Origin of the sequence: Saonia flava (genome assembly GCF_011927795.1) — a bacterium.
Classification (GTDB): Bacteria; Bacteroidota; Bacteroidia; order Flavobacteriales; family Flavobacteriaceae; genus Saonia; species Saonia flava.
On sequence record NZ_JAATJJ010000001.1, the window covers coordinates 1,119,022 to 1,176,692 of the forward strand.

Here is a 57,671-nt window from a genome sequence, read left to right on the forward strand (position 1 = left end):
ATCACCAATATTATGGTCACTATCATACCGGTGGCAATCCTGGGAGACATGAGATTGATGAAACCCAAGAATTGTACTACCCTGCGATAATGAAAGCTATAATAGAGACTGGTTTTAAAGGACACGTGGCACAAGAATTTATCCCCACATGGGAAGATAAGATTGCTGCCCTAAAACAAGGGATCACTATTTGTGATGTGTAATAGCACCTTTAAAATGCCCATATAAACACACTACTTCTTAAAAACCCCATTTACCCGTAATTTGAAGAATATCAAATGCAAACAATCGTCAAAATATTGATTATTGGGCTTTTAATCGTCAGCTGCCGAGAGAATACATCTGGCCAAAAAATGAGAGGTGAAAAAAAAGAATTCAATCAAGATTTAGCTGATGAACTCAAAAGAATGGCAGAAGTAGATCAAATTGCCGCTTACATACCTCAAGGTGAGTATAAAGAAATGACTGAATCTGAATGGCAATCATTTAAGGATAGTGTTTTTACCACTCATCAAAAAAGGATTGAAGAAGTTTTTAATGAATTTGGATTTGTTGGTTATGATGTGGTTGGGAAAGAAGGATCTTCAAATTTCTGGGTAATGGTTCAACATTCGGATCATAACCCAGAATTTCAGAAAGAAGTATTAAAGAAAATGAAAGTAGAGGTTGATAAAGGAAATACTGATTCCCGAAACTATGGGCTTTTGGTTGATCGAGTAAAATTGAATACCGGTCAAGCCCAAGTTTATGGAACTCAAGTTAGCTACAATATGGAAGTTTGTCAAGCTTTTCCAAAAAATCTTGGTGATAGTATAAATGTCAATAAAAGGAGAAAAGAAATTGGTCTTGAACCGTTGGAAAACTATTTAAACGATATGGCCAAAATGAATTTTGAAATGAATAAAGAACATTACTCTAAAAAAGGGGTCATGGAACCTAAACTATATAAAACAGAATAAAAGCAAACAGCAAGAGATGTGTTTGATCACCCATGTGGAAATCCCATTTAATAACTGCAGATTAAGGTAAAAAAGCATCCTAGACCAACTTCTTAAAACAGTTATTTACTCCAAAAGCTCAGCCACTTTCTTATTCCATTCCAACTGCTTTTCAGTATCTCTGGAGAAATTGGTTTCCCAATCATACAGTTCCTGAAAGTCGCTTAGTTCCTTTAGAATGTCCTTATAAATCGTTCGTACTTCTTCCTTTATCTTTAGCGTAAACGTAAGCTCGTTTAAACGCTTTTTAAACTTTCTGGCAAAGAGTTCCGATATATCAAAATGTAACTGCTCATGACTTAAAATAATATCATCACAAACTTCTTTTTTGTACCATGATTTATCTGGATAGAAAAAAGTGTTCACTTTAAATTCAACCTCAACTTCGCTTCCCCTTGCCAAACTTGAAAAACTATAGGTAATTCCACTAGCAGTAACTGCTGCGGCATTTGAACCTACTTTGGGCTTGGCCCTAAAATCCTTCCATGTTAATCCCCTTCCCTTGGCCCAAGGGATGGTATCCAATATTTGGCAATAAGAACTTAATGATGTACTTAATAAGACAAGTAGTACTATTTTCTTCAAAATACCCATATTTTGCAATACAGAAACTCTACAGATTTATTCAGGTTTCACTTCCTTTACCCACATATCCTCATATTTCATAATATAAGACGAGGTATTAAAATATCCCGAAGCCAAATCCTTGCTATAATTAAATTTATTTCCTGTATACTCAGTTTCTCCAATAACGCTGGATACTTCAAATAAGTTGTTCTTATAGGCAAGTTTTAACAATAAGTCATAGGCAAGGTCAAAACCTCTAGTAGCATATTGATCCGGAGTGGAACCAAACCTCTTTCTATACATTTTTACAAAAGAATCGTTTGGAGCATTTCTATATACAGAAGGGTAGCAAAAATTAAGATTGGAAAGATGTGTATTGGAAATCACATTGTTCTCAAAGGCACTGTTATAATCTGTTGTGAATACCCTTATCTTGGACTCCTCTGTATTTGTTGAATTCAAAATCGAAATAACACTGGACACTACTTTAAAATTATCGGTTTCAACAAAGACCCAATTCTCCTTTTCCTCTGACAAAAACGTTTTAAACTTATCTATATCCAAGGAGATATTCTTTTCAGATTCACTTATCTCAATAGAACTGGCCAAGGGAAAGTGCTGTAAAATTTTATTTTTAGAAGCTTCATGGGACACCCCGTATATTACAATAATGTTCTCATCTGTCCTTTTATTCTCCACATAAGAAATCATACGGTCGCGTAAAATACTATCCGCTGGTTTGGAAAAGAATACATTGCTAAGGCTGATATCACTTTCGGATGCAATAGGAGAGATAACAGGTATTTGATAATTTGATGCCTGTACGGCTACTTCCTTTAATGAGTGTGGGTTTAATGGACCAATTATAGCACTTACACCCATTAAATTCTCTTTTAACAAAATTTCTTTCGATTTGTTCAAGCTCAATTCTGTATCAAAAACTTTTACATCAACTGATATTCCCAATTTTTTAATAGAGTCCAAAGCGACCAATGTCCCGGAATACAATCCCAAAACGGATTTGGAAATCCTGTCCTTTGATAAAATCTTTGTAGCCTTATCCTTGTCATTAATATCAATCCGGTCCAATCTAAAAGGTAGCAAAACCAGCAATTTTGGCCTGTTCATTGTATTAATACTGTCCAACAGATTTATTTTATCCAAAATCAAAGAGTTCTTTACCTCCAAATCCCCTGTTTTGTCTTTGGGAAGTTTTAATATCATTCCTGCTTTAAGACCATTGATCAATTCTGGGTTCAGGTCCAAAAGATCCCTATAAGTTACATCCAAATTCCGCGTTAATGAATATTCGGTCTGTTTTGGTTTTACTTCATAAAAAATATAGTTGTCCGTATTAACTACTGCAGTAGACACCTTTTTTTGCGGAATACGTAGAACCATCCCTTCTTTAAGTCCACCTCTCTCCCCTATTTCAGGGTTTAATTTCATTAATTCTGCCGAAGTTACTCCAAACTCTTTTTCCAGACTGTAAAATGTTTGCTTGGCCGGCACGGTATAAGATTGATAAAGTTGCACCACTTGTTCTGGCACCCCTTCGGGTCTGGGGAGCTTTAATTGCTGCCCTTCCGCCAAATTATCATTTGCCTTGGACAATTGAGGGTTTAATACCAACATACTATCTATGGTAATACCATATCGGTGGGCAATACTCCATCTAGTTTCCTTGGGTTGCACCGTATAAACCTCAAAACCCTGTTGATTTAATAACTCTTCTTCTGTTAGAACAACTTCCGGAAATTTTGGAATCTGCAAACGCATTCCTTTTTTAAGTTGAATAGAATAGAGCTCTTTATTGTACTTTTTAATATCTTCTTGGGTAACATCATACCGCTGTGCAATACCAAAAAGTGTTTCTCTTTTTCGAACTTTATGAGTGGTAAAACCAATAGGTTCCTGTTGTACTACAACCACTTCCTCCGTTTTGGCATCTCCCGAAACTTCTTCATTGGTTGCATTGGGGTTCAACGGAATGACCAAAATAGTATTGGGCAAGAGGGTCTGTCCCTGCTTAATTTCTTTATTAAAGGAAAGAATATTATAGGGTGTTACCTTGTATTTCTTAGCTATATTCTCCAATGTTTCCCCTTCCTTTACTTTATGTATAGGGTTCTGTTGTGCCGAAACATGAATGCTAAAAAGCAAAAGCAACGTTACTATCCATACTAATTTATAAGGCATTTTTCTCATAGTTATTATTCCCATTCTATTGTGGCAGGCGGTTTAGAGCTAATATCGTATACTACTCTATTAACGCCCCTTACTTTATTTATTATTTCATTCGAGGTTTTCTGTAAAAACTCATAGGGTAAATTAACCCAATCGGCTGTCATGCCATCCGTACTTTCCACAGCTCTTAAAGCTACGCATTTTTCATAAGTACGCTCGTCTCCCATAACCCCCACACTATTTACGGGTAAAAGCATAGCTCCGGCCTGCCAAACTTTATCATAAAGTCCCCATTCTTTTAATCCGTTAATAAAAACGGCGTCCACTTCTTGCAAAATACGCACTTTTTCGGCGGTAATATCCCCAAGAATTCTTATTGCCAATCCAGGTCCTGGAAAGGGATGGCGGCCTAAAATGGATTTTTCCATGTCCATACTGGCACCCACTCTTCGCACCTCATCTTTAAACAACATTTTTAATGGCTCTACCACTTTTAATTTCATAAAATCTGGCAATCCTCCCACATTATGGTGGCTTTTTATGGTTGCAGAAGGGCCCCCTGTAACAGAAACCGACTCAATTACATCAGGATATATTGTTCCTTGTGCCAACCATTTTGCATTTTCTACCAAATGCGCCTCGTCATCAAAAACCTCTATAAATACACGACCAATAATCTTGCGTTTCTTCTCTGGATCGCTCTCTCCTGCCAATTCGTCCAAAAAGCGTGCCGAAGCATCTACTCCCTTTACATTGAGCCCCATTCCTTCGTACTGTTCCAGCACATCATGGAACTCATTTTTTCTCAATAGACCGTTGTTCACAAAAATACAATGTAGGTTTTTGCCAATGGCCTTGTGCAAGAGCATGGCGGCCACACTGGAATCCACACCACCGGAAAGCCCCAAAATTACACGATCATCTCCTAACTTTTCTTTTAGGGCCAAAACTGTGGTTTCCACAAAAGAATCTGGTGTCCATGTCTGCTCCAAACCTGAAATATGCACCAAAAAATTCTCCAATAATTGTTTCCCATCTTTAGAATGATATACTTCTGGGTGAAACTGAATAGCATACGTTTGCTCTCCCTCTATCTTAAAAGCAGCATTTTCAACATCGGGTGTACTGGCAAGCATAGTGGCACCAGTTGGTAATTCCTTAATGGTATCGCTATGACTCATCCAAACTTGGGAGCCTTCGGAAATATGGTCAAAAAGTTCATTTTCTTTGATATAACTCAAATTAGCTCTTCCATATTCCCTTGTATTGGAAGGAGATACACTACCACCACCAAAATGTGCCAAATACTGTGCTCCATAACAAATGGCCAAAATGGGTTTTTTGCCCTTGATTTCATCCAGCTCGGGATGGGCAACATCATCTCCTCTGACCGATAATGGACTACCAGATAAGATTATTGCCTTGAAATCCAATATGTTTTTTGGTGGTTTGTTATAAGGATGAATTTCCGAATAAATATTGAGTTCCCTTACTCTACGGCCAATCAATTGTGTAAACTGAGAACCGAAGTCTAGAATTAAAACCTTGTTTTGCATGCGCAAAAATAGCAATTTGAACTATTTTAGAAAGCATCTTTTAGGTATATTTATAGGATATTATTCACTACTTGATAACAAGTAATAAATCAATAAAATGAAACATCTTTCAGCCATCATTTTTGGTATTGCCATAATACTTGCTGCATACTTTCTGGGTAATGCCTATGTTAAAAGAGCCCAACCACCAAGGGTAATTTCAGTAACAGGTCTCGGTAACGAAAATTTCACTTCGGATCTAATTGTTTGGGAAGGAAGGTTTTCTGCCAACAACCAAGTATTAAATCTGGCTTTTGAAAGGTTGAACGAAGAAAAGGAAATTGTAAAAGAGTATTTGGTTTCAAAAGGAATTGATGAAAAAAACATCATATTCAATTCCGTCCAGACCATAGAGCAAAGAGACAATAAATATGACAATGGTAATTATGTGGGTAGCATTTTTAGGGGGTACCAACTTACACAATCCATACAAATAGAGTCAACAGATGTTGCGATGATCGAAGAGGTATCTAGGGAAATTACAGAGCTTTTGAACAAAGGAGTCCAATTTAACTCATCCCCACCAAGATATTACTACACCAAATTGGCCGACCTAAAAATAGAAATGATATCCAAAGCCACAGAAGATGCTCGTATCCGAGCCGAAAAAATTGCTGAAAATGCAGGAGGCAGCTTGGGAAATTTAATTTCAGCCAAAATGGGTGTTTTCCAAATTACAGGACAAAATTCTGGCGAAGATTATTCATGGGGAGGTGCTTACAATACAGTTTCAAAAAACAAAACAGCATCCATAACCATGCGCTTGGAATATAATGCCAATTAATTCATGGAATCCAAAATTGCTTTTATATCTTCTTTTGTGGTATCTGGATTAATAAAACAAAAACGGGCCACGGTTTCGTATTCCGTGCCTTTTTTCCATTTGGTGGGCGTTACCAATGCAAATCCTGCTTTGTGGTTTTTATAGGTCCAATCCTTATATTCCTGTGGGGACCATCCCTTTCTTCTATATAAAACACAGGACAGACTGGGCTCCCTAACCAATTCCACATGGGGTTCTTCATTGATAATCTCTCCCGCAATTTGGGCCAATTGTATCCCTTGTTCCACTGCCCACTTATATTTATCGGTACCATGCATAGCCAATGAAAACCATAAAGGAAGCCCCCTAACCCTTCTTGTCAACTGTATTTGATAATCGGATGGATTAAAACCAACTGCTCCTTCATCTTTAAAGATATCCAAGTAGGAACCTTCCTGGGCATGGGCATCTTTGGCCCTTTCCGGGTTTTTGTAAATTACTGCTCCACAATCATAGGGAGAAAACAACCATTTGTGCGGATCAATCGTAATGCTGTCTGCTTTCTCTATTCCTCTAAAAAGGTGTCTTACAGAATCCGCAGCCAAAGCTCCACCACCATAAGCAGCATCAATGTGGAACCAAAGATTTTCTTTTTCACAAATACTGGCTACCCCCTCTAAATCATCAATAATCCCAGCATTGGTGGTACCTCCTGTACCAACAACAGCAAATAATCTTTTTCTATCTTCTTTTTGAAGTGAATTTATTGTTCTCTGCAAGTCTTCTTTAGACAATCTATTCTCGGTTTCCACAAGCAGAATATCGGCATCTATGACTTTTGCCATCGCTTTTATTGAAGAATGCGCCCCCACAGAAGTAATGACCAAACCACGCACACCAACATTATCTTTATTCTTTCTCCAGTTTTCCCGTGCGGTTACCATTGCAGATAAATTGGCAGCAGTACCCCCACTGGTGAAAACCCCAAAAGCACCTTTTGGCAAACCAGTAAGAGACACCAACCACTTCATAGCCTCATTCTCACAAAAAATTCCACCAGCACCCTCCATCCAATAAGCTCCATGAATACTGGAGGCTGAAGTCACCAAATCAAACATTATGGACGCCCTCGTTGGCGCAGCTGACACAAATGCCAAATGCCTTGGGTGGTCTATGGGTACCGTTGCCTTTACCAAAACATCTTTAAACAATTGAAATGCCTTTTCACCTCCAATACCCTCAGAAGTAACGGTTTCACCCACCAATTTCCTTAATTCTTCTTCTTTCTTTGGTTGGCCTAACTCCAGAGAGGTAGCCGTTATTCTATGGATGGCATACTTCATGACATCCAAGGTCATTTCCACCAAATCTATATCTATGTTGTGCATTTAAAAAATTGTTTTTGCAAAGGTACAGTTTTGGAAAATGTGTGAAAGAAAAACAGTAATTCAACTGTAAGTATTTGTTTCACATTAACTTGGGAATAAATTCCTATTTTTAAAGTCCAAACCAAGCTGTTATGAAATCTATCCCAAAAACAAGTAGTTTTTTCTCACTCTTCTTAATAATTAATCTTAGTGCTCAGGATAATAAAAAATTGGATAGTCTTTCAAATCAGTATAATATGCTTGCCAATAGCAAAGAAAAGGTTGAAACGGCAGAACGAATATTTGTTGAAACCCGAAGAACCCATAAGGATTTGGCACTCAGCTACCTTCATAAAGGTCTGTCTATTTCAAGGAAAATTTCTTATTTAGAAGGAGAAGCTATGGCTCTAAAAAATTTAGGTTTCTACTATTCAAATTATCGAGAGTCAGATTCGGTACCTTTCTATTTTGAAAAAGCAATCAGCCTTTTTGAAAAAATTAAAAATAAGAAAGAGAAATTCAAGTCTCTTCTTGAATGGACCCGATTGGAGAATCTTGAAGGAAATTTCGATAAGGCCTTGAGGTTTTCCAAACAATGTATTGCTTTGGCTCAAGAGCTCGAAAACGGCGAAATGATAAGTGATGCTTTTCAGCGAAAATCAACCATCCATCTAGACAAGGGAGAGTATAAGTTGGCAACCGAAGCATTGATTACAGCGTCACGGGTCTTGGATACTTTAAAAGAGAAAAAGCCCTTGAAAAAGGCTATTGTGGTTGTAGGAATCGGCAGGACCGAAGTATTGGGAGAGAATTATAGTGCCTCTTTATCACACCTTCAAGAAGGTTTAGAAACGTTCAAAGAGCATAAGGATGCTAGATGGCAGGCTATAACTTATATGGAACTTGGTTCAGCCTATTACCACCTAGAAGATTATGAAAAGTCCCTTGAAAACTATAATCGCAGTCTTGAAATAAGCAAAGAACAAAAGTGGCAAGATTTTGAAGCCGCCAACTTAGGGAACATAGGCGCGGTCTACATGGAACAAAAAGATTATAAGAGAGCACTTCAGTACTTTTTCAGAGGAAATGAAATTTCAATTGTACGTGGTTCTATAAATAACCAAATAATCAATTATAATGATATTGCATCAACCTATTATTTAATGGGTAATTTCTATAAAGCTCTGGAAAACTATAATCATGCGGTTCAATTGGCAGATTCAATTCAATCAATTGATAATCTTTCGGATGCGCTTTCAGAACGGGCTAACACTTACGAAAAAATGGGTGCCTTTCAAAAATCAATCGCTGACTTGAAAGCATCTCAAAAACTGAAAGATTCTATTTTTAATGAGAATAAGTCCAAGCAAATTGAAAAGCTAAAAACACAATACGAAACCGAAAAAAAAGAGCAACAAATAGTACTTCAGGAACAGGAAATCACTGTTCTGCAACAAAAAGCATCAATAAGCAACTTGCAGAAACTTCTTATGGGTATCGGTCTTTTATTATCTCTCCTTGGGTTTTACGCCCTTCGCCAGAAAATGAAGCGTAATAAATTAGAAAAGGAGAAGGTAGATGCCGAACTTGAATTTAAAAAGAAAGAATTGACCACCCATGCCCTACACTTGGCAAAAAAGAACGAAACCCTTGAAAGTCTAAAACAAAAGGCTGAAGAATTAAAATTGAATACCGATAGCAAAAAGGGCTATACCCAACTCATTAGCACCATTAATTTTGATTTACAAGATGACAATAACTGGGAAAATTTTTCCAAATATTTTGAAGAAGTACACAAAGATTTTAACAGTAATGTAAAAATAAAATATCCCGAAGTTACTTCTAACGAATTACGTTTAATGGCGCTGCTAAAAATGAACCTTTCCTCTAAAGAAATTGCAAACATCCTTAATATTTCACAAGAAGGCATTAAAAAAGCACGGTACAGGCTACGCAAAAAATTGGATATTACCTCTGAAGACTCTTTGCAGGATTTAGTTCTAGCCCTTTAAAAATAAGTCTTAACAAACTGTCCACCCTTTGTCCCAAAGTGGTTTTTGGGATGTCCACCCTTTGTCCCCCCATTAAATTTTCACTCCCATTAATCGTCATCTAAGTTTGTGGTGTCATTAGTTTGACAACAACCAGTTTTGTGGTCTTGCTCGGCTAAGTGCTGCAGCTACAACCGAGCAGGTCACACAAAACAAAACGTAAAAGTTTAACCACAAAACAATAAGTATCATGAAAACAAAAAACAAAAATTTAAGTAAGCTATTATTTTTAGCTATGGCCTTTCTTATAATAGCATGTAGTAAAGACAGTACAGGTGGAGGTAGTGACGATGATAACCCTGACCCAGGTCCAAACCCAACCGCCGAAACCTTTGAGGATGTAATTAAACTGGGTGCAGACCCAGAGGATTTTCCAGAGTCACGTACAGAAGAAGTTCTTGCTGAATACGAACCCGAAGAAGACGAGGCTGACCGTGAAATAGATGGAGAAACTGTTACCGAGCGGTTTATCTGCACAAGAAAAACATTGAGTGTAGAAGATGGAAACGGTCAATTTCCTCTTTTTGACACGAACGCAGATGTTATTTATCCGGGCGCATTGTTACAGGGCAAAACTTTAGGGAATGCAACCCCCTCTCCAATTGTAGTAAAACGTGCAGGTGGAACCATTTCCTACAACCTTAACAATGGTAATTTAACTTCAAGCTTTTCTGTTGATGAAGTTAGAAAAAGTAGCATTCAGGATGGCATGAACACTATTATTGCCAATTCTGGAGATGTAGTGCCCGCAAACTTTCAATTGGATATAATTCAGATAGAATCAGAAAGCCAGATGGCTTTAGAAATGGGTATCGATGCAAAAACGTTTACCACAAAAGTATCGGCAAACATGTCTTTTAGTACCGGAGAAAACATCAATAGGACATTGGTAAAGCTTACCCAGTCCTATTACACCATGAGTTTTGACTTGCCAACTAGTTTAGAAGAAATCTTTGATGAAAGCGTAACACCAGAAAATTTAGCTACCTATGTGCAAGCCGATAACCCTGCCACCTTTATATCTTCAGTTACCTATGGCCGCATTTTTTATATGCTGATAGAATCCACTTCCAGCAGACAAGAAATGGATTCTAAATTGAATATAGCGTATGGTGCATTTAAAAACAAGGTAGAGGGAGAACTTGGTGTAAGTGCTATGGAAGAATTGAATGAACTTAAAATTAAGGTTATTGCATATGGTGGAGATGCGGCAGGTACTTTCCAATTGACCGGGGAAAACAATATTTCTGAAATTGCCAACAAATTGGCAGAAAGTACCGATGTAAGAGCAGGGTTACCTCTATCTTATGTGGTAAGAAGTGTAAAAAGGCCCGATAAAATTGTAGGTGTTAAATTGGCTACGGAATATGATGTTGTGGAGTGCGAATTAAGAGGTACTTTGCCGCCAGCAAGCTATCTAGATTTGGTAGATCTTTTTGAAGATGGTATAGGTGCAGCAGCTCAAATTGAAGGTGCCAATGCAGTATTCTACAACAAAGCAGGCACCCAATATGCTTGGTACAATGTAGATTTAGGAAAGGCACTAGGTGTATTTAACATAAAAGACCCCGATGGTCCGTTAGGGGCTTCTTCCTTCGATTCCGTTGGCGCCGCGGTCAATATTGCTGATGGTAAAATACATATTTATGATGAAACTGGGCTTTTAGGTGAGATATTTAGCTATGATAGTTGCAACTGCAATGGTACCGATATACCTACTGTCTTACCCATTGGAGACTACAATACAAATTCCGATGGTGAAAATATCAAATATCCTGTAAATTCCCTTTTTGGTGATTCATCATTTCCTTTCGCTGGGGAGGGCTTTGAGGCTGCGTCAAGATATTTTAAAACCAGATCTTCAGATGGTGCTAACATCGTTCATTTCTTTGGGAAACCTGGAAATGAATATGCCGGGTACTATGGTGACGGAACTTGGGCGCTTAAAAATGATGTCAATTTGTGGGGAGATAAGACCCAAACGTATTTCGAAAGAATAGGGGCGGCATGTCGAATATCTATTGGAGGAAATGACAATATTAAGCAACTATTCTTTAATGAGGATGGAACAGAATTTACAATCTGGAATCCAAATGCTCAAGATTCAGAAAATGAATTTTCCACACCGTGGGTCATCAATTAAGTTTAGTTTGAGTTAGTTAATTAAAAAAGCCTCGGGAACCACCCCGAGGCTTTAACATTAAAATCAAAAACCAACCTAAACACATTATACTTATTATGACACTGTAATTCTTTTTTTTGAAAGTTTAATTTTTTTTTGTTTCAAAATCTTTTGCTTTTTACCTGTAAACAAAAGATAATATTATCTCAAGAACCGCTTTGCTTTCAAATTAAAAACTTCATTCCTATTGAATAAACAACATTGGAATGAAGTTTATTAATTCTCATTTCATAGCAACTTTCATATATATAACAACTATGATTTAAAAAACCCTACCTACCTTTTTATTTTTTATCTTTATATGACCCAATACTAATGTCATGGCTACACCTTTTTTTACTGAATTGAAAGAAGAATTAAAAGCTGGCGTTTCAGTTAAGGGGCATCCTTTTAGGTTTTTTACTTTAGGAACAGTAGGCCTGGAACGTATGGCCAGGTTAAGAACCGTGGTCTTACGGGAACTTACCCCAGAATTACAATTAATCTTTTATACGGACAGAAGGTCAAAAAAAATACTGCACATCAAAGAAAATAATAGAGTGAGTTTACTTTTCTATCATCCCGAAAAATTATTGCAATTAAAAATTGAAGGAATAGCTTCAATTTTTACTTCTGATGACAAAAAAAAGAAAGTATGGCAAAACCTTAATGCCAAATCAAAAAAAGCATATACCTCTTCCATGGCGCCTGGTAGCTCAATCACCAACTTCAATGAGATTGAATATTTAAAAAAAGAGGATTTTTTTTGTTGGGTAGAGGTTGAACCCTTTAAAATTGAATATTTAAAATTGAGCGAACCCCATCATACCAGAATTCGTTTTTCCAGAATGGATACCGATTGGGAAAGTGAGTTTTTAGTACCTTAATACCATAAATCCCTGTCCCAAAGGTTTTAATGTATTTATCAGGTTTGGTATCAAATCTTCTCCCATTTCCAAATACATTTCGGAAAAATTAAGTTGTCTTTCTTGTAAAGATTGGTTCGGAAAAAGTTCATTCTGTATTTCAGTCATTCTAATTACATGATCCTTTAATTTTCTTTTTTGAGCTTTTAATAAACGTTTTTCCAAAGCATCCAATCCCTTAAGTTGCTTCTTTTCTTGTGCTTTTACAGCTCCCAAAAAAGATTTGTCGGTTTCTTCCGCTATTTGGTACATGCGTACAAACTGTTGTTTTAAGAAGTCTTTTTGCGAAGAAAAATCAATATCTATATTGGAAACTTCCCTGATTTTTTTATTGATAAAACTACTTTGCTTTAGAAAAATATCTTCAAGAGAAAGATTTAAATTTTTAAGCTTGCTTCCCTGTTTTTTTGTTACCACCAAAACGGAATTACGCAACAACAATATTGGAAAAGTAACTCCCATATTTTTAAAAGCCTCCTTTAGTTCCAACCAATAAGCAATTTCTCCACCTCCACCAATATAACATAGATTGGGCAATATCACTTCTTGGTACAAAGGTCTTGCAATTACATTGGGAGAAAAACGCTCTGGAAAATTCTCAATTTCCTTTTTCAATTCATTTTTGGTGAATTTTATATCAGTTTCATTAACAGCATAATTACCATTTTCCTCAATTATACGCTCCCGGGTCCCATCTATAAGATAAAAATAATTTATTTCCCTAGGATTTACCTGTATTCCATAGTCTTTGGATACTTCTTTCAATTTGGAAATACTTTTAGTAACGGTATCAAAAGACACTTTTTCAAAAATATCCTTATTTATGTATGGAATAAGTTGGCTCTTTAACTCTTTGTCATCCCCATCTACAATGACCAGTCCATATTGTCCAAACAGTTCGTTCGCCAAATATTTGGTGGCATCTGTTAAACTGTTGTGTTTTAGATAGGCCTTTGTAAATAATTCTTTTAAGGTGGCTGCATTTTTACTGGTTCCCAATTCATTTGAAAAAGCATCAAGAACCTCCTCTAGACCTTTGGTATCTATTTTTCCCACTGCTCCAGAAACTTTCTTGTTCCATTGTAATTTCTTGCCTTTAAAGTTAAAGTAGTTTATTTCATCATAATCATGATCCTCGGTGGCCATCCAATAAATGGGCACAAAATTATATTTGGGATATGCCTCTTGGAGCTCTTTAGTTAAATTAATGGTAGAAATAATCTTAAACAAAAAATACAAAGGCCCAGTAAAAAGGTTTAACTGATGCCCAGTGACCACAGTAAATGTATTATTCTCCTTAAGAAGCGAAATGTGGGTTGCGGTACTTTCTGAAGTTTTTACTCCCTGATATTGAACAGTAAGAGATTTATAAAGGATTTTTCTGCTGGTAGTGGAAAAACTACTTTCCTTTTCCTTAATCTGTCCTTTAAAATTCTCCAAAGATGGGAATCGGTTATAAAACGGTTTTAACCTTTCGTCTTTGTTTATATAGTCACATATTAATTCTGAAAAATAGCCAGTAGTTTTAAACGGGATACAGTCAACTTCCATAGAAAATTTTAAAAATCCGAGTAAAGATAAAATACTTAAGATTTTCAATTCCTAAAAATACGTTAATTACTTCTTAACAAGGAATATCATTCCTTGGCCTATTTTAGCTCAAAATTTCAATAAATTATCACTATTTTGGTAGCTTACAAACCATTTGGAACCGTATGAAGCATTTTTTACTCCCTATTGTTTTTTTGTTTACAAACTTAGCCACTTCACAAGATATTAAATCTCCATCAGAATTTTTGGGATATGAACTGGGAAGCCAATTTACCCGACACCATGAGGTTGTAGATTACTATGAGTATCTGGCGAAAAAAGCACCGGAAAGGGTTCAATTAGTAGAATATGGCAAAACCAATGAGCGCAGACCTTTATTGTTGGCCTACGTCTCATCTGCAACCAATATGAAAAATTTGGAGACCATCCGTGAGGAACATTTAAAAAGTACGACAGGAGAGAGCAATGCTTCCAAAGCCATTGTCTGGTTGAGCTACAATGTACATGGCAATGAAAGTGTTAGTACAGAGGCATCCATGAAGACCATTTATGAATTACTCACCAATAAATCCAATTATTTGGAAAACACGGTTGTTATAATAGACCCTTGTATTAATCCTGATGGGCGCGACCGTTATGTAAACTGGTACAACCAATATAAAAATACACCTAACAACGTAGATCCTTACAGTAAGGAACATGTAGAAGGTTGGTGGAACGGGCGTAGCAACCATTATATGTTTGACCTTAACCGTGATTGGGCTTGGTTAACGCAAGTAGAGAGCCAGCAACGTTTAATAATGTACAATAAATGGTTGCCACATGTACATGTGGATTTCCATGAACAAGGAGTAAATAGCCCCTACTATTTTGCTCCGGCGGCGGAACCTTTTCATGAAGTAATTACGGATTTTCAAAGAGATTTTCAGGTGACCATTGGAAAAAACCATGCAAAGTATTTTGATGCCAATGGTTGGTTTTACTTTACCAAAGAAGTCTTTGACCTATTTTATCCCAGCTATGGTGATACATACCCTACTTATAATGGGGCTATCGGCATGACCTATGAGCAGGCAGGAATTGGTGCAGGATTGGGTATCAAAACAAATATAGGCGATACATTGACCTTAAAAGACCGTATTGCACACCACTACACAACTGGTATGTCCACGGTTGAAGTATCTGCCAACAACGTTGATAAATTGAATAAAGAATTTCAAAAATTCTATGAAAACAAAAATTATAAGTACAAGAATTATGTTTTGGGTGGAAACATGGACAAAATTAATTCTCTTACCCAACTTTTGGATAAACATAAGATTGAATATGGTTGGAGTTCCACCACCCAAACTATAAAGGGCTTTAATTACAAAAAAGGAGAAACAGGTTCCCTAAAGACGTTTCCTGGTTCTCTGGTGGTTTCTGCAAACCAACCCAAAAGTACTTTGGTAAAGGTTTTGTTTGAACCCGATGCAAAATTGAGTGATTCCCTTACCTATGATATTACAGCTTGGTCCTTACCCTATGCTTATGGCTTGGATGCAGTTGCTTCAGAAAGTACTATCCCTACACAAAATGGAGATGTTCAACATGATTATGCAGGGGCTCCAACATTGGGAGAAATCAACGAAGACAACTATGCCTATATTATGCCTTGGCATACTATGAAAGATGCTGCTTTTCTTGCTGATTTGTTACAAAAAAATATCCGGGTACGATTTGCGCAAAAACCTTTTTCCCTTGATGGCAGACAATATAAGCATGGCACTTTAATCATCACTAAATCGGATAACAAAAACCATAAGGATTTTATTGGTACACTAAAGAAATTAAAAGAAAAACATGGCAGAAGTTTAAATGCTACAAAAACAGGCTTTGTTGATTCCGGCAAAGATTTTGGATCTAGCTATGTGCAAATGGTCCCAAATATAAAGGTGGCAATGCTTTCAGGAGGTCCAACCTCTACCCTTAGATTTGGTGAAATATGGCATTTTTTTGAGCAACAATTGCATTATCCCTTATCCGTTCTTGATGCGGATTACATAAAAAGAGTAGATCTGGACACTTATGATGTTCTCATTCTCCCAGGGGGAAGGTATACTAGTTTCATGGATGAAAATACGCTGAAAAAATTGAAGGATTGGGTAAGTAATGGTGGCAAACTTATAGCCATAGGAGGTTCCATTTCAGGAATATCTGGCGAGAAGGGTTTTTCTATTAAAAAGAAAAAAGAAGATAAGGAGAAAGACTCTACCTTATACTCCCATGAAAATATACAACGAGAACGAATCAAGGACGCCATTACCGGAGCCATTTTTAAAACCAAAGTGGACAATACCCATCCAATGGCTTATGGATACGGAAATAGCTATTACACCCTAAAATTGGGGAATACCGCCTATGACTTTCTTAAAGCGGGAACGGTGGCACATATAGAAGAAAACACAATTCCAGTTTCCGGTTTTGCGGGAAGTAAAGCACAGAAAAAAATTGAAAACACCCTAGTTTTTGGTGTTGAAAATCATGGTCGTGGCCATGTAGTTTATATGGTGGACAATCCTTTGTTCAGGGGGTTCTGGGAAAATGGAAAGTTGTTCTTCGCCAATGCTCTTTTTATGGTAAATTAAGCCTTTTTAATTTCAAAAAGTACTATTTCCTTTAGTTCTTCCTCCAAAGAAAGCTGTGGAAAGGGTTTTCCCGCTTGCCTATACCAATAACCCGCATTCCATTCATCCCCTTCTTTCCTATGCAAATAAGCATGTAACCAACTTCCTAAAGAGTTGTGCATGTCCTGTGCAATATTATGTGCCGCTTCCCAGTTTCCATTAGCATCATACCAGCAGCATTTTAGGGCGTTGGACCAAGAAGATGGGGGCTCATTTTCAGTTAAGGTTTTTTTAAACTCTATATAGGCGCATGGTTTCATTCTGCCAGTTTTTTAACCAATTTACCCACGGTAAGTCCTTGAACAATTATGGAAAACACAACAACAACATAGGTGATTACCAAAAACAAGTCTCTATGCATTTCTTGGGTTAATCCCAATGCCAATGCTATGGAAATTCCACCCCTAAGACCACCCCATGTCATTATGGTATTGGTATTTGGAACAAAATCAAGTTTCTTTTTAAAGAAATTTATAGGAAGTAAAAGAGATAGATACCTACACCCTAAAACAAGGGGTATTGCCATTACTCCTGCCAAGAAATAATCAAAATCAAAAGCCAAAACCAACATTTCCATTCCAATAAGAACAAAAAGTATCGTATTCAAAAGAATATCTATGAGCTCCCAAAATTTGTCCACGTAAACCTCCGTAACTTCAGACATAGAACTATCCCTCAATGTATCATTTCCAACAACTAAACCCGCAGTAACCATTGCCAATGGTGCCGATAGATGAAATTGTTGCGCAATTACCGTCCCAAGCATAACGGCTGCAAGGGTAATAATTACTTCTATATCATAATCATCAATAGACTTCATCAGTCGGTATGTAATCCATCCCACTAGACCTCCTAAAAGAACACCTCCAATAACCTCAACTCCAAAAAGATGCAGCACATCCATAGGTTTAAATTCACTGCTACCAGATTCTGCGATATGAAAAATAGTTAAAAAAATCACCACACCTACTCCATCGTTGAAAAGGGATTCTCCAACAATTTTGGTTTCTAGCTTTTTGGGCACACCTGCTTTCTTTAAAATACCTAGAACGGCTATCGGATCTGTAGGGGATATTAGTGCTCCAAATAACAAACTATGGATATACTCAACATGTATTCCAAAAAATTGTAGTAAATAATATACACCGGTTCCCACCAAAAAGGTGGACATCAAAACTCCAAGAGTGGAAAAGGCCAAAATAGGCCATCTTTGTACTTTAAGTTGTTCAAAATTAGTATGCAAAGCTCCAGCAAACAATAGAAAACTCAGCATTACATCTAAAAGAACAGTTTTAAAATCTATTTGTGAAATAATATATTTTTCAGCATTCAGCAGTGTATCATCATAATAGCTTAAAACAAATACACCCAAGGTAAAAAGTATGGTTATAAGCATTAAGCCAATAGTATTTGGCAATTTAAAAAAACGAACATTTATATAGCCAAAAGCGGCCGAAATGGATACCAAAAGAGCCGTGATAAAAAAATAATCCATAAACTGTAATTTTCTGCTTTTACAAAAATGCAATAATTGACTTAAGATTTACACTTTTCACTTAAAAATAAATACCAGTTATACCAAAATTTAAGCCATTTATACAAAAAAATAATTCCTTAACATGGAGTTTATAGCTTAACCAAGCAAACAGCTTATATTTAATATATTGTTTCTAACGAATTGAAATAGAGAATATTAAAATTAATAAATTATGCCATATTATTACACATTGAAACATAGGGACAACGATTCTACTGATTCAAAAAACGAAAAGAATAGAATTATTAACAACCTAAAAAAATTAAGGGACTATCTAAAAAACAATATACCAGTAAGTAAGTTAGATTTTAATTTAATCTTGGCAACATGGAATATAAGGGAATTTGACTCAACCACTTTTGGAACAAGACTTAATGAATCTTTCTTCTATATTTCTGAGATAATTGCATCTTTTGATTTAGTAGCCATACAAGAAGTAAACAGAAGTATGGTTGCCCTTGAACGCGTCATGAAGCTTCTAGGTCCAAATTGGAACTATGTAATTTCTGACACAACAGAAGGTGACCAAGGGAATGATGAACGTATTGCCTATGTATACAATAACCGTAAAGTCCAATTCGGAGGATTGGCAGGGGAAGTAGTTCTTCCAAATGCCAAAGAAAAAATAGATGACCCAGAAAACCCAGGTGAGAAAAAAACAATTTATAAACCCATGTCACAACTATGGCGTACACCTCTAATATGTGGATTCACGGCGGGTTGGGCAAAATTTATGCTGTGTAACGTACATATTCAATGGGGTGAAAGTGAACTAAGTAGAAAAAAAGAAATAGACCATATTGCAAATTTTATAAAATCTAGAACAGAAGACGAAAAAGCATGGGCAAGAAAACTAATTCTTTTGGGAGATTTTAATATTTCTGATACTAATAGTGATTCCTATAAAATGCTTAAAGAAGCTGATTATACCTACCCTGTGAGCCATAAAAACATCACCACTACTGTTGGTGTGAAAAAATCACAGTATGACCGTATTTTTATTCGGGAAAGAAAGGATGGAATTAAAATTCTACAAGGAGGCACCATTCCAATGTTTGATATTCTATTTACAGATGCGGATGAAGCTACTTACAAACCCTTAATGAAGAAAAAAAATGGGGAGCCCGCTAAACAATATAACAACTGGCGTACACATCAATTATCTGATCATCAGCCCCTATGGGTTGAGTTCCAAATAGACTATGCGGATGAATATCTAGAAAACCTAAATAAGTAACCAATAAATAAGATAATTAGAACCTTTTTTGTAAAACTCAAAATTATATTTTTAAGAACTCTTAATAATTCTTAGCTTCCCATAAATTAGCTCAAGATATTTATGAAAAATAAGTTCTATCCTCTAGTAATAGTCTCGTTTATTTTTTTCCAAAATGTTCTTGCACAAAACTATTATGACATAATTATTCCTGGTGCAGATAGAGACCAAAAATGCCAGCAGTGCTTAAATATTTTTAATCAAAAACCTAAAGAGGTAGGCTTTTCGATTAAAAAAGACCAAGCCAACAATTTGTATTTTGAGGTTAATAATAAGCAATGGTTTAATCTTTTATTTAAAAACCCAGGAGACGGTATTGCTATTGATGTTGTTTCCAAAGAGAGATATGATTGTGAAGAAATCATTATTCCGGAATCCCAGATTAGAGGAGAACTCCTAAAACCGGTTTACTCAGCTGCCCTTAAAAAAACATTAAAGCCATACAATGGAAATATCTTTAGAACGCGAGTCGGGAAATTGTCCGAAGCTTACACAAATAAAGACCTAGAGTTTAATATTCTATTTCTAAGCAACAAAAACCTATGCAGATACTATACTATTTTCGATTTAGAAGCCTATCAATGGGATTTATTGGATATGGGTATGTATCTAGATTCTCTTACATACAAAACCAAATTAAGTGCTACGCTGGACAATGACAAATACACATTGAAGTATAAAGAGATGAGTTTTACTATTCCATTTAAAAAAAATAAATCCGAATACTCACAAGAAGACATAAAACCTGTATATGACTCCCTTAGACTAACAGATTTTAATATTAAAAAAATAAACATTAAGGCATATTCTTCAATTGAGGGAAACTTGGAACGCAATATGGAATTGCAACAACAAAGGGCGAAGAGTATTGTAAATGCCTTGCAAACATTTCAAAAACCAACAATTACCACAGAGGTCTCTTCATCCGAAAACTGGGTAGAATTCTTAAATGATATATCAGGAACCCAATACGCCAATTATAAAAGTTTGACAAAAAATGAAATAAAAGCCAAAGTTGTTGGTGCCGTAAGCGAGGACTTAGAAAAATACTTAAAGAACCATAGAAAGGCAGTAATAACCATGGAGTTGGAAAGGAAAGACAAATATGGGGATATGACGGCCGATGTTATACTTGGACTGTTTAATGAAGCCCTAGGGTCAGATAACCTTGAAACTGCACATGAATTACAAAATTCAATTTTTGAAAGACTTAAAAGGAAAGAAATAGAACCAACCTTTCTAGATCGTATGGACATTCCCGAGCAATTAAAATACACTCCCTTTTTTAACAAAAATTCTGCGTTTAGGTACTTAATGGATGAACGTAATTTGCTAATTGCTTACAATCAATTATTACGTCTAGAAAAAATAGCGCCAAATGACAAAAAAGTAAAATATAATATTGTTGCCCTTAAAATGCGTATTTGGAGATACAATGTAGAACCTGTGCAGCAAGAGAGTTTTAAAAAAGAAATACAATCATTAAAAAATTACGGAATCAATCAAAAATTGATTAATAGAATGATGGTTAATTATCATATAATAAATAGTGAACTATTTATGAGAAAGAACGACTATACCAACAAGGACAAATCTGTAGATTACATATTTTCCAATTACAAAAACGTCCCCCTGAATGATTATGATTACTTAAGTCTATCTCAATATTTATCCTATTATTCCAATATTCAAAAAGCAGAGAAAGTCCTCCAAGACAAGGTCAAAAATATTAATGTTAATGAAAACTTGTTATTTTATTACCTTAATCTTACCCTTATAAATGAAGAGCTTACCCAAGACCCTGAATACCGGACCATAATGCTCAATGCCATCAACATGAACAAAAAACGTTTTTGTCGACTTTTCAATGCATTTGACGATGGCGGGGTAACTTTTCAGTTGTTAGAAAATGATTATTTACGTGACACGTATTGCGAAAATTGTATTAATTAATTCAAATCATTTCCAAAAAATCATCCTCAGAAATAATGGACACACCCAAAGTTTCTGCCTTGGTCCGCTTGCTAGGACCCATTTTATCTCCTGCCACCAAATAGGAAGTTTTGGAAGAAATTGAAGAGCTAACTTTCCCCCCATTGTCCTCAATAAGTTTTTTAAGTTCCATTCTGCTTACTTTTTCAAATACTCCAGAAACAACAATAGACAGCCCCTTTAATTTATCCGTTTGATTTTCCAATTGTTCATCGGATAAGGAAAACTGTACACCATAAGACTTGAGTCGGTTTACACTCTCCACATTTTTTTCATTTTGAAAAAATTCAACAACACTTTCTGCTATGCGCTCCCCAATCTCATCCACAGCAATCAATTCCTCTTGTGATGAAGCCATTAACGCATCAATATTCTTAAAGGCTTTTGCCAATTTTTTTGCAACAGTTTCCCCAACATATCTAATGCCCAAAGCAAACAATACACGCTCAAAAGGAATATTTTTTGATGCTTGAACACCAGCGACCAAATTCTCTGCCGACTTTTCAGCCATACGTTGCAAAGGCATTATCTGTTCTTTGGTCAAAATATATAAATCGGCATAATTTTCAATCAACCCTTCCTTAAAGAGTAATTCCACTGTTTCCCCACCCAAACCTTCAATATCCATGGCCTTTCGGGAAATATAATGCTGTATTCTACCTGTAATTTGTGGTGGGCATCCATAAAAATTAGTGCAGAAATGTTTGGCATCACCTTCGCTTCTAACTAGTTCTGTTCCACATTCTGGACAATGGGTAATATATTGAGTGGGTTTTAGGTTTGCTGGGCGTTTATTAAAATCCACCGCAATTATTTTAGGAATAATCTCTCCGCCTTTTTCCACAAAAACAGTATCACCTTCCCGTACATCCAACTTCTCTATCTGGTCGGCATTGTGCAATGAAGCTCTCTTTACAGTCGTCCCAGCCAATAAAACAGGTTCCAAATTAGCCACTGGGGTAATAGCTCCTGTACGCCCTACCTGATAAGTGATTTCATTTAATACAGTTGAAACTTGCTCTGCCTTAAACTTATAGGCCATTGCCCAACGGGGTGATTTTGAGGTATAACCCAATTCCTCTTGATGCTGCAAGCTGTTCACCTTTATAACAACACCATCGGTTTCATATGGTAAATTATGGCGATGGACATCCCAATGCTCAATGAATTGCATAACCTCATCAGTCGTCCTACATAATTTGGCAGCAGTAGGGACTTTAAAACCCCATTCTCTAGTTTTTTCCAATACCTCCCATTGAGATGAAAGACTGGAGGGGCCAGCAATACTGTACAAGAGACAATCCAAGGGACGCTGTGCCACCAAGGCACTATCCTGTAACTTTAAACTACCCGAAGCTGTATTTCTGGGGTTCATATAAGGGTCTTCCCCATTTTCCATCCGTTCCTTGTTCATCTGGGCAAACCCGTCCAAAGGAAGGATAATTTCCCCGCGAATATCAAATTTAGGGGGATAGTCTCCTTTTAACTTTAAAGGAACCGACTTAATCGTTTTTATGTTGGTAGTAACTTCATCTCCTTGAAAACCATCGCCACGGGTCACGGCTTTTATTAACTTACCTTCTTCATAGGTTAGGCTTATGGAGGCCCCATCATATTTTAGTTCACAGGTATACTCTACTGCTACATCTCCCAAGTTTTTCTGGATTCGCTTTTCCCAATCTTCCAAATCTTCCTTGGAATAGGAATTGTCCAACGAATACATTCTGTGTTCATGAACCACAGTATTAAAATTCTTGGTCACTGTCCCACCCACTCTTAAGCTTGGAGAAGTAGCATCATAAAACTCAGGATGTTTTTGTTCAAGAAACTGAAGTTCTTTCAATTTAACATCAAACTCGTAGTCAGAAATGGTTGCATTGTCCAACACATAATAATTATAATTATGCTCTCTAAGTTCATTGCGGAGAGATTCTATTTTTTGTTTTATGTCCATTAATTATGTTCCATTTTAGTTCCTTTCAACATCCTATCATTTCCATATATATCCTTTCTGAGTTCAATTTCTGAAAAATTCTCCTCCAATAAAAGTTGCTTTGTCTCTTCTCCCAAATATTGATTTATTTCGAAATAAAGCACTCCACTTTCATTCAAATTTATCTTGGCAAATTGAACGATTGCTTTGTAAAACTGCAATGGGTTTTCATTGGAAACAAAAAGTGCCAGCTCTGGTTCATTGTTGAGTACATTGGTTTTCATTTCTTCCTTTTCCAATTCCCTTACATATGGGGGATTGGAAACAATAACATCAAACTTATCACCCAAACTTTCCAATTCCATAATGTTAGCTTCAATGAAATTGATATTAACTTCATTTATTTCAGCGTTCACTATTGCGACTTCCAAGGCATTTTTAGAAACATCCAATGCATACACTTGAGCTTCTGGCAAGTTTTTGGCCAATGATACGGCAATACAGCCACTGCCAGTTCCTACATCCAAAATTCTACACTTGGATTTCTGCTTACTAATTTCTTGGATCATCCACCTGACCAATTCCTCTGTTTCTGGCCTAGGAATCAATACATTTTCATTCACAGAAAATTTCAAACCCAAAAATTCAGTCTCCCCAATAATATATTGTATGGGTATTTCCAATTTCAACTGGGACAAACCTTCAAACAAAGGTTGTTCTTCCTCTTTTGTAATTGTTAAGTTAGGTTCTATAGCCAGCACGAAACGTTCTAAACCTAAATAATGAGAAATCATCCAATAAAAAAAACTATCTACCTCTTCAATTGGATATAAAGTGTCCAATTCAGCATGAAAAATATTTTTGATCTCTTTTAATTGCATCAACTCAGCGTTTTTAACATCCAAACAGGACAAGAAAAATGACCTGTGTCTCCCATGGGAGCATCAATATATTCAAAACCGGATTTTTGATACAATTTTTGGGCTTCCTTCATATAGGGCATGGTCTCCAAATAGCATTTTTCATAACCATACTCCATAGCACGTTGCAAACATATATTTATCATTTTAGCTCCCAAGCCTCTTCCCCTAGCTTCTTTTAAGAAATACATTTTTTGCAATTCGCATATATTTCCATCATAATTCTCTAACTGAGCCACCCCGCAGCATCCTATAATTTCGCCTTTGTCTTCCACTACAAAATAAGCTGCTTTAGGAACATCATAGGTCTCATACATTATGTCCAAAGCTTTGTCCGCATAGGCAGTACCTACTTTTGGAACACCCATTTCAACCAAAACCTCCCTAACAACTTTTGCAACTTCGGCATTATCTCTTTGTTGAATTTCCCTGATAGTAGCAGTGTCCATATTTATCAGTCAATATCTTTCTGAAAGTTCTATTTTTGTTGGGTGAAGATACATGAAATGAGCATTATCAAGAAATCCATTTTGCCACAAAAATATATAATGTGAATTAAATCTGATCATAAAAAACAATATGCAAACTACAGATGAAAAATATATTTCCAGATGCATCCAGTTGGGTAAAAATGGCTTGGGAAACACTGCACCCAACCCAATGGTCGGGTCTGTAATAGTATACAACAACAAAATTATTGGAGAGGGTTATACAAGTCCATATGGAGGAAATCATGCCGAAGTTAACGCCATAAACTCTGTTGCCAGCAAAGAGCTTTTAAAAGAATCTACCCTTTACGTAACATTAGAACCCTGTTCCCATCATGGTAAAACACCTCCCTGCGCAGATTTAATCGTAAAAAATAAAATCCCAAGGGTTGTTATTGGCATTACGGACCCCCATAAAAAAGTCGCGGGAAAAGGAATTGAAAGATTAAAAGGTTCAGGATGCAAAGTTACCATTGGGGTTTTAGAAAAAGAATGCCGGGAACATCACAAGCGATTTTTGACTTTTCAGAAGAAAAAACGTCCCTATATTATATTAAAATGGGCAGAAACATCGGACGGCTATATTGCACCAAAACAAGACAAAAGAAAAAACAAACCTGAGCCCTATTGGATTACCAACAAACATTCTAGACAATTGGTTCATAAATGGAGAAGTGAAGAACAGTCAATTTTAGTGGGCACAACAACAGTTTTGGAAGACAATCCAAAACTGAATATTAGAAGCTGGACAGGTAAAAATCCAATAAGGGTGGTTCTTGATAGGAATCTAAAAATTAATGGCAAGTACCATGTTCTTGACAAAAGCACAAAAACCATTTTTATAACCTCCAAAGAGAAAACCAGTTCTGATAATTTAATTTATGAAACAATAAATTTTATTGATAAGGTACCACAGCAAATTTGTGATATCCTATCCAAACATCAATTTACAAGTATTCTTATTGAAGGAGGGGCAAAAACCATACAAGCTTTTATTGAAAGTGACCTCTGGGATGAAGCACGAGTTTTTGTAGGAGATGTTTCTTTTGACTCTGGGATTAAAGCTCCATCAGTAGTTAAAAAACAAGTAAAATCAATTGCCATATTGGAAGACACTTTAAATATTTATTCTAATGATTAAGAACATTATTTTTGACTTTGGGGATATATTCATAAATCTGGATAAACCAGCCACCGCTAGGGAAATGGAAAAATTTGGTTATTTGGAAACCACCCCTGAACTAACTTCTATTTTTGATAGTTATGAGAAAGGGTTGTTGACTTCAAATGAATTCTTAAATCTAACCAACACCATTTTTCCAAAAGCTACCAAACAAGAATTAATTAATGCCTGGAATGCCATCCTTTTGGATTTTCCAGATTACAGATTGGAATTCTTAGAAAGCCTGGTACAAGAAAATGACTATCGCATGTTCTTATTGAGCAACACAAATGACATTCATATAGAATTTGTAAAAGAATATATGGGAAAGGAGAAATACAATCGGTTTAAAGAGTGTTTTGAGGTTTTTCATCTCTCTTATGAAATGAACATGAGAAAACCAGAGGCAGAAATTTATCAATTTGTCTTGGATGAAAGCAACCTTGATCCCGCAGAAACTTTTTTTGTTGATGACACCAAAGAAAATACAGATTCCGCTTCTAAATTAGGGATTAAAGTATGGAATCTACGAGTGGGAATAGAAGATATTACAGATATAAAATCCAAACTATAACATGGTTTCATTAGCATTAAGCATTCTTTTTTCCAGTCTAATTTTTGTCATTTTTAAGTTGTTCTCTGTTTACAAAATACAGACCCTGTATGCTATTATCACCAACTATGTTGTGGCGAGCATTACCGGGTTTCTTTTATACGATGGAGATGCTCGCATTAATGAAATTCCAAGCAAAAGCTGGTTTTGGGGAACACTAGCATTAGGTTTTTTGTTCATTTTCGTTTTTAATATCATGGCAAAAACATCGCAAAAAATTGGGGTTTCCGTAGCATCTGTCGCCACAAAAATGTCATTGGTAATTCCCGTTCTTTTTGGTTTATTACTTTATAATGAAAAACTAAGTGTATTAAAAGGCGTAGGCATTCTATTGGCCTTGGCAGCGGTTTATTTTGTGTCAGTAAAAGAAAGAACTATTCAGTTCAACAAAGAAGTAATTATACTGCCCCTACTTTTGTTTTTAGGTTCTGGTGCAATAGACACCAGTATAAAATATGCTCAAGAGACCCAATTAGAGAACAATGAATTGCCCATTTTTTCTGCAACTGTATTTGGCTCTGCTGCCATTGTGGGCATTATATTCATTCTCATAAAAGCTCCAAAAGAACCATTAAAAATTAATTTCAAAAATATTTTAGGGGGAATTGCTTTGGGGGTACCCAATTATTTTTCCATTTTCTTTTTATTGAAAGCGCTACAGAATGATTCCTTAAACAGCGCTTCCATTTTCACCCTAAATAATGTTGCCATTGTATTGTTCTCAACACTTTTGGGTATAATATTATTTAAAGAAAAAATCAGCTTAAAAAACTGGGGTGGTATTACTTTAGCAGTTGTTAGTATTTTATTGGTAGCTTTATTTTAATGGAAAATGGTTGTGACATATATAAAACTATTTTAAAACCTTCAGAAGAAATTCTTTATAAAGACAAAAAAAGTAAATTTTATGGGTATGCATTTCCCATTCTTAGTGAAGATGAGGTTAAACCTATTATTGAGGAATTAAAAAAAAAACATCCTAAGGTGAATCATGTATGCTATGCATGGCAATTGGGAGTTAAAAGCCCTACTTATAGAACCAATGATGATGGTGAACCCAATAACTCTGCGGGGATGCCTATCCTTGGGCAAATAAAATCTTATAATGTAACCAATATCTTAGTAGCTATAGCCAGAGTTTTTGGAGGAACCAAACTGGGTGTTGGCGGGTTAATTACAGCCTACAGGTCCGCTGCGCAAATAGCTTTGGAAGAATCCACTATAATTGAAAAAATAATAAAATATGAATTTTCAATCTCATTTGATTACCCAGAAATGGATAAGGTGATGCGTATTATAAAGCAACATCATTTAGAAATTGTATCCAAAAAAACGGAAATTAATTGTACATATACTCTAGCTGTTCGGGAACAAGAAGTAACATTCATTACATCTTTGTTTACAACAATGCCTAATATTCTATTAAACAAGAAAACCTAAACGTTTATTTTCTCTAGAAGATAATCAGGGCATTTAATAGGTTTTTTAGTTTTTGCATCCATAAATACCAAAACCGTGGTCGCTTCGGCCAATATTTCTTTATTTTCATTATAAATAACAAAGTCAAATTCTATTTTGACCGAGGGTCTTTTTTTTAGTTTGGTTTCAACGGTAATAAGGTCATCATATAAAGCAGATTTTTTGTACTTTATTTGTAAGGAAATTACAGGAAGTATAACTCCATTCAATTCCATTTCTTTATAGGAATGCCCAAGGTTCCTCAACCACTCCACTCTTCCCATTTCCAAGTACTGCGCATAATTCCCATGATATACAACTCCCATTTGGTCTGTTTCCGAATACCTTACCCGAAAAGAAATTTTGTTTATTTCCATATTTTTTCGATGAAAAACTATATATTTAAATGATTTGAAAATCGGTTGCGTAACATGGCGAAAAAAAATAGAAAATTCAATAGTAAATGATTTTTTTTTTATCTTTTTTGTTCACATATTTGTCCCACTCTGACAATCAGGCTGAACACCCTGATCAAATCAAAAAAACTAAACTTAGGTCACTAACCAACTAAATAAGATTAATTTTAAAAATGAATGTTACTGCTAATTCCGTATGGAACAATTGTTTGGCTTTTATTCAGGATAATATCCAGTCGCAGGCATTCAAAACATGGTTTGAACCCATTAAACCAGTAAAATTAACTGACAACGCCCTTAGCATACAAGTTCCCAGTAAATTCTTTTACGAATGGCTTGAAGAGCATTATGTTAAACTATTAAAGGTGGCCCTTACAAAGGAGTTGGGAGAAAGTGCTAAATTGGTGTATGTAATTAAAATGGAAAACACCTATGGCAACAGAGAACCCTTTACAGAAAAAATACCAAGCTCCAATAGATCTAACGTAGGCCCACAGGAATTAGATGTGCCTATTAAATCTAAAAATCCTGAGTTAAAAAATCCATTTGTTATTCCTGGAATTAGGAATATAAAAATTGAATCCCAACTAAACCCAAATTACAACTTTGACAATTTCTTGGAAGGTGATTCCAATAGATTGGCCAGGTCTGCAGGAATGGCCGTTGCCAACAAGCCCGGAGGCACTTCTTTTAATCCTTTATTGATATTTGGAGGAGTTGGTCTGGGAAAAACGCATTTGGCACATGCCATTGGAGTTGAAATAAAAGATAAGTACCCGGAAAGAACCGTCCTATACATTTCTGCCGAAAAATTCACGCAACAATATATAGAATCCGTTAAAAAGAACACTAGAAATGACTTTATTCATTTCTACCAATTAATCGATGTCTTGATTATTGATGATGTTCAATTTTTATCAGGAAAATCTGGTACTCAAGATGTCTTTTTCCATGTCTTTAACCACCTACACCAAAACGGCAAACAAGTAATTTTAACATCTGACAAGGCCCCGGTAGATATGCAGGATGTAGAGCAACGTTTGCTTTCCCGATTTAAATGGGGACTTTCTGCAGAATTACAGAATCCTGATTATGAGACTAGGATATCAATTCTAAAGAATAAGTTGTACAGGGATGGCGTAGAAATGCCAGAGGACATTGTGGATTATGTAGCAAAACATATTAAGACCAATATACGTGAGCTGGAAGGTGCAATCATTTCTTTGATAGCACAATCTTCCTTCAATAAAAAAGAGGTGACTTTAGAACTTGCCCAACATGTAGTTGAAAAGTTTGTAAAGAACACCAAACGAGAAGTTTCTATAGATTACATCCAAAAAGTGGTATCTGATTACTTTGAAATGGATGTTGCCACACTTCAGTCAAAAACTAGAAAAAGACACATTGTACAGGCTAGACAATTAGCCATGTTCTTTGCTAAAAAATTCACCAAGGCCTCCTTGGCAAGTATTGGCTCCCAAATAGGAAAAAGGGATCACGCCACTGTATTGCACGCTTGCAAAACGGTTGATAATTTAGCTGAGACAGATAAGCAATTTAGAAAGTACATAGACGACCTTACCAAGAAATTTTCTTAATACTATTTGATGAAAACTAAAGTTTTAATGGTATGCCTTGGAAACATCTGTAGGTCACCATTGGCAGAGGGAATTCTCAAAAGCAAAGTAAATTCAGAAAATATATTCATTGATTCGGCCGGAACCGGAGGATATCATATTGGCAATAGACCAGACCATAGGTCCATTGATGTTGCCCATAAACATGGCATTGATATTACCCAGCAACGCTGTAGAAAATTCACCTATTTAGATTTGGACAGTTTTGACCATATTTATGTTATGGACAAAAGCAATTATGACAATGTAATTTCTTTGGCAAAAAATGAACATGAAATTAAAAAAGTAAAACTATTGTTAGATGCAGGGGGAATGGGGGCCAAAGAAGTGCCAGACCCCTATTATGATGCTTTGGATGGTTTTGAACAAGTTTTTCATCTTATTGATTCAGCCTGTAATGTCTTGGCAAATAAATTAAACAAGTAATATGCCGATAGGAAAATTATATTTAATCCCAACAACTTTAGGTGATACACCTCCTTTGGAGGTACTTCCTATTTCAATTAAAAAGGCCATTGAAAATATAGACCACTACATTGTAGAAAATGAAAAAAGTGCTAGACATTTCATAAAAAAAATAAATTCCAAAAAGTCACAGCCCAACCTTCAGCTAAATTCCCTTAATAAATTTACGGACCCGATCGACGTCCCCAGTTTTTTAGACCCCTGTCTTGAAGGGTACGATGTAGGAGTAATTTCCGAAGCTGGATGCCCTGGAATTGCCGACCCTGGGGCCGACGTTGTAAAATTAGCCCATAAAAAAGGCATTCAAGTAGTTCCTTTGGTAGGACCATCCTCTATTTTTTTAGCATTAATGGCAAGTGGGCTCAACGGACAAAATTTTGCATTTAATGGGTACTTACCCATAGACTCAACTGAACGAAGGAAAACTATTAAACGCTTGGAAAAACTATCGAAGGATTTTAATCAGTCCCAAATATTCATTGAAACACCTTATAGAAATGATAAATTACTGGCAGAACTAACTAAAACTCTTTCTAAAGAAAGTTTGATATGTGTAGCTTGTGATATTACCTTGCCAACAGAATTTATTGCTACTAAAAAAGTAAGTGACTGGCAAAACACTAATATTAATTTACACAAAAGACCCACCATTTTTATAATACATCAATAAAAAAAGCCTCGATATTTCTACCAAGGCTATTTTCTATTGTATAATTACAAATACTATATTCGGGCGTTACGCTCTGGTAGAACATCTGACACATCATAGCCAGAAAATTTTTTCATATAATGCCTTACGGTGGTACCATAAGCATCTTCAAAATCTATTTGACCATATGAACGCAGATACTTTTTTACGTTTCCCGCTCCGGCCAAATGCGCTGCAGCCAATATTCCAGATTCGGTAATATGGATTCCTCCAATACGTCTTCCCGCATATCGTTGAATATCTTTCCTTAGTATCCACTTATTACGGGCTACATTAACCTGAAATACTTTTTCTTGTAATTCTGGGTCATTTAAAAAATTACTAGCATTATAGACCCCCATCAATTGCAATGTTCCAACTCCAAATTGATATTTTCCCAAATATCCCAAAGTATTGATAACAAAGTAATCACCTTGCGATTCCTTAAAAGCCAATGCCTCTTTGAAACCAACATAAGAATTTCCTAAAAACGGGGGATTTACCACAGTTTTCACTTCATATGTTTTGTTTTGGGGAAACAAAACTGGAGTAGGTTTACTTACTTTTAAAGTTGCTGGCACTTCTAATTCAGAAGCTGGTCCAAATCTAAAACTTGTCAAAATAAGTATCATGATGAGGGGACAAAAATAACTTATCCACTTTCTCATATATTTGTTTTCTTAAGACTTACAATCTGTAAAATAGACTTGCTTAAATTTCACATTGCAAATATATGACCGTTTTAGTTTCATAAAAACCAATAATTTATAACTTTTTCTTAAAAATGTATATTTTGGTCAATATGCTTTATAAATGGGACAAATAACTTATCTGCTTATTTTCTGAGCATTTATCCATCGGATGTACTGTTCTTTATTTCGGTTGTGTTGCGCCAAAGATTTGGCAAACATATGATATCCGAAATTCTCAACATTGGCCACCATATACAAATAATCATGTTTTTCAGATGATAAGACCGCGTCTATTGCAGATATGTCCGGCATTGTGATGGGTCCAGGAGGTATTCCTATATATTTGTAGGTATTGTAGGGTGAATCCAACTCCAAATCTTTGTACAAAACTCTTTTAATAACCTGATCAAAATTACCTGAATGCTCTTTAATCGCGTAGATTACGGTCGGATCAGCCTGCAAAGCCATTCTTTTCCGAATTCTATTTAAATACAATCCAGCAACCCTGGGACGCTCTTCCACTTTTGCTGTTTCTTTATGTACTATAGAGGCCAAGGATATAACTTCCATAGGTGTTAAATTAAGCTTTTGGGCCTTTTCCAATCGTTCACTATTCCAAAACCTTTTATACTCCTTCAACATTCTATCCCTAAAACTTTCAGCGGAAGTATTCCAGAAGAACTCATAGCTATTGGGAATATACACCCCCAATTTAGTAGTTTTATCTAAACCATTTTCATTTAAAAAAGAAGCATCATTAAAGGCCAAGAGTAGAGAAATACTATCGGCCTCAATCTGTGAAGAAATTCTTCCAGCCAGAGCTTCCAAAGTTTCCTGATTGTTAAAAGATACTTTCACAGGTATATTGCCACTTCTCAATCTATTTACAATTTCATTGTTATTTGCATCCTTTGCAATGGCATACTTCCCCCCTTTTATATTGGATATATAGGATTTTTTTCTTGCTACCGACTCAAAAGTTTCCATATTTTTAAGAAGAGGAGCCATGGATTGCTTTACATCTTCAAAAGTATCATTCGATTTTATGTAGACATATGCTTCATTATTTTGAAAAATTGTATTGGGTGTAAAAACCGCATTATATACCATATAGGCAAAAGCACCGCCTGCGAGCAATCCAATAATCAGAATGGCGACTAATATTTTCTTGATGTACATTATTATATCTTATTTATTTTTTGAAGCAACACTTCGTTCTTATATATTCCATTGGACAATATCCAGTTCTTTTTTACCCCAACTTGCTCAAATCCTAATTTTTTGAACAAGCTAAGGCTCACAGAATTTTCTTCCAACACATTGACATAAACTTGTTTTAGGTTTAAAACAGAAAAAGCATAATCACATAAAAGCAAAATGGCCTCTGTTCCCACTCCTTTATCTCTATCGTTTTCTTCTAAAATAACTATACCCATACCTGCTCTAAGGTTCTTGGGATCAAAATCAAACAAATCAATCAAACCCAGAACCTTATCATCGTTACATATGCACAAACGTAATTGTTTTACATCATAAATATCCCTGTGGGCATTATCAAGGTATAATTGTAATACATGTTTGGAGTATGGAGCACTAGTACCGCTTATTTCCCAAAGTGATGGGTTATTTTCCAACTGATACAAAAAGTCCAGATCAGTGGGTTCAAGTGCACGTAAATTAATATGTTTTCCTTTTAATATTAGCATTCAATGGTTCCTTTAAAAACCTGTTTCGCAGGACCAATTAGGCTAATATTCTTATACCCTGATCCATTTTTTTCAAAACTAACTTTTAGTTCTCCTCCAGGTGTATTGATCACAATCTCATTGCTAATTGTTTTTCCAGAATCAAACATAGAAATAGCAACAGCTGTAACTCCCGTTCCACATGACAGAGTTTCATTTTCCACTCCCCGTTCATAAGTGCGCACATGAAAAGAGTTATCCGATAATTGTTCTACAAAATTAATATTACTCCCTTTTTCCCCATAAACTCCATAACGTAGTTTAGCACCTTCCTTGAATACATTCAAATTGTCCAAATTTTCTACCATTTGAACATGGTGGGGAGAACCCGTATCAAGAAAAAAGTATTTGGGTTTTGTATCAATTTTGTCTACATTCTGCATTTGTAAGCTTACCATTTCTTCAGATATGGTTGCATGATGTAGACCGTCCACAGCCAAGAAAGAAGTTTCCTCTTTAACTATGCCCAAATAATTTGCAAAAGCGACCAAACACCGACCACCATTACCGCACATTGAGCTCTCATTCCCATCTGCATTGTAATAAACCATTTTAAAATCTGACTTTTCGTCATTTTCCAACAAAATGAGGCCATCGGCACCAATGCCAAACTTTCTGTCACACAAAAAAGAGACTAATTTGGTATCATTTTTGGGGAAAACACCTTGTCTGTTATCAACCATGACAAAATCATTCCCAGTTCCTTGATATTTATAAAAAGTAAGTTTCATGATCCATTCATAAAATACAAAGATAGTTTTATTAAGGTTTTTTTAGCAGTTAAAAAGGAGTTAAAAGAACTTAAGAAAAAAGTGAAATACAATAATTTTATACTCATCAACATTAAAATTTTATAGTTTATGAAAAGAATAGGCAGTCTTTTATTGGTTTCGGTATTTGCAGGAGCAATTACCTTAGGAGCATATAAGTTGTTTTTTGAAAGTGAGAATTATAAATTGGTTTCCGATGAAGCCAAAACACCTTTCCAAACTGTAAGCTATACATCTACACCTTCTTCATCCAGATTAAGTGATGTAGACTTTACAGTTGCAGCAGAAAACACGGTAAATGCAGTAGTGCACGTAAAAAACATGAGTATTAATAGAGGTTCTAACAGTATTATGCAATTTTTCTATGGTTTTGAAGAATCGCAAAGACCTCAAATAGGAACTGGCTCTGGTGTTATTATCTCACCAGATGGGTATATTGTTACCAACAACCATGTTATTGATCGCGCAGACAAATTACAGGTAACTCTTAACAATAATAAAACCTATGACGCAGAACTAATTGGAACAGACTCAAAATCTGATATTGCCTTATTAAAAATAGATGCAGAGAACAATCTCCCTTATTTAGCTTTTGGAGATTCTGACCATGCAAAAATTGGAGAGTGGGTTTTAGCTGTTGGAAACCCGTTTAACTTAACTTCTACGGTAACTGCAGGTATTGTAAGTGCAAAAGCCAGGGCATTGGGCAATGCAGACCATTCCTTTATCCAAACAGATGCCGCTGTGAATCCAGGGAATAGCGGTGGTGCTTTGGTAAACACCAATGGGGATCTAATTGGTATAAACACTGCTATTACATCGCAAACAGGTTCTTATGTAGGTTATTCCTTTGCCGTCCCCAGCAATATTGCCAAAAAGGTTGTAGAAGATATTATGGAATATGGCACGGTACAAAAAGGAATTTTAGGAATACAAAGCCCCAATGTAAATACCCAGTACGCTGTTGAAAATGGTATTAATGAAATTGATGGTGTGTATGTGGGAAATGTTGTTGAAGATTCGGGAGCAGATATTGCTGGACTCAAAACAGGGGATATAATCAAACAGATTGATGACATCAAAGTACACAAGTTCTCTGACCTTACTGGGTATATTTCATCTAAAAGACCAGGTGACAAATTAAAAGTTATCATTAACAGAGATGGCGATGTATTGACCAAACCAGTGGTTTTAAGCAAAAATAAAACCTTGGAAGTTCCTGTTATGGGTTTTGTTGTGAAGGATTTATCAGAAAAAGATCAGAAAAAATACAAAACCAAAAAAGGGGTTAAAATTGTGGATGTACCTCAAAAGTATCGAGGATATGGTTTGGTTGATAAGGTTTTGATTTCTGTCGATGAAGAAGAAATAGATAACATTCAAGAGGCAAAAAAAGTTTTTGAGAACATTAATAGATATGAACGCACCAGCATTACTATTCTAACGGAAGATGGTGAAAGGGAGCGGCTCATATTTCAATAAAATGTTTCATAGCGTAAGCACCCTCATCACAGAGGGTGTTTTTTTACATATAAGCTATAAAATTAAGTAGCTATGCAATGATAAATTAAAGGTTCTGCCATACTAAAAACCACCTTATTGGCGTTTTTTTTTAATAATTGGCATTATTAAATTATTTTAGCCTTTCCCTAAATTTATTATTAACACATAGAACCACTTACATGAAAGCCCACAAAACACTTTTCATTATACTCACCCTACTGGCGTTTAATCTACAATTTGCCCAAAATACCCAAGAAACACAGGATAAATTATCTTTGGATGAAGGTTCCATTGATAGCCAATTTGATTTCATCACTACAAAATCTGGAAATTATAGAGCAGATGGCAAACGGTATGAAGTAGTAAGGGTTATTCATTTAAATAAACTCAAAACCAATGTATTAGATAGTCTAAATGCCGCCAACAAAAAAGAGTCGGAACTAAAGTCCCTAATAACTACGCACGAAACCACTATAAATTCTTTGAAGGATAAACTAGACCAAACTTCTACCCAATTAGCCAGTGTTACGGAAGAAAAAGACAGTATGTCCTTTTTAGGAATGGGAGTGTCCAAAGGGCTTTATAATTTAATTTTATGGTCTATAATCGGTGGGCTTTTATTGTTCCTTGCAATGTTCATTTTCAAATTTAGAAACAGTAATGTCCTTACACAGGAATCCAAGAGCGCTTTGTCCGAATTGGAAGCGGAATATGAGCAACACCGCAGAAGGGCCTTGGAGAGAGAACAAAAAATTAATAGAGAGCTGCAAGATGAACGAAACAAACATAAGAAGAAAACAACTTAATTATTAGCAAAAGCTCCTTTTAGGGAGCTTTTTTTAGCCCTTATAATATGATCATTATCACAAAAGCCTCCATAAACAATCTTCCAGATATTTATCCTCTATTTGATTTATATCGAATTTTTTATGGACAAAAATCTGATATTGAGGCCGCCAAGAATTTCTTGAATTTAAGAATGGAAAGTAATGAGTCTATCATCTTTGTGGCCTATTTGAAAAATAAGCCCATTGGTTTCACTCAACTATTTAAAACTTTTTCATCGGTATCTTTAGAGTCTTCACTTATATTAAATGATTTATATGTTGACAAATCTTCAAGAAAAAAAGGAGCTGGAAAAGCATTATTAAATAAAGCAAAAGAATATTGTATTGATAAAAAATACAAGGGACTGGCCTTAGAAACCCATATAGATAATCCAGCTCAGACACTTTATGAAAAATTGGGCTGGAAAAAAGATTCCCAATGTTTTCACTACTTTTGGAGCCCTAAATAAGAACAAAATCTACCCTTTAGACACTAAATATGCGCATTGACATAATCACTGTACTGCCAGAATTGTTAAAAAGTCCATTTGAAGCTTCTATTTTAAAAAGGGCCATAGAAAAAGGACTTGTGGAAGTACACATGCACAACTTAAGAGATTATTCGGACAACAATTATAATCAAGTCGATGATTACCAATTTGGTGGTGGTGCAGGTATGGTGCTTATGATAGAGCCCATAGACAAGTGTATTTCTGGTTTAAAAAAGGAAAGAGAGTATGATGAAGTCATTTATATGACACCAGATGGCGAAACCCTCAACCAGAAAATGGCAAATGGTTTATCCCTGCAAAAAAATCTGATTATTCTTTGTGGCCATTATAAAGGAATAGACCAACGGGTACGGGATAGTTTGATTACAAAAGAAATTTCCATTGGGGATTATGTATTATCCGGTGGCGAATTAGGAGCAGCTGTTTTATGTGACACCATTATTAGATTAATTCCTGGTGTGTTGAACAATGAAACTTCCGCCTTAACGGATACATTTCAAGATAATTTATTGGCACCTCCCGTATACACAAGACCATCGGAATACAAAGGGCTTAAAGTCCCTGATATTCTTTTAAGTGGTAATTTTCCCAAAATTGAAAAATGGCGAGAAGAAAAAGCAATGGAAAGAACTGAAAAACTAAGGCCAGACCTTTTAGAATAAGTACCTGACCAACAAAAAATAATAAAAATACCTTGTAGGTTTTAATTTATAGAGTATTTTTGCAGTCGATTAAAATCAACCTCTGACGAAGTACGTGAAAGTTGACTTTAAAAAATCAATAAAAAAATAGAAAAATGGAATCATTAGTAAAATTTGTTCAAGACGAATTTGTTCCAAAAAAAGATTTTCCTAAATTCTCTGCCGGTGATACAATCACAGTATACTACGAGATTAAGGAAGGCGAAAAAACACGTACACAGTTCTTTAGAGGTGTTGTAATACAAAGAAGAGGTACTGGTGCAACAGAAACTTTTACAATTCGTAAAATGTCTGGAACCATAGGGGTAGAACGTATCTTCCCAATTAATTTACCAGCTCTTCAAAAAATTGAAGTGAACAAAAAAGGTAAAGTTCGTAGATCGCGTATCTTTTACTTTAGAGGTCTTACTGGTAAAAAAGCAAGAATCAAAGAAGTTCGCTCTTAATAAAGCAAAAATATTAAGTATTAAGCCTGTGATTTAATCACAGGCTTTTTTTATGAACAATTGTTAACAACTATAGTTCATAACGTGTTTATTTTTAATTCGTTATAAAGTTTGTTTCTTCTCAATTTTATTCTACATTTATTCCATGGTTTTAAAGATTGAACGATTTATTTCGAACAATATAAAAGCCAGATAGAGTTAGCGTTCTTTATTTTTTTGCAGTTGTTCATAAACTAGATTTTTGGATATTTATATTTAAAAAAATAGGTAAGAACTATGAAACTAAAAAGTTTGACTTGATGGTTTCTAAAGTGTTGAATTACTTTAAGTATTTAAGTTTAGGCTTTATATTTAAGATAATGAAAGCCATAACCGCAAAAAAAAGAAACATGGAGTAGTTAAACAGTTGTATAATTGGTAACGAAAAGTGTTTTAAACGTTGAAATAGTGACTAGAATGCAATCAATGGTTGCCGATTCGTGCTAGGCGCGAAGCAAAAAATTTGAAAACTATTTCTAAAAAGCCATATCACTGTACTTGTACAACGATATGGCTTTTGTTTTTCCACAAATAACATTCAATTCTTCATAGCCCTAAAGTTTAGTACGATCCCTTGTTTTTTCACTGGCTTAAATCGTATATTTGCTCCGCTTAAATTAAACCGTAAAAAATGCCAAAAATATACTATACAAAGACAGATGAAGCCCCAGCTTTGGCCACACAATCATTTTTACCAATCATTAAAGCTTTTACAAAATCATCTGGTATTGAGATAGAAACCAAAGATATTTCACTTGCAGGTAGAATTATTGCCACTTTCCCAGACTATTTGGAAAATCCCCAAAGAATCTCAAATGATTTAGAAGAGTTGGGAGAACTTGCAAAGACTCCTGAAGCTAATATTATAAAACTACCAAATATTAGTGCATCCATTCCTCAATTAAAAGAAGCCATTGAAGAGCTCCAAGGAAAGGGATACAATGTTCCCAGTTATCCAGATGAGCCAAGTACTGATGAGGAAAAAGAAATAAAATCCAGATACGACAAAATTAAAGGTAGTGCCGTAAACCCAGTATTAAGGGAGGGAAATTCTGACCGTAGAGCTCCAAAGGCCATTAAGAATTATGCCAAAAGAAACCCTCATTCCATGGGTGCTTGGAGTGCCAACTCAAAAACCCATGTGGCCACTATGTCCCACGGGGATTTTAAAGCAAATGAAAAATCGATTACCATTCCTGCAGCTACTAATGTTCGTGTTGATTTAGTTAAGGAAAATGGAGAAATCGTGGTCTTAAAAGATAAAATTTCTCTTTTGACAGGAGAAATTATTGACGCAACAGTTCTTAGCAAAAAGGCTCTATTAGCCTTTTTAAATAAGCAAATCGAGGATGCCAAGAAGCAAGGAGTTCTCTTCTCATTACACATGAAGGCAACGATGATGAAGGTATCGGACCCTATCATTTTTGGCCATGCAGTTGAAACTTTCTTTTCCAATGTCTTTAAAAAACATGCCGTTGTTTTTAATGAACTAGGCATAAGCCCTAATAATGGGCTGGAAAGTCTCTTAAATAAATTGGAAGAGCTACCAGAAGACAAGAAAAAAGAAATAGAAACTGACATAGAAAATGCAATAGCAAATGGTCCCGATTTAGCCATGGTTAACTCAGACAAAGGCATTACAAACCTACATGTTCCCAGTGATATTATTATTGATGCATCCATGCCCGCAATGATTAGAAATTCTGGGAAAATGTGGAATTCACAAGGCAAATCACAAGATACAAAGGCAGTGATTCCGGATAGTAGCTATGCTGATATTTATCAAGCAACTATTGACTTTTGCAAAAAACATGGCGCCTTTGACCCAACCACTATGGGCACCGTACCCAATGTTGGCCTTATGGCACAAAAAGCAGAAGAATATGGGTCACACGACAAAACTTTTGAAATCCCAGCATCAGGTAATGTAAAGGTTGTGGATATTGACTCCAACCAAACGCTTATAGAACACGCTGTGGAAGAAGGTGATATTTGGAGAATGTGCCAAGTAAAGGACGCACCCATACAAGATTGGATCAAATTGGCCGTATCTAGGGCCAGAGCAACAAACACTCCTGCTGTATTTTGGTTAGATAAAAATAGAGCACACGATGCGGAACTGATTAAAAAAGTAAATACATATCTTCCCAATCACGATATTTCTGGTTTGGATATCCAAGTATTATCTCCTTTGAATGCAACTCTTTTTACCTTAGAGCGCATTAAAGAAGGAAAAGATACAATTTCTGTATCCGGAAATGTGTTGAGAGATTATTTAACAGACTTATTCCCAATATTGGAAGTGGGAACAAGTGCCAAAATGCTTTCCATTGTTCCCTTAATGAATGGCGGTGGTCTTTTTGAAACGGGTGCAGGAGGATCCGCCCCAAAACACGTAGAGCAATTTATAGAAGAAGGTCATCTAAGATGGGATTCTTTGGGCGAATTTTTAGCCTTAGGGGTATCACTAGAACACTATGGCGAGAAAAATAATATAGAACAAGTGAAGGTTCTAGCAAGCACTTTGGATGAAGCCACAGAAAAATTCTTGGACAATGACAAATCCCCGTCAAGAAAGGTAAAGGAACTAGATAGTAGAGGTAGTCACTTTTATTTGACTTTATATTGGGCGCAAGCTTTGGCTGCACAAAATGAAAGCCAAGAATTAAAAGAGACATTCTCTCCCATAGCAACTGCCTTGACCAAAAATGAATCTACAATTTTAGAAGAATTAAATAATGCACAGGGAACTACTGTAAATCTTGATGGGTATTATCTGCCTAATGCAGAAAAAACTGCCCATGCAATGAGGCCAAGCCCAACTTTTAATAAGATTCTATCACAATTATAAAAAGGTCTTAACCAAATTAAAAAGCCCATCCCATTAGTATTTGTGATGGGCTTTTTTATAAAATTACCACTAAGTACTTTTAAGCCCTAGATTTTCTATTTACATTTATGAAAATTATTCTTTAAATGAAATGGTTGCACAAGCTGCTTTTTTTGTTGGTTGCACTCTCGCCCCTTCTAACAATTTCTCAACAAAAATATACTCTCAGTGGCACCATTACAGATAAAACCAGTAATGAAACCCTAATTGGGGTTACCATAGCCATTCCTGAGCTAAGAACTGGCACAACTACCAATGAATATGGATTTTATTCCATTACTCTGCCGGAAGGCGAATATACTTTTATGATAACCTATTTGGGTTTTCAGGACATTGGTCAAAAGATTTTGTTGAACGAGAATAGGAAAATTAATTTTAGTTTGGCTGAAGAAGCCGAACAATTGGAGGAGGTTATTGTATCAGAGAATATTGAAAAATTAAACATCAGAAAACCCGAAATGAGTGTGAATGCACTTGAGGTAAAGACCATAAAAAAAATTCCTGTAATTCTCGGGGAGGCAGATGTTATAAAATCCATTATACTCCTACCTGGGGTGAGTAATGCTGGTGAGGCATCTTCAGGCTTTAATGTCAGAGGCGGGGCGGCAGACCAGAACCTAATTCTACTGGATGAAGCCACTATTTTTAACACCTCTCACCTTTTTGGCTTTTTCTCTGTTTTTAATCCAGATGCCATTAAAGATGTAAAACTATTCAAGGGTGGCATTCCCTCTAGGTATGGGGGAAGAGTTTCATCCGTACTGGAAATTTTTCAAAAAGAAGGAAACAGCAAAGAATTTAAAATGAGCGGTGGTATTGGTGCTGTTGCCAGTCGATTATTGGCAGAAGGACCAATAGTAAAAGATAGGTCGGCCTTTCTTATTGGCGGAAGAGCCTCTTATGCACATCTTTTTTTACCATTTTTTAATATTGACAACAAAGCCTATTTCTATGACCTCAATACTAAATTGAGTCATCGAATAAATGAAAATAACAGCATCTACCTATCTGGTTATTTTGGAAGGGATGTATTTAGTATAAATGATAGTTTTATAAATACTTATGGGAATTCCGTAGGGAATTTTAGATGGAACCATTTATTCTCAGATAAGCTCTTTTCAAACTTATCACTTATTTATTCAGACTATTATTATGGTTTGGAATTGGATTTTGTAGGGTTTGAATGGAATTCTGGCATCCAGAATTTTAATGTAAAATATGACTTAAAACACTATTTAAGTGACAAATTACAAATCAACTATGGGATTCACAATAACTATTACACCTTTAATCCTGGTAAAATAAAGCCCAATAGCCCAGATTCTGGCATTGTAGAAGACCAATTGACCAAAAAATATGCAAATGAGTTGGCCGAGTATATAGATATTGAACATACTATAAATGAAAATTTAAGCCTAGAATATGGTCTTCGTCTAAGTAGTTTTAATCGTTTGGGGCAAGATGAAATCAACGTTTATGAAAACAACAATCCTGTTTTTTTTGATCCATTCTTGCTTATATATCAAAGAGCAGATCCTATTTCAGTGAATGAACCCGGAAGAAAAGGCAGTTTGGCAAATTTCACAAATTTGGAACCAAGAATTTCGATGTCTTACTCCTTTAACTCCAAAAGTTCCATAAAAGCAAGTTATATACGAATGGCCCAATACCTACATTTACTCTCCAACACCTCTTCCCCTACTCCTTTGGATGTATGGACACCAAGTGGCCCTTTTGTAAAACCTCAGCTGCTCAACCAATATGCAATGGGTTATTTCAGGGATATTAAAAATGGATCCTATTCCTTTGAAACAGAAGTTTTTTTTAAAGATGTAGAAAATAGGATAGATTATATCGATGGTGCTGACCTTATTGCCAATGATGCCATTGAGCAGGTAATTTTAAATGGCGAGGCGAGAGCTTATGGACTAGAAATTCTTTTGCGAAAAAATGAGGGTAAATTCACTGGTTGGTTGGCATATACCTTATCAAAATCTGAACAGCGAACACCTGGCAGAACACCTACTTTTAACAGTGGACGATCCAATTTGGAAACGGGGATTAATTATGGGGAATGGTACAACACTCCTTATGACAAACCACATGATATAGCTCTTTATGTAAATTATGAATTAAACAACAAATGGAGTTTTAACTCCAACTTTATTTTCCAAACAGGACAGCCAACCAACTACCCTGTGGGACAATTTCAGTTCCAAGGCTTAACCATTCCCTACTATGGATTACGAAATAAAGAGCGGTTGCCCAATTACCATAGAATGGATATTTCAGCTTCCTTAACTCCCAAAAAAAATGAAAAAAGAAGGTGGGATTCCGAATGGGTCTTTAGTATTTACAATGTGTACAATAGAAAAAATGCCTCATCGATTAATTTTAGGAGAAATCAGGATACCGGGATAAATGAGGCAGTGAGAACCTCTATTTTTGGTGTTGTGCCCGCGGTCACCTATAATTTTAAATTCTAGGCCATGAAGAAATGTTTATTTATTTCCTTTTTTTTATTCTTCCTAATTGGTTGTGAAGATGTTATTGAAGTAGATGTCCCAACCGAAGCACCAAGATTGATCGTAGACGGATTAATTAGAGTGGACAAAGAACTTGAATTTGTTCCTGTGGAAATAAAAATTACAGAATCCAGTAACTTCTTTGGAGAAATTCCAGTTTCGGGTCTGGAAAATGCAGTAATTCAATATGGTGTACCCCGTGCCAATGCACCCGAATTGTTTGAGGATTTGTATTTTTCTTCTTTGGCCGAAGTGGAACTGGGAAGTGGCATTTACGTACCCGACCCCAATTTTTCATCTGATCAACGTATTAGAACGCCAATGATAGAAGATGGGATAGTTTTTATTTTATCCCTTGAACATAAAGGACGTAGATATTTCGCAAGAACCCCATATGTACCAACTGTCCCCATTACTAATTTAGAACAAGGTGAAGGAACTCTTTTTAATGAGGATGATACAGAAATTATTGTTTCATATACAGACGCTCCAGATAGAGAGGATTTTTATCTTTTTGATTTTGGCTTTAACAACTATGAAGTAACCGAAGATACTTTTTATCAAGGACAAGAATTCAAATTTTCCTATTTCTATGATGAAGACTTGGAAACTGGAAGAGAAATAGATATTAGTATTCTGGGTGCTGATCTTACATTTTACAACTACATGAGCCAATTAATAGATGTAAGCAGGGGTGATTTTAATGTTTTTAGCACACCCGTGTCAACAATTAGGGGCAATATTTTTGATGTGACAGATTTAGATAACGATGAAATTTTTGATAATGTAAACCAATCCAACCTATTTCCCTTGGGTTATTTTGCAGTGGTACAGGAACATAAAGCTTCTATTGAGATTGAATAAGTACCTGACTGATCACCAACCCAATTTCCATCAAATTCTCTTTTTCTTCTTCTGTAAAATCATAAGGAACAGGCTTGGCAATGCCTAATGTTCCATATAATATTTTATTTAGCATCATTGGAACGGCAATAGAACCCTGTACCTTGGTTTCCTTAGCGGCAGGTCTTGCCACACCCGATGTATCCGTTTGCAGATTACACATTTCTACAGGTTGCATACGTTCTGCAGCAATACCGGCCATTCCTTTTCCAATGGGGATTTCTGATACTTTAGGCAGTAAAAATTCTGGAATTCCTTGCTCTGCTCGCAACTTCAATAATCCAGTTTCTTTATCCAAGAAATGTAGGGTTCCCGTGGCACAATCAAATCCTTCAATGACTTTTGACAAAACTTGCTGCCAATCAACTTTTTGTTGGTTTAAAAGAGTTGAAACTACCTCCAATAGATTTGTACTTTTATCACTCATGCTTATTCAAAAATATTTTCAGTTTTTACTATCTAGACTAGATGGGTATTTTTTCTCAAATTCCTTTAATTTATCACTAGCCCTTTTACTTCGTTTATTAGCTCCAATAATTCCTAAGAGAGCACTTATTGCTCCAAATGAAAAAAGCAGTATAAAAATTAAAGAAATCATTTCATTCCCGATCAATACATTTTCATGGTATATTTCAACCAACTCCTTTATAATCTAAGGCATCATATTTTTTGATGAAGACTTAATTGCAACTGTTTTTTACTCCAATTATCCGTAGTTTGCTTCATAATACCCAACTGAACTTTAAGCCCTTTTTTTATTACATACCCTATTGCTGTATATAATCTGTTTCGGTCATACACCTCTACACTCCTTCCGTCTCCAATATCTCGTTGTCCATTTATAAACAACTCATTATAAAGAGCGAGATATACGGTTTTTGCCTCCATAGTTTTTTTATTTAAAGCTACATTCACAAACAAATTATAACGATAACGCGTTCTAAAGTCTTGATTTTCCACAAATCTTTGTTCGTACCTAAAACGATGATTAGTATAAATCCTACTCCCAAATTGAACAGGAAAAATAGCCTCTTGATAAATTCTACTTTCTTGTGTTTTTGATGTTTCTGATCCAAAAGCACCAGTACTTATGTTTCCATAGCCAAGGGTCAACTTAAGATTTGTGCTTTTGGGCTTATATGTTAATCCTCCTCTTAAGAGCAATTGCTCAAGATCTCCACCTAAATCCCAATTACGGTATTGAATATCTCCTTGTAGTCCCCATGAACTTTCTTTAAAGGTAGTATCAAAAAAATACATGTACCATGCACCTAATTTATCTTCATCTATTTGGGCTTTCCCCATTTTTGGAGCAAGTAAAAAAAGCATAGTCAAAAAAAATATTCCTTTTCTCATTTATACAGATTGTTATATTATAGAGGCAAAGATAATGGGATAGAAAAAACTAATCAAATTAGGCCATATCTTGGAAATACATATAAATGGCATTCTCTATCAATTCTGGAGCATGACTCATATTATAGTTCAAAGATTTAGAGGCTTCACTTATTTCCAAAGCATCGTGTAACCCTAAAGAGAAAAGTTCCTTTTTATCAATATCTAATTTTCCGCAAACGCCCAATACAGGAATTTTATGTTGTTTTCCCATATCCACAACACCTTTGATTAGCTTTCCATTTAGAGTTTGACCATCAATTTTACCTTCTCCAGTGATGATATAATCAATTTTTTGTTTTTTTAGTAGCTGTGGTATTTTTGCAAGTCCTAAAAGAAATTCAATTCCAACAACATATTCCGCATTCAAAAAAGTTTTTAAACCGTAACCCAGACCTCCAGCTGCTCCAGCGCCAGAAACATGGGCAATATCTTTATTCAACTGTTCCTTTACAATTTTACTCAAATGGACCAAACCTGCATCCAAATCTTCAATATCGGCATCTGATGCGCCTTTTTGCTTGGCGTAAACATAGGCTGCCCCTTGTTTTCCATACAAGGGATTTTGCACATCGTTCACTGCATAAAAAGATACACCCAGATACCTTTCCAAGCTCTTGCTCTCTATACTTTGGATATTAATCAAATTCTTACCAATAGGATCAATTGTTTCACCACTATGGTCTTTAAAACCATATCCCAAGGCTTTCGCCATTCCTACCCCGCCATCGTTCGTGGCACTACCTCCTAAACCAACATATATCTTATTTGCACCCTGGGAAACGGCATTTTTAATTAACACTCCTGTTCCAAATGTAGTTGTATCCATTGGGTTGCGCTCATCAGCAGTCAACAACTCCATTCCAGAAGCTTTAGCCATTTCTATGTACGCGCTTTTATTTTCCTTGTTCAACAAATAAGAAGCCGTAATAGGTCTTCCCAAAGGGTCAAAGGTTTTGGTTTTAACTTCTTCAGCATCTATATAGTTGAAAACGGCATCTAGAAAACCGTCACCTCCATCAGATGCCAAAAAACTTTTAATATTGGCATGTGGAACCGCTCTTTTTATTCCTTTTATTAGAGCCGCAACAACTTCTTTTGCAGAGGCAGAACCTTTAAATTTATCTGGAATCAATAATATCTTCATACTTTTTCACAAAGCTTTTTACACATATCTAATAAATATAACCATTCTTATTAATTTTGGAGAATTATGGGAACAGACAAAGATATATTGGTAAAAGGATTAAAATTTCTCGGATATACGGTGGCTTTTATGTTTTTGGCACCATGGGTGATTTATCAGGCATTCAAAAACCAAGAGCATCCTTTTTATTGGCCAGTTTTAATTATTGGAATGGTTTTGGCCATTTTGGCCATTGGTTTTGGATTCTATAGTATAAAAACCATAATGGACGCCATTTTTTCTAAGAAAGAATAATACACGTTTTTCTATAAGACATATTCAGAATCTATTGTCAGCATCGATCCAAGATGTTATCTTTGCTCACTTATTGATGTAGAAAATCCAATGATAAAAATTACGTTACCAGACGGTTCTATAAAAGAATTTGAAAGTGGAAGCACTCCTATGGATGTTGCGAAAAGTATTAGTGAAGGGCTGGCAAGAAATGTTATCTCTGCAAGTTTTAATGAGACCAAAGTAGAGTCGGTTACACCATTGACCACGGATGGTTCTTTAACCCTTTTTACTTGGAACGACAAAGAAGGAAAAACTGCATTTTGGCATTCTACTTCGCATGTGGTGGCGCAAGCTATCGAAGAATTGTATCCTGGTGTAAAATTGACTATTGGGCCTGCTATAGAGAATGGTTTTTATTATGATGTGGATTTAGGCGAGCAAACCATTTCTGAAAAGGATTTTCCAGAGATAGAAAAAAGAGCTTTGGAAATTGCCCGCGGAAAGCACGATTTCAAAATGCGTGCCGTTTCGAAGGCAGATGCCCTTTCCCTATACAAATCTCAAGACAATGAGTATAAAGTGGAACTTATTGAAAATCTTGAAGATGGCACTATTTCTTTTTGTGACCATGACACTTTTACGGATTTATGTCGTGGTGGGCATATTCCCAATACCGGCATTATAAAGGCCATAAAAATTTTAAGTGTTGCCGGGGCGTATTGGAGGGGAGATGAGAAAAACACCCAATTGACCCGCGTTTATGGTATTTCTTTTCCAAAACAAAAAGAGCTTACAGAATACCTTGAGCTTATAGAGGAAGCCAAAAAACGTGATCATAGAAAATTGGGAAAGGAATTGGAACTTTTTACTTTTTCGCAAAAAGTAGGTCAAGGGTTACCACTATGGTTACCTAAAGGTGCTGCTTTAAGGGAGCGGTTGGAACAATTTCTTAAAAAAGCACAGAAGAAAGCCGGTTATGAAATGGTAGTTTCTCCACATATTGGCCAGAAAGAGCTTTATGTAACTTCAGGACATTATGCCAAGTATGGTGAAGATAGTTTTCAACCTATTACAACTCCAAAAGAAGATGAAGAGTTTTTACTAAAACCTATGAACTGTCCGCATCACTGCGAAATATATAACCACAAACCATTTAGCTACAGGGAATTACCTAAAAGATATGCCGAGTTTGGAACAGTATATAGGTATGAACAAAGTGGTGAACTTCATGGATTGACACGTGTTCGTGGATTTACACAAGATGATGCACATATTTTTTGTACTCCGGACCAATTGGATGATGAATTTAAAAATGTAATCGATTTATCCCTTTATGTTTTGGGCTCCCTAGGTTTTGAAAATTTTACGGCCCAGGTATCCGTCCGTGATTTAGATAAACCAGAAAAATACATTGGTTCAGTAGAAAATTGGGAAAAAGCAGAAAATGCCATTATAAATGCAGCCAAGGAAAAAGGATTGAAATACACAATTGAAAGTGGAGAAGCGGCCTTTTATGGACCAAAGCTGGATTTTATGGTTAAAGATGCCTTGGGAAGAAGTTGGCAATTAGGTACCATTCAGGTAGATTATAACCTTCCAGAACGATTCGATTTAACCTATAAAGGCAGTGATAATGAATCCCATAGACCTGTTATGATTCACCGTGCTCCCTTTGGTAGTATGGAGCGTTTTATAGCACTTTTATTGGAACATACAGGTGGAAATTTCCCTTTGTGGCTTATTCCAGAGCAAGCTGTTGTATTGCCAATTAGCGAAAAGCATGAAAAATATGCTAAAAAAGTTTTAGAATCCCTAGAAAATCACGAAATTCGCGCCCTCGTTGACAAGAGAAACGAAACTGTAGGCAAGAAAATACGTGAGGCAGAAATGAACAAAATACCATTTATGCTGATTGTAGGGGAAAAAGAAGAGGAAACCAATACCATATCTGTTCGTAGACATGGAGGAGAAGATTTTGGCACGCTTTCTGTAAACGATTTTGCTGACTTGGTCAATAAGGAAATAAATAGTACCTTAAAGTCGTTTTAAGAATTAATGTTTAATTAAAAATATTTAAGCCATAGCAATAAGAAAAAGATTTAGGCCCCAGCCTAGGAGGGAAAATAAAAACCCTCACAAAATCAATGAAAAAATCACTTCTCCCAGTGTGAGGTTAGTAGGTGATAATATTGAAGTAGGTGTTTATTCCATATCTGATGCATTAGCAAAGTCTGATGAATTAGAATTGGATTTGGTTGAAATATCACCAAAAGCAGATCCACCTGTTTGTAAAATAATAGACTATAAAAAGTTTCTTTACGAACAGAAAAAGAGGGAAAAGGTCATGAAGGCCAAAGCCTCTAAAGTTGTAATCAAGGAAATTAGGTTTGGACCCCAAACTGATGACCATGATTATGAATTTAAAAAGAAACATGCGGAAAAGTTTCTTAAAGATGGCGCCAAATTAAAGGCATATGTTTTCTTTAAAGGCCGTTCCATAGTGTATAAGGATCAAGGTGAAATTTTACTTTTAAAGTTGGCCTCTGAATTAGAGGATTTAGGAAAAGTAGAGCAAATGCCAAAGTTGGAGGGAAAAAGAATGACCATGTTCCTTGCCCCTAAAACAAAAGTTAAAAAATAAATACTGCAGTTACAGTTTTAAGATAGTAAGTGAGATTAATATAAATAGGAAATAATGCCTAAAATGAAAACAAAATCCAGTGCCAAAAAGCGTTTTAAGCTTACCGGGTCTGGTAAAATCAAAAGAAAGCACGCTTTTAAAAGCCACATTCTTACAAAGAAGAGCAAAAAGCGAAAGCTAGCGTTAACACACTCTACATTAGTGCACGAGTCAGATGTTAACAGCATAAAGGAACAATTACGTTTAAAATAATTGTCCTTATCGGTAATTATCATTAACCCTGGAGTTAGGCCTTAAAAAGTTCTTATAGTAAATACAAGACGCCTACTACAAAAAAAATTAAAAAAATGCCAAGATCAGTAAATTCAGTTGCTTCAAGAGCTCGTAGAAAAAAAGTGATGAAGCAAGCCAAAGGTTACTTTGGAAGACGTAAAAATGTTTGGACAGTAGCCAAAAATGCGGTTGAAAAAGCAATGTTATATGCTTATAGAGACCGTAGAAACAAGAAAAGAACTTTCCGTTCCTTATGGATTACCCGTATTAATGCTGGTGCCAGATTGCATGGAATGTCCTACTCACAATTCATGGGTAAGGTAAAAGCCAATAATATAGACCTTAATCGTAAGGTATTGGCCGATTTAGCCATGAACCATCCAGATGCTTTTAAAGCAGTTGTGGACAAAGTAAAATAAATAAAAACATTCTCGCTTATATAAAATCCCGTTCAGCAGAACGGGATTTTTTTATTTAATCATGACCCTATTACCGTTACTACCAATTTTCGTCCAGAAGCAGCATTCCTATGTTCACATAAATAGATCCCCTGCCAAATCCCTAAATTCAATCTTCCATTTGTTATAGGAATTTGTATTGAAGTTCCCATTAATGATGCCTTAATATGTGCAGGCATATCATCTGGACCTTCATAAGTATGAATATAATAAGGAGCATGCTCAGGAACCATCTCATTCATATGACTTTCAAAATCCATCCTTACCGTTGGGTCTGCATTTTCATTGATAGTAAGACTTGCTGAGGTATGTTTTATAAAAACATTCAGCATTCCAATTTTTATCTTCTTAATTTCGGACATCCCATCTACTATTGTATTAGTAATTAAGTGAAATCCTCTATCGTAAGATGGTAATCGTATTTCTTTTTGATAAAAATTCATTCAAAATAAAATATTAAGAAATACTAATTTAATACAAACTTCACCAAATTACTTTATTTTATTCCCATAGAAGAAATACCTTTGCCTCCTCTCAACACAAAGGAATGGATTTATCTAAAATTAAAATGGTGGTAACGGATATGGATGGCACGTTATTAAATTCCAATCATGAAGTGAGCCCCCTATTTTTTTCATTATTTGAAGAACTTAAAAAAAGGGAAATTCTATTTGTAGCTGCAAGTGGTAGACAGTACAATAGTATTGTGGAAAAATTACATTCCATTAAAGACGATATTATTGTTATTGCGGAGAACGGTGGTTTTGCAATGCACAAGGAAGAGGAATTATTGTCTACTCCCTTAAACAAGCCAATTAGAAATGAGGTGTTGCGGACTTTGAATACTGTTAAAAAAATACACCCCGTACTTTGTGGAAAAAGAAATGCATATTTAACAGGAGATTCTGACGAGTTTATAAATATGCTCAGACAATATTATTCAGAATTTGAAATCGTAGACGATTTATCCCAGGTAGATGCAGAAGTACTTAAAATAGCCATTTATCATTTTGAGAGTTCAGAAAAGTATATATATCCAGAGGTAAAACATTATGAGAACCAACTTAAAGTAAAAGTTTCCGGACCCAACTGGGTAGATATTTCGGCAACAAACGCCCACAAGGGACACGCCTTAATGCAAGTTCAAGAGAAATTTAGTATAAACCCCAATGAAACTATGGTTTTTGGCGACTACAACAATGACTTGGAAATGTTGGCTTGTGCCGATTATAGTTTTGCCATGGCCAATGCACATCCCAATATCTTAGAGAGCGCCAATTACAAAACCTTGAGCAATGATGAAAATGGGGTAGAATACATTCTTCAAAAACTTATTAAAGCCAAAAATTAAAGTAATCAGTAAATTTTTGTTAAAAAATTACATTTTTATTATCATTTTCATTAATAATTAATATTTTTGATAAATAATAACGTTTTTTTGATAAAATAGTATAATATCCTTAACGCAAGTACGTTTTACTTTGCATTGTAGTAAGAAATTTACCCTATATAATATATAGGCCATCCCAAGTATGGGCCTTAGTTGTATACTCAACTTGAATATATACTTGAATTAGCTATTAAATAAGCGCCTTTCTCATTTGGCGCTTATTTTTTTTAAAACCCCTTTATGTTTTTTGTTTTTTCTTCCGAGCTGCAGGAAACAAGACATTGTTCAATATCAATCGATAACCAGGAGAAGTTGGGTGAAGTTCTAGCTCTGTTTTTGGATCACCAACCCTATGTTGGTAATCTTCTGGATCATGACCTCCATAAAAAGTAAAAAAGCCTTTTCCCTTAATGCCATGAATATATCTGGCCTCACTATTAATTTTATTTTCCCCCAATATCAATACATTGGGTTTAATTTCATTTCTGGTAAAAGATGTGGTCTGACCCATAAAACCCTTGACCAAAGTCGTATGATTCTGGCATAACATAGTTGGAACAGGATCCCATTTAGCAGAGAAATCCATTAATGTAAAATAATCCGATTCCTTTGGAAGTCTTCTTTTATTTGTCATATCAATAGAAGAAAACTCATACTTTAAGGGGTTTCTTTCCAAAGTGAAATTTGTAAAAGCCATGGTTTTGGTAAAATCCAGTTTATTTTGATAATTAGCATCAGAGGGGTCATTATCAAACATGGGTTCACAAATATCCACACCATCAGCGGCCAATGCAATATCAAAACTATCTGTAGCCGAGCACATGGCAAACATAAACCCGCCTCCTATTACATAGTTCCTTATTTTTAGGGCAACGGCTCCTTTTTCATCAGAAACCTTGCTAAACCCCAATTTGCTTGCCAATTCTTCTGCGGTCTTTTTACCCTCTATATACCAAGGTGCAGCTCTATAAGCCCCATAAAACTTACCATATTGGCCTGTAAAATCTTCATGGTGCAAATGCAACCAATCATATAAGGCAAGTTTATCCCCAAGAACTTCCTCATCATATACGGTGACATAGGGAATCTCCGCATAGGTAAGAACCATTGTAACGGCATCATCCCAGGGCTGGTTACTTATTGGAGAGTATACAGCAATTTTTGGGGCCTTTTCCAAAACTACAGCTTCCTGGTTTTTGGCTGGACTACTAATAGCATCTAAAATAGCATTTGACTGGGCATCTGATAAAACTTCGAATGAAACACCCCTTATTTGGCATTCCTTTCTAATGGCATCTCCATCTGGCAATAAGAAAGCCCCCCCCCTATAGTTGAGAAGCCATTGTACCTTTTGCTGTTTTGACAAAACCCAGTAAGTAATGCCATATGCCTTTAAATGGTTTTTTTGACTTTCGGCATCCATGGGAATTAAAATATTGGATGCAAATGTTTGAATAGAAGAAAAAAGAAGAAAAATGAAAAATCCTTTCGATTTAGCTCGAACAGGAAGAAAATTTATAATTTTAAAAAGGTATATCATTATCATCTGGGTCACTACCGTCGTTCATTGAGCTTCCAAAAGCCTCATCTGCATTTGGTAAATTTTTGGTGATAAACGGATTCTCATCATTGGCGTTCATCTTGGATTGAAACTCAAAAGGAGAATCAAAGTCCTCTAAATTATCAAATTTACCTTGATTACCAATAAACTTTAACCTAATGTTCTCTAACCCACCATTCCTGTGTTTGGCTACAATGAACTCCGCCTGCCCTTGTGTTGGAGTACGTTCTTCATCATCCCACTCATCAATTTTATAGTACTCTGGTCTATAAATAAATGACACAATATCCGCATCTTGCTCAATAGCTCCAGATTCTCTAAGATCGGAAAGTATAGGCCTTTTACTTCCTCCCCTGGTTTCCACAGCTCTGGATAACTGTGACAAAGCTATGACCGGAACGTTGAGCTCTTTGGCCAAGGCTTTTAAGTTTCTAGAAATTGTAGAAATTTCCTGCTCTCTATTCCCTCCTTTTTGATTGCCGCCAGCAGTCATCAATTGAAGATAATCTATCATTATTATCTTTATATTGTGCTGCGAAGCCAGCCTTCTTGCTTTTGCCCTAAGGTCAAAAATGGAAAGAGAAGGTGTATCATCTATAAATAAAGGGGCTTTTTCCAAAGATTTCACCTTCACATTTAATTGCTCCCATTCATGCTTTTCCAATCTACCAGTACGTAGTTTTTCTGAAGAGAGTCCAGTTTCGGATGAAATTAATCTGGTAATCAATTGTACAGATGACATTTCCAAGGAAAAGAACGCTACGGGCATATTGGAATTTACGGCCATATTCCTAGCCATTGACAATGTCAAAGCGGTTTTACCCATACCAGGACGTGCTGCCACAATAATTAAATCACTAGGCTGCCAACCCGATGTAAGTTTGTCCACTTTATCAAAACCTGAAGGAATACCGCTCATCCCCTCCTTGCCTGCAATTTCCTCAATTCTCTTTTTTGCCTGAATCACCAAATTCTGGGCAGTTTCGGCAGATTTCTTTAAATTTCCCTGACTAACATCGTACAACTTAGATTCCGCACTATCCAATAAGTCAAAAACATCATTGGAGTCACTATATGCATCTTCAATAATTTCATTGGAAATTTTAATTAAACTCCTTTGAATGAATTTTTGAAGAATAATTCTAGCATGAAACTCAATATGGGCAGATGAAGCTACTTTTTGAGTGAGTTTTATTAGGTAAAAATCCCCTCCAATAGTTTCCAGATGACCATCTTTCCTTAACTGTGAAGAAACGGTTAATAAATCAACCGGTTCCGAACTTTCAAACAATTTAAAGATAGCTTCATAAATATGCCTGTGCGCATCTTTATAAAAGGCGTCCGGTTGTAGGATATCTATTACTTCATCTACACCTTTCTTATCAATCATCATTGCACCCAGCACAACTTCCTCTAAATCAATTGCTTGAGGTGGTATTTTACCCCTTTCAAGGTTGATGATGGTGGATTTGTCAATTTTATGACCGATTATAGGATTGGGTTTGTCCATGAATACGAATGTATGGAATTAACCTTAAGTTAACTTAAACTCAAGAGATTTCAATGTTAACAGTTGGTCAACAAATTAGGTGTTGATAAGTTACAATTTTGTGTTCATAACATAAAAAAACCACAAATTTTTTTTTGCGGTTTTTATAAAACTTTGATTAAAACAGCACTTAACCATTATAAACACCCATATGTGAGTATTTTTCCATTCTGTTTTTAACCAACTCTTTTGGTGATAAGTTTTTAAACTCATCATATGTTTTAACTATGGCATCGCTCACTGTCTTAAAAATCTTTTCCCTATTGCTATGCGCACCACCAATTGGCTCTTTAATTATTTCATCGATAACTTTTAGTTTTTTGCTATCGGTAGCTGTCAACTTTAAAGCCTCGGCCGCTTTTTCTTTGAATTCCCAACTTCTCCACAGAATCGAAGAACAGTTTTCTGGGGAGATTACAGAGTACCATGAATTTTCCAACATCAACATTTTGTCACCTACTCCTATACCCAAAGCACCACCAGATGCACCTTCACCTATAACAATACAAATTATTGGCACTTTTAATCGTGTCATTTCCAAAATATTTCTGGCAATTGCCTCTCCCTGTCCACGTTCTTCCGCTTCCAGCCCAGGATAAGCTCCAGGAGTATCAATAAGAGTCACCACAGGTATCCCAAATTTCTCGGCAGATTTCATTAATCTAAGCGCTTTTCTATACCCTTCTGGGTTTGCCATACCAAAATTTCTGTACTGTCTTGTCTTGGTATTATATCCCTTTTGTTGACCGATGAACATAAAACTTTGATCTCCAATCTTTCCAAGCCCCCCTACCATGGCCTTATCATCCTTTACATTTCTATCTCCATGAAGCTCTAGCCATGTGTCTCCACAAATAGCATTTATATAATCCATGGTATAAGGTCTGCTGGGATGTCTGGATAATTGGACCCTCTGCCAAGCGGTAAGGTTTTTATAAATTTCTTTTCTGGTCTCAGTTAATTTCTTGTCTATCTGCTTGCAAGTTTCTGTAACATCAACATCGCTTTCCTCGCCAATGACCATGCATTTATCTAATTGTTCTTCCAATTCTTTTATAGGAAGTTCAAAATCCAAATACTCCATGAATGTAAAATTTGTTAGTTAGTTTGAGACGACAAATATAAAATTTTAATAGGTAACCCAACGACAAGACTTTTTTTTTATGCTATCGTTTGGCATTATTAAGAAGATAAAAAGCCAGCGCCCCAAAAATTAAATTAGGAATTATAATTGCCCAAAGAGGTGGAAAACCTGCCTGTTCCGCCAAAGTACCAAAAACCTTATCAAAAAATATAAAAATAAATGCCACCCCTATTCCAAAAGCCAAATTTACGCCCATTCCTCCTCTACGCTTTACTGATGAAACAGCAACTGCGATAACAGTAAGAATAAAAGCAGTAATGGGCAATGCCCAACGCTTATATTTTACCATTACATAAGTATTAATGTTGGATGCCCCTTTTCTCCTTTGATCCTTAATAAATTCATTAAGTTCAAAAAGATTCTTCGTTTCTGCAATATAGGACACAGGAGTAAGGTCATTTATTTTAAACTGAAAAAGGGTATCCAATCTTCTTTTGGTTTGCACTATTTCAGTCTCTTTTAATAATTTTCTTTTACTGTAAGAAGTCAATCGATACAATGTATCTTTGGGAATCCACCTTATATTGGCTGCATTTATTTTATACTCCAATTGATTCTCCTCGTTAAAATGTTCAAAGGTAAAATTATAGCCAATTTGTCTTGCCGGGTCAAAACTACTTACATAAATAAAATCGTTTTCGTTTAATTGATTAAAAATATTGCTGGTAACCCTATCTTGTTTACCCTTTTTTAAATATTTATACTGAAACTCATTGAAGCCCTCACTGGCCCTTGGCACCAAAAACATACCCATAAAAAACATGATGACAGCAATAATTGTTGCTCCTATTAAATAAGGTCTCAAAAATCTTCCATAAGACACCCCTGAACTTAAAATTGCTACTATCTCTGTATTGCTTGCCAATT

At 35.7% G+C, this 57,671-nt stretch carries 53 protein-coding genes (2 of these 53 only partly in view); 30 read left to right on the forward strand and 23 right to left on the reverse strand.

Annotation, left to right across the window (positions count from 1 at the left end):
• Together GGR42_RS04835 and GGR42_RS04840 are read left to right on the forward strand one after the other, a co-directional pair.
• Nucleotides 1–203 carry the end of a hydroxypyruvate isomerase family protein gene (locus GGR42_RS04835; protein WP_167961392.1) on the forward strand. Its footprint begins 667 nt before the window's first position, so the window shows 203 of its 870 coding nt (coding positions 668–870); the start codon falls outside the window, past its left edge; it ends in the stop codon at nucleotides 201–203.
• Nucleotides 204–353: 150 nt separating this feature from the next.
• Nucleotides 354–959 (forward strand): DUF6624 domain-containing protein, encoded by a 606-nt coding sequence (locus GGR42_RS04840; protein ID WP_245201393.1) that lies wholly within the window; start codon nucleotides 354–356, stop codon nucleotides 957–959.
• A gap of 105 nt (nucleotides 960–1,064) precedes the next feature.
• Here the strand turns inward: GGR42_RS04840 and GGR42_RS04845 are convergent, their stop codons facing one another.
• The 3 genes from GGR42_RS04845 to guaA are packed head-to-tail and all read right to left on the reverse strand — an operon-like array spanning nucleotide 1,065 to nucleotide 5,308.
• Nucleotides 1,065–1,592, reverse strand: coding sequence for a DUF922 domain-containing protein (locus GGR42_RS04845; protein WP_167961396.1), 528 nt, complete (start codon nucleotides 1,590–1,592; stop codon nucleotides 1,065–1,067).
• A 27-nt stretch (nucleotides 1,593–1,619) separates the two neighbouring features.
• On the reverse strand, nucleotides 1,620–3,773 hold the full coding sequence (locus tag GGR42_RS04850; protein WP_245201394.1) for a LysM peptidoglycan-binding domain-containing protein: 2,154 nt from the start codon (nucleotides 3,771–3,773) through the stop codon (nucleotides 1,620–1,622).
• 5 nt (nucleotides 3,774–3,778) lie between these two features.
• Nucleotides 3,779–5,308 (reverse strand): glutamine-hydrolyzing GMP synthase, encoded by a 1,530-nt coding sequence (gene guaA, locus GGR42_RS04855; RefSeq protein ID WP_167961400.1) that lies wholly within the window; start codon nucleotides 5,306–5,308, stop codon nucleotides 3,779–3,781.
• Nucleotides 5,309–5,405: 97 nt separating this feature from the next.
• On the opposite strand from guaA, the gene GGR42_RS04860 reads away from it, so the two are divergent.
• Nucleotides 5,406–6,131, forward strand: a complete 726-nt coding sequence (locus GGR42_RS04860; protein ID WP_167961402.1) for an SIMPL domain-containing protein — start codon at nucleotides 5,406–5,408, stop codon at nucleotides 6,129–6,131.
• Here GGR42_RS04860 and GGR42_RS04865 read toward each other — a convergent pair.
• A complete protein-coding gene (locus tag GGR42_RS04865; RefSeq protein WP_167961404.1) occupies nucleotides 6,128–7,498 on the reverse strand; it encodes a pyridoxal phosphate-dependent decarboxylase family protein in 1,371 nt (456 codons plus the stop codon). The two genes, GGR42_RS04860 and GGR42_RS04865, sit on opposite strands and share 4 nt — an antisense overlap.
• A 131-nt stretch (nucleotides 7,499–7,629) precedes the next feature.
• Here GGR42_RS04865 and GGR42_RS04870 point away from each other — a divergent pair, with 131 nt between their 5' ends.
• The 3 genes from GGR42_RS04870 (at nucleotide 7,630) to GGR42_RS04880 (ending at nucleotide 12,576) form a co-directional block, all read left to right on the forward strand.
• The gene (locus GGR42_RS04870) at nucleotides 7,630–9,489 is read left to right on the forward strand and encodes a tetratricopeptide repeat protein (protein WP_167961406.1); all 1,860 of its coding nucleotides are present in this window, start codon (nucleotides 7,630–7,632) and stop codon (nucleotides 9,487–9,489) included.
• A 229-nt stretch (nucleotides 9,490–9,718) separates the two neighbouring features.
• Nucleotides 9,719–11,671, forward strand: a complete 1,953-nt coding sequence (locus tag GGR42_RS04875) for a thiol-activated cytolysin family protein (RefSeq protein ID WP_167961408.1) — start codon at nucleotides 9,719–9,721, stop codon at nucleotides 11,669–11,671.
• A gap of 359 nt (nucleotides 11,672–12,030) precedes the next feature.
• Nucleotides 12,031–12,576 carry a pyridoxamine 5'-phosphate oxidase family protein gene (locus tag GGR42_RS04880; protein ID WP_167961410.1) on the forward strand — a complete coding sequence of 182 codons (546 nt, stop codon included), beginning with the start codon at nucleotides 12,031–12,033 and terminating at the stop codon, nucleotides 12,574–12,576.
• On the opposite strand, the gene bshC is transcribed toward GGR42_RS04880, so the two are convergent.
• Complete coding sequence (bshC, locus tag GGR42_RS04885) at nucleotides 12,565–14,166, reverse strand: bacillithiol biosynthesis cysteine-adding enzyme BshC (RefSeq protein ID WP_167961412.1); 1,602 nt, start codon at nucleotides 14,164–14,166, stop codon at nucleotides 12,565–12,567. The two genes, GGR42_RS04880 and bshC, sit on opposite strands and share 12 nt — an antisense overlap.
• 164 nt (nucleotides 14,167–14,330) lie before the next feature.
• Here bshC and GGR42_RS04890 point away from each other — a divergent pair, with 164 nt between their 5' ends.
• Nucleotides 14,331–16,793, forward strand: a complete 2,463-nt coding sequence (locus GGR42_RS04890) for a M14 family metallopeptidase (protein WP_167961414.1) — start codon at nucleotides 14,331–14,333, stop codon at nucleotides 16,791–16,793.
• On the opposite strand, the gene GGR42_RS04895 is transcribed toward GGR42_RS04890, so the two are convergent.
• Together GGR42_RS04895 and GGR42_RS04900 are read right to left on the reverse strand one after the other, a co-directional pair.
• On the reverse strand, nucleotides 16,790–17,092 hold the full coding sequence (locus GGR42_RS04895) for a hypothetical protein (RefSeq protein ID WP_167961416.1): 303 nt from the start codon (nucleotides 17,090–17,092) through the stop codon (nucleotides 16,790–16,792). The genes GGR42_RS04890 and GGR42_RS04895 overlap by 4 nt on opposite strands.
• Nucleotides 17,089–18,327, reverse strand: coding sequence for a cation:proton antiporter (locus tag GGR42_RS04900; protein ID WP_167961418.1), 1,239 nt, complete (start codon nucleotides 18,325–18,327; stop codon nucleotides 17,089–17,091). Before GGR42_RS04900 ends, GGR42_RS04895 begins: the two co-directional genes overlap by 4 nt.
• 214 nt (nucleotides 18,328–18,541) lie before the next feature.
• Here GGR42_RS04900 and GGR42_RS04905 point away from each other — a divergent pair, with 214 nt between their 5' ends.
• On the forward strand, nucleotides 18,542–19,606 hold the full coding sequence (locus GGR42_RS04905; RefSeq protein WP_167961420.1) for an endonuclease/exonuclease/phosphatase family protein: 1,065 nt from the start codon (nucleotides 18,542–18,544) through the stop codon (nucleotides 19,604–19,606).
• 102 nt (nucleotides 19,607–19,708) lie between these two features.
• Nucleotides 19,709–21,598, forward strand: a complete 1,890-nt coding sequence (locus GGR42_RS04910) for an OmpA family protein (protein ID WP_167961422.1) — start codon at nucleotides 19,709–19,711, stop codon at nucleotides 21,596–21,598.
• A gap of 1 nt (nucleotide 21,599) precedes the next feature.
• On the opposite strand, the gene ligA is transcribed toward GGR42_RS04910, so the two are convergent.
• From ligA to GGR42_RS04925, 3 genes are read right to left on the reverse strand one after another with little or no spacing between them, the layout of a single operon-like run.
• Nucleotides 21,600–23,591 (reverse strand): NAD-dependent DNA ligase LigA, encoded by a 1,992-nt coding sequence (gene ligA / locus GGR42_RS04915; protein ID WP_167961424.1) that lies wholly within the window; start codon nucleotides 23,589–23,591, stop codon nucleotides 21,600–21,602.
• Complete coding sequence (prmC, locus tag GGR42_RS04920) at nucleotides 23,591–24,451, reverse strand: peptide chain release factor N(5)-glutamine methyltransferase (protein ID WP_167961426.1); 861 nt, start codon at nucleotides 24,449–24,451, stop codon at nucleotides 23,591–23,593. Before prmC ends, ligA begins: the two co-directional genes overlap by 1 nt.
• A complete protein-coding gene (locus GGR42_RS04925) occupies nucleotides 24,451–24,939 on the reverse strand; it encodes a GNAT family N-acetyltransferase (protein ID WP_167961428.1) in 489 nt (162 codons plus the stop codon). The genes prmC and GGR42_RS04925 overlap by 1 nt, the downstream gene beginning before the upstream one ends.
• A gap of 130 nt (nucleotides 24,940–25,069) precedes the next feature.
• Between GGR42_RS04925 and ribD the strand changes: the two genes are divergently transcribed.
• Genes ribD through GGR42_RS04945 form a run of 4 tightly spaced genes read left to right on the forward strand, consistent with a single transcriptional unit; the run spans nucleotide 25,070 to nucleotide 28,193 of the window.
• A complete protein-coding gene (gene ribD, locus GGR42_RS04930) occupies nucleotides 25,070–26,119 on the forward strand; it encodes a bifunctional diaminohydroxyphosphoribosylaminopyrimidine deaminase/5-amino-6-(5-phosphoribosylamino)uracil reductase RibD (protein WP_167961430.1) in 1,050 nt (349 codons plus the stop codon).
• Nucleotides 26,112–26,714 carry an HAD family hydrolase gene (locus GGR42_RS04935; RefSeq protein ID WP_167961432.1) on the forward strand — a complete coding sequence of 201 codons (603 nt, stop codon included), beginning with the start codon at nucleotides 26,112–26,114 and terminating at the stop codon, nucleotides 26,712–26,714. The genes ribD and GGR42_RS04935 overlap by 8 nt, the downstream gene beginning before the upstream one ends.
• 1 nt (nucleotide 26,715) lies before the next feature.
• Nucleotides 26,716–27,579: a DMT family transporter gene (locus GGR42_RS04940; RefSeq protein WP_167961434.1), complete on the forward strand. Its 864-nt coding sequence runs from the start codon at nucleotides 26,716–26,718 to the stop codon at nucleotides 27,577–27,579.
• Entirely contained in the window at nucleotides 27,579–28,193 is a 615-nt protein-coding gene (locus GGR42_RS04945; RefSeq protein WP_167961436.1) for an IMPACT family protein, read from the forward strand. Before GGR42_RS04940 ends, GGR42_RS04945 begins: the two co-directional genes overlap by 1 nt.
• Here GGR42_RS04945 and GGR42_RS04950 read toward each other — a convergent pair.
• Nucleotides 28,190–28,588 carry an acyl-CoA thioesterase gene (locus GGR42_RS04950; protein ID WP_167961438.1) on the reverse strand — a complete coding sequence of 133 codons (399 nt, stop codon included), beginning with the start codon at nucleotides 28,586–28,588 and terminating at the stop codon, nucleotides 28,190–28,192. The genes GGR42_RS04945 and GGR42_RS04950 overlap by 4 nt on opposite strands.
• Nucleotides 28,589–28,800: 212 nt before the next feature.
• On the opposite strand from GGR42_RS04950, the gene dnaA reads away from it, so the two are divergent.
• Genes dnaA through GGR42_RS04965 form a run of 3 tightly spaced genes read left to right on the forward strand, consistent with a single transcriptional unit; the run spans nucleotide 28,801 to nucleotide 31,399 of the window.
• Nucleotides 28,801–30,225, forward strand: coding sequence for a chromosomal replication initiator protein DnaA (gene dnaA / locus GGR42_RS04955; protein ID WP_167961440.1), 1,425 nt, complete (start codon nucleotides 28,801–28,803; stop codon nucleotides 30,223–30,225).
• 9 nt (nucleotides 30,226–30,234) lie between these two features.
• A complete protein-coding gene (locus GGR42_RS04960; RefSeq protein ID WP_167961442.1) occupies nucleotides 30,235–30,690 on the forward strand; it encodes a low molecular weight protein-tyrosine-phosphatase in 456 nt (151 codons plus the stop codon).
• A 1-nt stretch (nucleotide 30,691) separates the two neighbouring features.
• Nucleotides 30,692–31,399, forward strand: coding sequence for an SAM-dependent methyltransferase (locus GGR42_RS04965; RefSeq protein ID WP_167961444.1), 708 nt, complete (start codon nucleotides 30,692–30,694; stop codon nucleotides 31,397–31,399).
• Nucleotides 31,400–31,452: 53 nt separating this feature from the next.
• Here the strand turns inward: GGR42_RS04965 and GGR42_RS04970 are convergent, their stop codons facing one another.
• The 4 genes from GGR42_RS04970 to dapF all read right to left on the reverse strand — a co-directional run bounded on the left by GGR42_RS04970 (nucleotide 31,453) and on the right by dapF (nucleotide 34,585).
• The gene (locus GGR42_RS04970; RefSeq protein WP_394352749.1) at nucleotides 31,453–32,049 is read right to left on the reverse strand and encodes a hypothetical protein; all 597 of its coding nucleotides are present in this window, start codon (nucleotides 32,047–32,049) and stop codon (nucleotides 31,453–31,455) included.
• 195 nt (nucleotides 32,050–32,244) lie between these two features.
• The gene (gene mltG / locus GGR42_RS04975) at nucleotides 32,245–33,288 is read right to left on the reverse strand and encodes an endolytic transglycosylase MltG (protein WP_167961448.1); all 1,044 of its coding nucleotides are present in this window, start codon (nucleotides 33,286–33,288) and stop codon (nucleotides 32,245–32,247) included.
• Between the two features lie 2 nt (nucleotides 33,289–33,290).
• A complete protein-coding gene (locus tag GGR42_RS04980) occupies nucleotides 33,291–33,815 on the reverse strand; it encodes a GNAT family N-acetyltransferase (RefSeq protein WP_167961450.1) in 525 nt (174 codons plus the stop codon).
• Entirely contained in the window at nucleotides 33,809–34,585 is a 777-nt protein-coding gene (gene dapF, locus GGR42_RS04985; protein WP_167961452.1) for a diaminopimelate epimerase, read from the reverse strand. Before dapF ends, GGR42_RS04980 begins: the two co-directional genes overlap by 7 nt.
• Nucleotides 34,586–34,714: 129 nt before the next feature.
• Here dapF and GGR42_RS04990 point away from each other — a divergent pair, with 129 nt between their 5' ends.
• From GGR42_RS04990 to GGR42_RS05025, 8 genes are all read left to right on the forward strand, one after another.
• The gene (locus GGR42_RS04990) at nucleotides 34,715–36,106 is read left to right on the forward strand and encodes a S1C family serine protease (RefSeq protein WP_167961454.1); all 1,392 of its coding nucleotides are present in this window, start codon (nucleotides 34,715–34,717) and stop codon (nucleotides 36,104–36,106) included.
• A gap of 200 nt (nucleotides 36,107–36,306) precedes the next feature.
• Nucleotides 36,307–36,933, forward strand: a complete 627-nt coding sequence (locus GGR42_RS04995) for a tRNA (guanine-N1)-methyltransferase (protein ID WP_167961456.1) — start codon at nucleotides 36,307–36,309, stop codon at nucleotides 36,931–36,933.
• Nucleotides 36,934–36,980: 47 nt separating this feature from the next.
• A complete protein-coding gene (locus GGR42_RS05000) occupies nucleotides 36,981–37,424 on the forward strand; it encodes a GNAT family N-acetyltransferase (protein WP_167961458.1) in 444 nt (147 codons plus the stop codon).
• A gap of 29 nt (nucleotides 37,425–37,453) precedes the next feature.
• Nucleotides 37,454–38,128, forward strand: a complete 675-nt coding sequence (trmD, locus tag GGR42_RS05005) for a tRNA (guanosine(37)-N1)-methyltransferase TrmD (protein ID WP_167961460.1) — start codon at nucleotides 37,454–37,456, stop codon at nucleotides 38,126–38,128.
• Between the two features lie 134 nt (nucleotides 38,129–38,262).
• Nucleotides 38,263–38,613 (forward strand): 50S ribosomal protein L19, encoded by a 351-nt coding sequence (gene rplS / locus GGR42_RS05010; protein ID WP_167961462.1) that lies wholly within the window; start codon nucleotides 38,263–38,265, stop codon nucleotides 38,611–38,613.
• Nucleotides 38,614–39,283: 670 nt separating this feature from the next.
• Entirely contained in the window at nucleotides 39,284–41,503 is a 2,220-nt protein-coding gene (locus tag GGR42_RS05015; RefSeq protein WP_167961464.1) for an NADP-dependent isocitrate dehydrogenase, read from the forward strand.
• Nucleotides 41,504–41,628: 125 nt separating this feature from the next.
• A complete protein-coding gene (locus tag GGR42_RS05020; RefSeq protein ID WP_167961466.1) occupies nucleotides 41,629–44,028 on the forward strand; it encodes a TonB-dependent receptor in 2,400 nt (799 codons plus the stop codon).
• Nucleotides 44,029–44,031: 3 nt separating this feature from the next.
• On the forward strand, nucleotides 44,032–44,931 hold the full coding sequence (locus GGR42_RS05025; RefSeq protein ID WP_167961468.1) for a DUF4249 family protein: 900 nt from the start codon (nucleotides 44,032–44,034) through the stop codon (nucleotides 44,929–44,931).
• Here the strand turns inward: GGR42_RS05025 and GGR42_RS05030 are convergent.
• The 3 genes from GGR42_RS05030 to GGR42_RS05040 form a co-directional block, all read right to left on the reverse strand.
• Nucleotides 44,915–45,397, reverse strand: coding sequence for a GAF domain-containing protein (locus GGR42_RS05030; RefSeq protein WP_167961470.1), 483 nt, complete (start codon nucleotides 45,395–45,397; stop codon nucleotides 44,915–44,917). The genes GGR42_RS05025 and GGR42_RS05030 overlap by 17 nt on opposite strands.
• A gap of 233 nt (nucleotides 45,398–45,630) precedes the next feature.
• Nucleotides 45,631–46,326 carry a DUF2490 domain-containing protein gene (locus tag GGR42_RS05035; protein WP_167961472.1) on the reverse strand — a complete coding sequence of 232 codons (696 nt, stop codon included), beginning with the start codon at nucleotides 46,324–46,326 and terminating at the stop codon, nucleotides 45,631–45,633.
• Nucleotides 46,327–46,384: 58 nt separating this feature from the next.
• A complete protein-coding gene (locus GGR42_RS05040; protein WP_167961474.1) occupies nucleotides 46,385–47,512 on the reverse strand; it encodes a glycerate kinase in 1,128 nt (375 codons plus the stop codon).
• Nucleotides 47,513–47,578: 66 nt separating this feature from the next.
• Here GGR42_RS05040 and GGR42_RS05045 point away from each other — a divergent pair, with 66 nt between their 5' ends.
• The 5 genes from GGR42_RS05045 to rplT all read left to right on the forward strand — a co-directional run bounded on the left by GGR42_RS05045 (nucleotide 47,579) and on the right by rplT (nucleotide 51,121).
• Entirely contained in the window at nucleotides 47,579–47,806 is a 228-nt protein-coding gene (locus GGR42_RS05045) for a DUF6095 family protein (RefSeq protein WP_167961476.1), read from the forward strand.
• Nucleotides 47,807–47,896: 90 nt separating this feature from the next.
• Complete coding sequence (gene thrS / locus GGR42_RS05050; protein ID WP_167961478.1) at nucleotides 47,897–49,837, forward strand: threonine--tRNA ligase; 1,941 nt, start codon at nucleotides 47,897–47,899, stop codon at nucleotides 49,835–49,837.
• 31 nt (nucleotides 49,838–49,868) lie between these two features.
• Entirely contained in the window at nucleotides 49,869–50,429 is a 561-nt protein-coding gene (gene infC, locus GGR42_RS05055) for a translation initiation factor IF-3 (protein WP_167964354.1), read from the forward strand.
• 54 nt (nucleotides 50,430–50,483) lie between these two features.
• Nucleotides 50,484–50,681: a 50S ribosomal protein L35 gene (rpmI, locus tag GGR42_RS05060; RefSeq protein ID WP_053971854.1), complete on the forward strand. Its 198-nt coding sequence runs from the start codon at nucleotides 50,484–50,486 to the stop codon at nucleotides 50,679–50,681.
• Nucleotides 50,682–50,776: 95 nt separating this feature from the next.
• A complete protein-coding gene (rplT, locus tag GGR42_RS05065; RefSeq protein ID WP_167961480.1) occupies nucleotides 50,777–51,121 on the forward strand; it encodes a 50S ribosomal protein L20 in 345 nt (114 codons plus the stop codon).
• Nucleotides 51,122–51,180: 59 nt separating this feature from the next.
• Here the strand turns inward: rplT and GGR42_RS05070 are convergent, their stop codons facing one another.
• A complete protein-coding gene (locus tag GGR42_RS05070) occupies nucleotides 51,181–51,603 on the reverse strand; it encodes a secondary thiamine-phosphate synthase enzyme YjbQ (RefSeq protein WP_167961483.1) in 423 nt (140 codons plus the stop codon).
• A gap of 104 nt (nucleotides 51,604–51,707) precedes the next feature.
• On the opposite strand from GGR42_RS05070, the gene GGR42_RS05075 reads away from it, so the two are divergent.
• Entirely contained in the window at nucleotides 51,708–52,511 is an 804-nt protein-coding gene (locus GGR42_RS05075; protein ID WP_167961485.1) for an HAD family hydrolase, read from the forward strand.
• Nucleotides 52,512–52,788: 277 nt separating this feature from the next.
• On the opposite strand, the gene GGR42_RS05080 is transcribed toward GGR42_RS05075, so the two are convergent.
• From GGR42_RS05080 to GGR42_RS05095, 4 genes are all read right to left on the reverse strand, one after another.
• Nucleotides 52,789–53,973: an asparagine synthetase B gene (locus GGR42_RS05080; RefSeq protein WP_245201395.1), complete on the reverse strand. Its 1,185-nt coding sequence runs from the start codon at nucleotides 53,971–53,973 to the stop codon at nucleotides 52,789–52,791.
• A gap of 100 nt (nucleotides 53,974–54,073) precedes the next feature.
• Entirely contained in the window at nucleotides 54,074–55,621 is a 1,548-nt protein-coding gene (gene dnaB / locus GGR42_RS05085) for a replicative DNA helicase (RefSeq protein WP_167961488.1), read from the reverse strand.
• Between the two features lie 169 nt (nucleotides 55,622–55,790).
• Nucleotides 55,791–56,744 (reverse strand): acetyl-CoA carboxylase carboxyltransferase subunit alpha, encoded by a 954-nt coding sequence (locus GGR42_RS05090; protein ID WP_167961490.1) that lies wholly within the window; start codon nucleotides 56,742–56,744, stop codon nucleotides 55,791–55,793.
• An 82-nt stretch (nucleotides 56,745–56,826) separates the two neighbouring features.
• Nucleotides 56,827–57,671 carry the 3' portion of an LptF/LptG family permease gene (locus GGR42_RS05095; protein ID WP_167961492.1) on the reverse strand. It continues 238 nt past the right edge of the window, so 845 of the gene's 1,083 nt are visible here — the last part of the coding sequence; its start codon lies off the right edge, out of view — the gene reads right to left on this strand; its stop codon occupies nucleotides 56,827–56,829.

Coding starts and splice junctions, on each gene's coding strand:
- GGR42_RS04840 (WP_245201393.1), top strand. CDS start 354: ATGAGAGGTGAAAAAAAAGAATTCAATCAAGATTTAGCTGATGAACTC.
- GGR42_RS04845 (WP_167961396.1), bottom strand. CDS start 1,592: ATGGGTATTTTGAAGAAAATAGTACTACTTGTCTTATTAAGTACATCA.
- GGR42_RS04850 (WP_245201394.1), bottom strand. CDS start 3,773: ATGAGAAAAATGCCTTATAAATTAGTATGGATAGTAACGTTGCTTTTG.
- guaA (WP_167961400.1), bottom strand. CDS start 5,308: ATGCAAAACAAGGTTTTAATTCTAGACTTCGGTTCTCAGTTTACACAA.
- GGR42_RS04860 (WP_167961402.1), top strand. CDS start 5,406: ATGAAACATCTTTCAGCCATCATTTTTGGTATTGCCATAATACTTGCT.
- GGR42_RS04865 (WP_167961404.1), bottom strand. CDS start 7,498: ATGCACAACATAGATATAGATTTGGTGGAAATGACCTTGGATGTCATG.
- GGR42_RS04870 (WP_167961406.1), top strand. CDS start 7,630: ATGAAATCTATCCCAAAAACAAGTAGTTTTTTCTCACTCTTCTTAATA.
- GGR42_RS04875 (WP_167961408.1), top strand. CDS start 9,719: ATGAAAACAAAAAACAAAAATTTAAGTAAGCTATTATTTTTAGCTATG.
- GGR42_RS04880 (WP_167961410.1), top strand. CDS start 12,031: ATGGCTACACCTTTTTTTACTGAATTGAAAGAAGAATTAAAAGCTGGC.
- bshC (WP_167961412.1), bottom strand. CDS start 14,166: ATGGAAGTTGACTGTATCCCGTTTAAAACTACTGGCTATTTTTCAGAA.
- GGR42_RS04890 (WP_167961414.1), top strand. CDS start 14,331: ATGAAGCATTTTTTACTCCCTATTGTTTTTTTGTTTACAAACTTAGCC.
- GGR42_RS04895 (WP_167961416.1), bottom strand. CDS start 17,092: ATGAAACCATGCGCCTATATAGAGTTTAAAAAAACCTTAACTGAAAAT.
- GGR42_RS04900 (WP_167961418.1), bottom strand. CDS start 18,327: ATGGATTATTTTTTTATCACGGCTCTTTTGGTATCCATTTCGGCCGCT.
- GGR42_RS04905 (WP_167961420.1), top strand. CDS start 18,542: ATGCCATATTATTACACATTGAAACATAGGGACAACGATTCTACTGAT.
- GGR42_RS04910 (WP_167961422.1), top strand. CDS start 19,709: ATGAAAAATAAGTTCTATCCTCTAGTAATAGTCTCGTTTATTTTTTTC.
- ligA (WP_167961424.1), bottom strand. CDS start 23,591: ATGGACATAAAACAAAAAATAGAATCTCTCCGCAATGAACTTAGAGAG.
- prmC (WP_167961426.1), bottom strand. CDS start 24,451: ATGCAATTAAAAGAGATCAAAAATATTTTTCATGCTGAATTGGACACT.
- GGR42_RS04925 (WP_167961428.1), bottom strand. CDS start 24,939: ATGGACACTGCTACTATCAGGGAAATTCAACAAAGAGATAATGCCGAA.
- ribD (WP_167961430.1), top strand. CDS start 25,070: ATGCAAACTACAGATGAAAAATATATTTCCAGATGCATCCAGTTGGGT.
- GGR42_RS04935 (WP_167961432.1), top strand. CDS start 26,112: ATGATTAAGAACATTATTTTTGACTTTGGGGATATATTCATAAATCTG.
- GGR42_RS04940 (WP_167961434.1), top strand. CDS start 26,716: ATGGTTTCATTAGCATTAAGCATTCTTTTTTCCAGTCTAATTTTTGTC.
- GGR42_RS04945 (WP_167961436.1), top strand. CDS start 27,579: ATGGAAAATGGTTGTGACATATATAAAACTATTTTAAAACCTTCAGAA.
- GGR42_RS04950 (WP_167961438.1), bottom strand. CDS start 28,588: ATGGAAATAAACAAAATTTCTTTTCGGGTAAGGTATTCGGAAACAGAC.
- dnaA (WP_167961440.1), top strand. CDS start 28,801: ATGAATGTTACTGCTAATTCCGTATGGAACAATTGTTTGGCTTTTATT.
- GGR42_RS04960 (WP_167961442.1), top strand. CDS start 30,235: ATGAAAACTAAAGTTTTAATGGTATGCCTTGGAAACATCTGTAGGTCA.
- GGR42_RS04965 (WP_167961444.1), top strand. CDS start 30,692: ATGCCGATAGGAAAATTATATTTAATCCCAACAACTTTAGGTGATACA.
- GGR42_RS04970 (WP_394352749.1), bottom strand. CDS start 32,049: ATGATACTTATTTTGACAAGTTTTAGATTTGGACCAGCTTCTGAATTA.
- mltG (WP_167961448.1), bottom strand. CDS start 33,288: ATGTACATCAAGAAAATATTAGTCGCCATTCTGATTATTGGATTGCTC.
- GGR42_RS04980 (WP_167961450.1), bottom strand. CDS start 33,815: ATGCTAATATTAAAAGGAAAACATATTAATTTACGTGCACTTGAACCC.
- dapF (WP_167961452.1), bottom strand. CDS start 34,585: ATGAAACTTACTTTTTATAAATATCAAGGAACTGGGAATGATTTTGTC.
- GGR42_RS04990 (WP_167961454.1), top strand. CDS start 34,715: ATGAAAAGAATAGGCAGTCTTTTATTGGTTTCGGTATTTGCAGGAGCA.
- GGR42_RS04995 (WP_167961456.1), top strand. CDS start 36,307: ATGAAAGCCCACAAAACACTTTTCATTATACTCACCCTACTGGCGTTT.
- GGR42_RS05000 (WP_167961458.1), top strand. CDS start 36,981: ATGATCATTATCACAAAAGCCTCCATAAACAATCTTCCAGATATTTAT.
- trmD (WP_167961460.1), top strand. CDS start 37,454: ATGCGCATTGACATAATCACTGTACTGCCAGAATTGTTAAAAAGTCCA.
- rplS (WP_167961462.1), top strand. CDS start 38,263: ATGGAATCATTAGTAAAATTTGTTCAAGACGAATTTGTTCCAAAAAAA.
- GGR42_RS05015 (WP_167961464.1), top strand. CDS start 39,284: ATGCCAAAAATATACTATACAAAGACAGATGAAGCCCCAGCTTTGGCC.
- GGR42_RS05020 (WP_167961466.1), top strand. CDS start 41,629: ATGAAATGGTTGCACAAGCTGCTTTTTTTGTTGGTTGCACTCTCGCCC.
- GGR42_RS05025 (WP_167961468.1), top strand. CDS start 44,032: ATGAAGAAATGTTTATTTATTTCCTTTTTTTTATTCTTCCTAATTGGT.
- GGR42_RS05030 (WP_167961470.1), bottom strand. CDS start 45,397: ATGAGTGATAAAAGTACAAATCTATTGGAGGTAGTTTCAACTCTTTTA.
- GGR42_RS05035 (WP_167961472.1), bottom strand. CDS start 46,326: ATGAGAAAAGGAATATTTTTTTTGACTATGCTTTTTTTACTTGCTCCA.
- GGR42_RS05040 (WP_167961474.1), bottom strand. CDS start 47,512: ATGAAGATATTATTGATTCCAGATAAATTTAAAGGTTCTGCCTCTGCA.
- GGR42_RS05045 (WP_167961476.1), top strand. CDS start 47,579: ATGGGAACAGACAAAGATATATTGGTAAAAGGATTAAAATTTCTCGGA.
- thrS (WP_167961478.1), top strand. CDS start 47,897: ATGATAAAAATTACGTTACCAGACGGTTCTATAAAAGAATTTGAAAGT.
- rpmI (WP_053971854.1), top strand. CDS start 50,484: ATGCCTAAAATGAAAACAAAATCCAGTGCCAAAAAGCGTTTTAAGCTT.
- rplT (WP_167961480.1), top strand. CDS start 50,777: ATGCCAAGATCAGTAAATTCAGTTGCTTCAAGAGCTCGTAGAAAAAAA.
- GGR42_RS05070 (WP_167961483.1), bottom strand. CDS start 51,603: ATGAATTTTTATCAAAAAGAAATACGATTACCATCTTACGATAGAGGA.
- GGR42_RS05075 (WP_167961485.1), top strand. CDS start 51,708: ATGGATTTATCTAAAATTAAAATGGTGGTAACGGATATGGATGGCACG.
- GGR42_RS05080 (WP_245201395.1), bottom strand. CDS start 53,973: ATGGATGCCGAAAGTCAAAAAAACCATTTAAAGGCATATGGCATTACT.
- dnaB (WP_167961488.1), bottom strand. CDS start 55,621: ATGGACAAACCCAATCCTATAATCGGTCATAAAATTGACAAATCCACC.
- GGR42_RS05090 (WP_167961490.1), bottom strand. CDS start 56,744: ATGGAGTATTTGGATTTTGAACTTCCTATAAAAGAATTGGAAGAACAA.